Origin of the sequence: Enterococcus sp. DIV1411a (genome assembly GCF_050531945.1) — a bacterium.
GTDB classification, from domain to species: Bacteria; Bacillota; Bacilli; order Lactobacillales; family Enterococcaceae; genus Enterococcus_B; species Enterococcus_B faecium.
Genome location: NZ_CP172892.1, coordinates 230,687 through 288,357, shown reverse-complemented (window position 1 = coordinate 288,357; position 57,671 = coordinate 230,687). Strand labels below are relative to the sequence as shown.

48 protein-coding genes and 7 pseudogenes (2 of these 55 running past the window's edge) are annotated in these 57,671 nt (G+C 35.0%); 11 read left to right on the top strand and 44 right to left on the bottom strand.

All coding sequences use genetic code 11. From position 1 onward, the window contains the following. The 6 genes from sstT to IGJ87_RS01390 all read right to left on the bottom strand — a co-directional run. Positions 1 to 400: the 5' portion of a serine/threonine transporter SstT gene (gene sstT / locus IGJ87_RS01415; protein ID WP_002304113.1), read on the bottom strand. Its footprint begins 821 nt before the window's first position; 400 of the gene's 1,221 nt are visible here — the first part of the coding sequence; its start codon is at positions 398 to 400; the stop codon falls past the left edge of the window. 179 nt (positions 401 to 579) lie between these two features. Beyond that, positions 580 to 1,752, bottom strand: coding sequence for an IS256-like element IS1542 family transposase (locus tag IGJ87_RS01410; protein ID WP_104807992.1), 1,173 nt, complete (start codon positions 1,750 to 1,752; stop codon positions 580 to 582). A gap of 321 nt (positions 1,753 to 2,073) precedes the next feature. Next, entirely contained in the window at positions 2,074 to 2,751 is a 678-nt protein-coding gene (locus IGJ87_RS01405; RefSeq protein ID WP_025477866.1) for a DUF4767 domain-containing protein, read from the bottom strand. 250 nt (positions 2,752 to 3,001) lie between these two features. Next, positions 3,002 to 3,544, bottom strand: a complete 543-nt coding sequence (locus IGJ87_RS01400; RefSeq protein ID WP_002312676.1) for a ferritin-like domain-containing protein — start codon at positions 3,542 to 3,544, stop codon at positions 3,002 to 3,004. 4 nt (positions 3,545 to 3,548) lie between these two features. Then, on the bottom strand, positions 3,549 to 3,776 hold the full coding sequence (locus IGJ87_RS01395) for a heavy-metal-associated domain-containing protein (RefSeq protein WP_002300905.1): 228 nt from the start codon (positions 3,774 to 3,776) through the stop codon (positions 3,549 to 3,551). 78 nt (positions 3,777 to 3,854) lie between these two features. Next, positions 3,855 to 5,735 (bottom strand): heavy metal translocating P-type ATPase, encoded by a 1,881-nt coding sequence (locus tag IGJ87_RS01390; protein ID WP_002300907.1) that lies wholly within the window; start codon positions 5,733 to 5,735, stop codon positions 3,855 to 3,857. A 300-nt stretch (positions 5,736 to 6,035) separates the two neighbouring features. Here IGJ87_RS01390 and IGJ87_RS01385 point away from each other — a divergent pair, with 300 nt between their 5' ends. Continuing rightward, the gene (locus tag IGJ87_RS01385; RefSeq protein ID WP_002330723.1) at positions 6,036 to 6,356 is read left to right on the top strand and encodes a PRD domain-containing protein; all 321 of its coding nucleotides are present in this window, start codon (positions 6,036 to 6,038) and stop codon (positions 6,354 to 6,356) included. A 195-nt stretch (positions 6,357 to 6,551) separates the two neighbouring features. On the opposite strand, the gene IGJ87_RS01380 is transcribed toward IGJ87_RS01385, so the two are convergent. The 10 genes and pseudogenes from IGJ87_RS01380 to IGJ87_RS01335 all read right to left on the bottom strand — a co-directional run bounded on the left by IGJ87_RS01380 (position 6,552) and on the right by IGJ87_RS01335 (position 16,600). Beyond that, on the bottom strand, positions 6,552 to 8,147 hold the full coding sequence (locus IGJ87_RS01380; protein WP_072538373.1) for a glycoside hydrolase family 13 protein: 1,596 nt from the start codon (positions 8,145 to 8,147) through the stop codon (positions 6,552 to 6,554). Beyond that, positions 8,137 to 9,324, bottom strand: a pseudogene (locus IGJ87_RS01375) (glucose PTS transporter subunit IIA); the annotation flags it as partial. The pseudogene IGJ87_RS01375 and the gene IGJ87_RS01380, both read right to left, overlap by 11 nt. 130 nt (positions 9,325 to 9,454) lie before the next feature. Beyond that, a protein-coding gene (locus IGJ87_RS01370) for an IS3 family transposase (protein ID WP_430609692.1) occupies positions 9,455 to 10,617 on the bottom strand; the annotation gives its coding sequence in 2 pieces (ribosomal slippage) (positions 9,455 to 10,341 and positions 10,341 to 10,617; 1,164 coding nt in all). 40 nt (positions 10,618 to 10,657) lie between these two features. Further along, positions 10,658 to 11,233, bottom strand: coding sequence for a hypothetical protein (locus IGJ87_RS01365; RefSeq protein WP_038811217.1), 576 nt, complete (start codon positions 11,231 to 11,233; stop codon positions 10,658 to 10,660). 571 nt (positions 11,234 to 11,804) lie between these two features. Beyond that, positions 11,805 to 12,035: pseudogene (locus IGJ87_RS01360) on the bottom strand (glutamate decarboxylase); the annotation flags it as partial. Beyond that, the gene (locus tag IGJ87_RS01355) at positions 11,990 to 12,460 is read right to left on the bottom strand and encodes a Mu transposase domain-containing protein (RefSeq protein WP_371400149.1); all 471 of its coding nucleotides are present in this window, start codon (positions 12,458 to 12,460) and stop codon (positions 11,990 to 11,992) included. The gene IGJ87_RS01355 and the pseudogene IGJ87_RS01360, both read right to left, overlap by 46 nt. A gap of 90 nt (positions 12,461 to 12,550) precedes the next feature. Beyond that, on the bottom strand, positions 12,551 to 12,970 hold the full coding sequence (locus IGJ87_RS01350; protein ID WP_104771058.1) for a hypothetical protein: 420 nt from the start codon (positions 12,968 to 12,970) through the stop codon (positions 12,551 to 12,553). A 775-nt stretch (positions 12,971 to 13,745) separates the two neighbouring features. Then, positions 13,746 to 14,288 carry an IbrB-like domain-containing protein gene (locus IGJ87_RS01345; protein WP_002328695.1) on the bottom strand — a complete coding sequence of 181 codons (543 nt, stop codon included), beginning with the start codon at positions 14,286 to 14,288 and terminating at the stop codon, positions 13,746 to 13,748. A 287-nt stretch (positions 14,289 to 14,575) separates the two neighbouring features. After that, positions 14,576 to 15,533 (bottom strand): annotated as a pseudogene (locus IGJ87_RS01340) (IS30-like element IS6770 family transposase). A gap of 212 nt (positions 15,534 to 15,745) precedes the next feature. Beyond that, positions 15,746 to 16,600 (bottom strand): hypothetical protein, encoded by an 855-nt coding sequence (locus IGJ87_RS01335; protein WP_104771057.1) that lies wholly within the window; start codon positions 16,598 to 16,600, stop codon positions 15,746 to 15,748. Positions 16,601 to 16,781: 181 nt separating this feature from the next. Here IGJ87_RS01335 and IGJ87_RS01330 point away from each other — a divergent pair, with 181 nt between their 5' ends. After that, positions 16,782 to 17,690, top strand: coding sequence for an IS982-like element ISEfm1 family transposase (locus IGJ87_RS01330; RefSeq protein WP_430609689.1), 909 nt, complete (start codon positions 16,782 to 16,784; stop codon positions 17,688 to 17,690). Positions 17,691 to 17,863: 173 nt separating this feature from the next. After that, positions 17,864 to 19,043 (top strand): annotated as a pseudogene (locus tag IGJ87_RS01325) (IS256-like element ISEfm2 family transposase). Between the two features lie 24 nt (positions 19,044 to 19,067). On the opposite strand, the gene IGJ87_RS01320 reads toward IGJ87_RS01325, so the two are convergent. Further along, positions 19,068 to 19,337 carry a PD-(D/E)XK nuclease family protein gene (locus IGJ87_RS01320; protein WP_430609686.1) on the bottom strand — a complete coding sequence of 90 codons (270 nt, stop codon included), beginning with the start codon at positions 19,335 to 19,337 and terminating at the stop codon, positions 19,068 to 19,070. A 574-nt stretch (positions 19,338 to 19,911) separates the two neighbouring features. On the opposite strand from IGJ87_RS01320, the gene IGJ87_RS01315 reads away from it, so the two are divergent. Continuing rightward, on the top strand, positions 19,912 to 21,231 hold the full coding sequence (locus IGJ87_RS01315) for an IS1380-like element IS1678 family transposase (protein ID WP_430609684.1): 1,320 nt from the start codon (positions 19,912 to 19,914) through the stop codon (positions 21,229 to 21,231). A 356-nt stretch (positions 21,232 to 21,587) separates the two neighbouring features. Continuing rightward, on the top strand, positions 21,588 to 22,961 hold the full coding sequence (locus tag IGJ87_RS01310) for a CfrBI family restriction endonuclease (RefSeq protein ID WP_113848325.1): 1,374 nt from the start codon (positions 21,588 to 21,590) through the stop codon (positions 22,959 to 22,961). Positions 22,962 to 24,034: 1,073 nt separating this feature from the next. Here the strand turns inward: IGJ87_RS01310 and IGJ87_RS01305 are convergent. The 13 genes from IGJ87_RS01305 to IGJ87_RS01245 all read right to left on the bottom strand — a co-directional run bounded on the left by IGJ87_RS01305 (position 24,035) and on the right by IGJ87_RS01245 (position 37,601). Next, on the bottom strand, positions 24,035 to 25,195 hold the full coding sequence (locus IGJ87_RS01305) for a DNA-methyltransferase (protein WP_016853133.1): 1,161 nt from the start codon (positions 25,193 to 25,195) through the stop codon (positions 24,035 to 24,037). Between the two features lie 159 nt (positions 25,196 to 25,354). Then, positions 25,355 to 26,992 (bottom strand): recombinase family protein, encoded by a 1,638-nt coding sequence (locus IGJ87_RS01300; RefSeq protein ID WP_430609681.1) that lies wholly within the window; start codon positions 26,990 to 26,992, stop codon positions 25,355 to 25,357. Between the two features lie 3 nt (positions 26,993 to 26,995). Next, entirely contained in the window at positions 26,996 to 28,369 is a 1,374-nt protein-coding gene (locus IGJ87_RS01295; protein ID WP_002337042.1) for a recombinase family protein, read from the bottom strand. 15 nt (positions 28,370 to 28,384) lie between these two features. Next, positions 28,385 to 28,624, bottom strand: a complete 240-nt coding sequence (locus IGJ87_RS01290; RefSeq protein WP_002334290.1) for a hypothetical protein — start codon at positions 28,622 to 28,624, stop codon at positions 28,385 to 28,387. A 182-nt stretch (positions 28,625 to 28,806) separates the two neighbouring features. After that, positions 28,807 to 31,482, bottom strand: a complete 2,676-nt coding sequence (locus IGJ87_RS01285) for a DUF927 domain-containing protein (RefSeq protein WP_073981278.1) — start codon at positions 31,480 to 31,482, stop codon at positions 28,807 to 28,809. A 292-nt stretch (positions 31,483 to 31,774) separates the two neighbouring features. Further along, on the bottom strand, positions 31,775 to 32,947 hold the full coding sequence (locus IGJ87_RS01280) for an IS256-like element IS1542 family transposase (protein ID WP_002323245.1): 1,173 nt from the start codon (positions 32,945 to 32,947) through the stop codon (positions 31,775 to 31,777). 76 nt (positions 32,948 to 33,023) lie between these two features. After that, positions 33,024 to 33,920, bottom strand: coding sequence for a hypothetical protein (locus IGJ87_RS01275; RefSeq protein WP_430609678.1), 897 nt, complete (start codon positions 33,918 to 33,920; stop codon positions 33,024 to 33,026). Between the two features lie 520 nt (positions 33,921 to 34,440). Then, on the bottom strand, positions 34,441 to 35,439 hold the full coding sequence (locus tag IGJ87_RS01270) for a DUF4767 domain-containing protein (RefSeq protein ID WP_073981277.1): 999 nt from the start codon (positions 35,437 to 35,439) through the stop codon (positions 34,441 to 34,443). 74 nt (positions 35,440 to 35,513) lie between these two features. After that, entirely contained in the window at positions 35,514 to 35,810 is a 297-nt protein-coding gene (locus tag IGJ87_RS01265) for a hypothetical protein (RefSeq protein WP_002326408.1), read from the bottom strand. Continuing rightward, positions 35,803 to 36,096, bottom strand: coding sequence for a Mor transcription activator family protein (locus tag IGJ87_RS01260; RefSeq protein WP_002326407.1), 294 nt, complete (start codon positions 36,094 to 36,096; stop codon positions 35,803 to 35,805). Before IGJ87_RS01260 ends, IGJ87_RS01265 begins: the two co-directional genes overlap by 8 nt. Positions 36,097 to 36,241: 145 nt before the next feature. Further along, a complete protein-coding gene (locus IGJ87_RS01255; protein WP_002326406.1) occupies positions 36,242 to 36,793 on the bottom strand; it encodes a DUF1643 domain-containing protein in 552 nt (183 codons plus the stop codon). Between the two features lie 173 nt (positions 36,794 to 36,966). Continuing rightward, positions 36,967 to 37,266: a hypothetical protein gene (locus IGJ87_RS01250; RefSeq protein ID WP_002304103.1), complete on the bottom strand. Its 300-nt coding sequence runs from the start codon at positions 37,264 to 37,266 to the stop codon at positions 36,967 to 36,969. Positions 37,267 to 37,292: 26 nt separating this feature from the next. Next, positions 37,293 to 37,601, bottom strand: coding sequence for a DUF960 domain-containing protein (locus IGJ87_RS01245; RefSeq protein WP_002326405.1), 309 nt, complete (start codon positions 37,599 to 37,601; stop codon positions 37,293 to 37,295). Positions 37,602 to 37,916: 315 nt separating this feature from the next. On the opposite strand from IGJ87_RS01245, the pseudogene IGJ87_RS01240 reads away from it, so the two are divergent. After that, positions 37,917 to 38,048 (top strand): annotated as a pseudogene (locus tag IGJ87_RS01240) (IS256 family transposase); the annotation flags it as partial. A gap of 13 nt (positions 38,049 to 38,061) precedes the next feature. Here the strand turns inward: IGJ87_RS01240 and IGJ87_RS01235 are convergent. After that, the gene (locus tag IGJ87_RS01235; protein ID WP_113795503.1) at positions 38,062 to 39,015 is read right to left on the bottom strand and encodes an IS30 family transposase; all 954 of its coding nucleotides are present in this window, start codon (positions 39,013 to 39,015) and stop codon (positions 38,062 to 38,064) included. Between the two features lie 103 nt (positions 39,016 to 39,118). Here IGJ87_RS01235 and IGJ87_RS01230 point away from each other — a divergent pair. After that, a pseudogene (locus tag IGJ87_RS01230) lies at positions 39,119 to 40,162 on the top strand (IS256-like element ISEf1 family transposase); the annotation flags it as partial. A gap of 405 nt (positions 40,163 to 40,567) precedes the next feature. Here the strand turns inward: IGJ87_RS01230 and IGJ87_RS01225 are convergent. The 7 genes from IGJ87_RS01225 to xrtG all read right to left on the bottom strand — a co-directional run bounded on the left by IGJ87_RS01225 (position 40,568) and on the right by xrtG (position 47,460). Further along, positions 40,568 to 41,272 carry a Firmicu-CTERM sorting domain-containing protein gene (locus tag IGJ87_RS01225; RefSeq protein WP_002326402.1) on the bottom strand — a complete coding sequence of 235 codons (705 nt, stop codon included), beginning with the start codon at positions 41,270 to 41,272 and terminating at the stop codon, positions 40,568 to 40,570. 62 nt (positions 41,273 to 41,334) lie between these two features. Next, complete coding sequence (locus IGJ87_RS01220; protein ID WP_002326401.1) at positions 41,335 to 42,504, bottom strand: GGDEF domain-containing protein; 1,170 nt, start codon at positions 42,502 to 42,504, stop codon at positions 41,335 to 41,337. Between the two features lie 17 nt (positions 42,505 to 42,521). Continuing rightward, positions 42,522 to 43,226: an EAL domain-containing protein gene (locus IGJ87_RS01215; RefSeq protein WP_002326400.1), complete on the bottom strand. Its 705-nt coding sequence runs from the start codon at positions 43,224 to 43,226 to the stop codon at positions 42,522 to 42,524. Between the two features lie 439 nt (positions 43,227 to 43,665). After that, positions 43,666 to 45,186 (bottom strand): TIGR03766 family XrtG-associated glycosyltransferase, encoded by a 1,521-nt coding sequence (locus IGJ87_RS01210; protein WP_025478680.1) that lies wholly within the window; start codon positions 45,184 to 45,186, stop codon positions 43,666 to 43,668. A 13-nt stretch (positions 45,187 to 45,199) separates the two neighbouring features. After that, the gene (locus IGJ87_RS01205; protein WP_002326398.1) at positions 45,200 to 45,571 is read right to left on the bottom strand and encodes a 6-carboxytetrahydropterin synthase; all 372 of its coding nucleotides are present in this window, start codon (positions 45,569 to 45,571) and stop codon (positions 45,200 to 45,202) included. A 6-nt stretch (positions 45,572 to 45,577) separates the two neighbouring features. Then, positions 45,578 to 46,912, bottom strand: coding sequence for a TIGR03111 family XrtG-associated glycosyltransferase (locus IGJ87_RS01200; RefSeq protein WP_002326397.1), 1,335 nt, complete (start codon positions 46,910 to 46,912; stop codon positions 45,578 to 45,580). After that, positions 46,912 to 47,460: an exosortase family protein XrtG gene (gene xrtG / locus IGJ87_RS01195; RefSeq protein ID WP_229060510.1), complete on the bottom strand. Its 549-nt coding sequence runs from the start codon at positions 47,458 to 47,460 to the stop codon at positions 46,912 to 46,914. The genes IGJ87_RS01200 and xrtG overlap by 1 nt, the downstream gene beginning before the upstream one ends. A gap of 512 nt (positions 47,461 to 47,972) precedes the next feature. Here xrtG and IGJ87_RS01190 point away from each other — a divergent pair. Then, positions 47,973 to 48,272, top strand: a pseudogene (locus tag IGJ87_RS01190) (transposase); the annotation flags it as partial. 34 nt (positions 48,273 to 48,306) lie between these two features. Here the strand turns inward: IGJ87_RS01190 and IGJ87_RS01185 are convergent. Further along, complete coding sequence (locus IGJ87_RS01185; RefSeq protein ID WP_089030402.1) at positions 48,307 to 49,476, bottom strand: IS256 family transposase; 1,170 nt, start codon at positions 49,474 to 49,476, stop codon at positions 48,307 to 48,309. Positions 49,477 to 49,841: 365 nt separating this feature from the next. On the opposite strand from IGJ87_RS01185, the gene IGJ87_RS01180 reads away from it, so the two are divergent. Then, a complete protein-coding gene (locus tag IGJ87_RS01180) occupies positions 49,842 to 51,014 on the top strand; it encodes an IS256-like element IS1542 family transposase (protein ID WP_002323245.1) in 1,173 nt (390 codons plus the stop codon). 250 nt (positions 51,015 to 51,264) lie between these two features. On the opposite strand, the gene IGJ87_RS01175 is transcribed toward IGJ87_RS01180, so the two are convergent. Beyond that, positions 51,265 to 52,251 carry a hypothetical protein gene (locus tag IGJ87_RS01175; RefSeq protein ID WP_225596726.1) on the bottom strand — a complete coding sequence of 329 codons (987 nt, stop codon included), beginning with the start codon at positions 52,249 to 52,251 and terminating at the stop codon, positions 51,265 to 51,267. 256 nt (positions 52,252 to 52,507) lie between these two features. Continuing rightward, on the bottom strand, positions 52,508 to 52,987 hold the full coding sequence (gene rlmH, locus IGJ87_RS01170; RefSeq protein ID WP_002287841.1) for a 23S rRNA (pseudouridine(1915)-N(3))-methyltransferase RlmH: 480 nt from the start codon (positions 52,985 to 52,987) through the stop codon (positions 52,508 to 52,510). A gap of 449 nt (positions 52,988 to 53,436) precedes the next feature. On the opposite strand from rlmH, the gene IGJ87_RS01165 reads away from it, so the two are divergent. Continuing rightward, the gene (locus IGJ87_RS01165) at positions 53,437 to 54,609 is read left to right on the top strand and encodes an IS256-like element IS1542 family transposase (RefSeq protein WP_002323245.1); all 1,173 of its coding nucleotides are present in this window, start codon (positions 53,437 to 53,439) and stop codon (positions 54,607 to 54,609) included. 138 nt (positions 54,610 to 54,747) lie between these two features. After that, the gene (locus IGJ87_RS01160) at positions 54,748 to 56,037 is read left to right on the top strand and encodes a S1C family serine protease (protein ID WP_002319485.1); all 1,290 of its coding nucleotides are present in this window, start codon (positions 54,748 to 54,750) and stop codon (positions 56,035 to 56,037) included. Between the two features lie 38 nt (positions 56,038 to 56,075). Here IGJ87_RS01160 and ytpR read toward each other — a convergent pair whose 3' ends face one another. The 3 genes from ytpR to IGJ87_RS01145 form a co-directional block, all read right to left on the bottom strand. Continuing rightward, a complete protein-coding gene (gene ytpR, locus IGJ87_RS01155) occupies positions 56,076 to 56,681 on the bottom strand; it encodes a YtpR family tRNA-binding protein (RefSeq protein WP_002294153.1) in 606 nt (201 codons plus the stop codon). A 206-nt stretch (positions 56,682 to 56,887) separates the two neighbouring features. Then, the gene (locus tag IGJ87_RS01150; RefSeq protein WP_002292633.1) at positions 56,888 to 57,352 is read right to left on the bottom strand and encodes a universal stress protein; all 465 of its coding nucleotides are present in this window, start codon (positions 57,350 to 57,352) and stop codon (positions 56,888 to 56,890) included. Between the two features lie 21 nt (positions 57,353 to 57,373). Then, on the bottom strand, positions 57,374 to 57,671 hold the 3' portion of the coding sequence (locus tag IGJ87_RS01145) for a thioredoxin family protein (protein ID WP_002287837.1). 23 nt of this gene lie beyond the right edge of the window; 298 of the gene's 321 nt are visible here — the last part of the coding sequence; the start codon falls outside the window, past its right edge; it ends in the stop codon at positions 57,374 to 57,376.

The window sequence follows — 57,671 nt, the reverse complement described above, 5'->3', positions numbered from 1 at the left end:
CAAGGTAATTCGCATCAATAAGAGATTGAACAGGATTTTGTGTGACATTCGTCAACATAGTAGATAAAACACTTTCCAAACTTTGCGGTGCTTTTTCAGATACTGTTTCTTGTAAAGTAATAGGAACAGTAAAAATTGAACTTACAATGACTGCTACAAGTGCAGAAAGCAATGTTCCCACTAAATATAAGATCAAAATAGGCTTCACGAATGTCTTATTCCCAATTTTATGCTTGGCAATTGACGCCATCGTCAAGAAAAAAACCAGAATAGGTGCGATTGCCTTCAAGCAACTGACAAACAACGTCCCCAATATTGAAATAAATGTCCACGTGGGGAAAAAGATACCAAACAATATTCCGACTAAAATACCAACAACAATACGTTGAACTAACGACATATCCAAAAACTTCTCTAACAAATGACCACCCTTTCACAATTTTAACAATCATTGTATCATTTTATCTAAAGAAACTAAAGGTGCAATTTTATAAAAATTCTAATAATACAATTGGCAATTCATGCTCTAGTCAAGTCCATAATCCTGTGTAAAATACTATACAATGTTTTACCGGTCTCTCATTGATCAAACTTAATATATTTTCTTGTAGAACTGAGCCATTCGTCATGAAGGTCCATAAGGACAGCTCCAATTAATCGATTGGCAGACGTTCGGTTGGGAAAAATCCGAATAATCTTTTCTCTTCTGCGGACTTCCTGGTTCAGTCGTTCAAGAAGGTTGGTGCTTTTTAGCCGATTATGACTATTTCCGATAACCGTGTATTGAAAGGCATCTTCGAAGCCATTATCCAATATTTCGCAGGCTTTTGTATATTTAGGCTGGTCGATATATTCACCGACTAAGGCATTCTTAGCTGTTCGAGCGAGTTCAATATCCGTAAACTTAAAGATCGCTTTTACTGCTTCTCTAAACGGTTTTGAATTCTTTTTTGGAATGGAACTGAAGATGTTTCTTAAAAAATGGACCTGGCATCTCTGCCAACTTGCGTTGGTAAATGACTTACGAATCGCAGACACTAGGCCTTTATGGGCATCAGAAATGATGAGTTCTGTCCCCTTTAGGCCGCGTTCTTTTAAGTATTCAAAGAAGATGGACCATGTGTCATCACTTTCTTCATTTTGAATCATGAAGCCAATGATTTCACGGTCGCCACCTTCTGTTATCCCGATCGCAATATGGCAGCTTTTAGAAAGCACTCGATGGTCCTCACGGACTTTTATGTAGAGAACATCAGTCATCAGATAAGGATAATTCGTACCTGAGAGTGAACGGTTCTGCCATTCGTTGACCATCGGGTCTAACTGCTCAGTCAGGCTAGAAACAAAAGATTTCGATACAGATTTTCCACATAGCTCTTCAACAATCTTTGAAACTTTACGTGTCGAAACGCCCGAAACATACATCTCAAGCATTGAAGCGAGCAGTGCCTTTTCATTTCGCTGATAACGCTCAAACACCGTCGGTGAAAATTCACCATCACGTGTTCTAGGCACTTTTAATTCGAGTGTACCCACACGAGTCGTAAAGTCTCGCTCATAATAGCCATTTCTTTGACTCTGACGACTTTCTGAACGTTCATAGTCATCGGCTTGAATATATTCTGTTCGTTGATTTTCCATCAATTGGTTGAAAACAGTGGTTAAAATATTTTTAGAAATATCATCTTTTACCGAATGTTCAATAATACTTTGAACCTCTTCGTTGTTCAGTGTAAAATGTACTTGGGTCATGTAACGTCCTCCTGGGTATGTTTTTGTGGTTAAAAACATTGTACCGTAAAAGGGCTGTTACATGGCCTTTTATCTTTTACACAATTATATGGACTTTATCCATGCTCTTGCAACATTCAATTTTAGTATTGGAGGGTTTATTCAATCTCTAAAGAAGTCGAGAGAAAACTATTTATCGTTATTATTATAGTTATCCAAGTAAAACGTAACTAAGATGAAGGACGAAACTAGAAATTTCATCCTTCATCTTAATTCTTAGACATAGCAATCAATTAATATTTTCCACTGAGTCTCTTCTTTCTCTCACTCTCACTGGTTTACTTACCCATAAACGATTTGATTAAAGCCATTTTTCAATTCATTATTCGCTGTCTCGTTAAAGTAAAGATAATTATCGGGATTCCCCTGATTTTGTTGTGTCACCAATACTTTTGGCTGATTTTGCTGAAACCCGAATAGATAGACGTGCTTTTTCAGATATGGTTCTGTCTCTGCATCGGAATAGACGGCTGTGATTTGATAGTCTGCTTGACCTGTCCCACTTTCTGACCATTCTGCAGAAACAGGCACTCCACCAATAGCCATCTTCCACTCCCCGTTCAAAATAACTTGAGGGACTTTAAGACCATATAAGTCCACACTCATTTGATTCGTATAGCTTTTGTATTGTTGTCCCATTGTTTGGCCCCATGTAGCCATAAATGCCTCTAATTGTGCGGATTTGTCTGCATTCCACAGTGTTTGTTCGACTTGTTCGCTGCTTTCTGAAGATGAAGCCTCTACAGAAGAACTTGAAGTAGATGTTTGAGTTGTTTCAGTCGTTTTGGAAGACTCTGACGAAGTAGAGGTATCTGCTGTTTCCGTACTTGCTGCAGTTGGCTTGCTCTCTGTGCTAGTTGTTGTAGTAGTTGCAATTGTTGCTTTCGCTGTTTCTTTTGTTGATTCTTTTTTCGATTCATTCCCGTTGGTACAACCAGCTAACAAAAAAGCTAGACCAATTGTTACTAAAATCCTTTTTTTAAATTAAAAAACTCCTTTCGATTACTCCCACTTCTTTATTCTATCAAATAAGCAATGTGATTTTATTGATTTTTTGTATTTTCTCATCCATCTTTTAAACCTTTTAAAAACTAAGAAGCACCCGCTGATGTTGTCTGTAATACATCAGCGGGTGCTTCTTTTATTTTAATCTTCGTGATTTTCCAATTTACCTCACGCTTTATATTTGTATTTGAAGAAACATAGACTTTTAGTCATCATCGTCTTCCTCATCCAAATCTTGTCGGACAGTTTTTCCTTGGAGTCTTTGTACTTGGTAGATGATTTCTTTATTGAAACTTAAAAGTTCAACAAGCAATTGTTGCAAGCCATATTTTTCTTCTTTTTCAGCTAATTTGATTGCCCGTGTGATAAAGACATTTTGGAAATCAAAATCTTTTGCAAAGTTTTCCAACATTGTTGAGGCTGGTAAATATTTGTTTTGACCATGTTCGTAAATTTTTCCATAACGCATGACTTCTTCTAAAGTAGACGGAACGATTTCATTTTCAATCACTAACTCATGAGAGATTTTATTGAACCATCTCGCTTCTTGATCAGCATATTCTGAAAAAAGGGTACTTAATTCTTGCGAAGATGTACCCAAAACATACAATTGTGCTTGGATCAATTTCATTTCTTCTAATTTAAAATTTGCCAATACATGCCCCACCATGGCGCCAGCAGTTGGTTTATGATGATCGATATCTGCTTGTTTTGTTTCTTGAGCAAATTTTTCTTCCACTATATTCACTGATTTACGCCTCTTTTACTTTTGTTGATTGGACTTCATAACCTAATTTTTCCACAACTGCAGCTAATTGTTCAGGGTGGACTTCATCTGGATCAAAGTTTGCTTTGATTTTGCTCGCATTAAACAAAACTTTCGTATTGCTTACCCCAGGCTGTTGAGAAACCGCATGTTCTATTTTTTGCATACAGCTTGGACAAGCTAGTGTATCTAATTGCATAATCATTTTTTTCATCGTAGTTCTTCCTTCCTTTTTCTTGATAGTCTTATTCTAGATTACAGCTTCCATAAAAAAATTGATTCTTATCAAGTTTTACGATTTTTCTTCTTTGCTTTCGTGTCCAAAATACAATAAACGCATCGCGTTAAAGATAACGATCAAGATACTAGCTTCGTGAACGAACATCCCACTAGCCATGTAAATAAACCCGGCAAATAAGCCGATGAGTAAAAATAAGACGACACCAATGGCAATCACTACATTTTCACGGGTATTCAAAACAGTTTTCTTAGCCAAACGGTAAGCATGAACCAACGATCCAAAACTAGATTGCATCAAGACAACGTCACTCGTTTCGATAGCGACATCCGTTCCTGATCCCATAGCAATCCCGATATCAGCCGCAGCCAAAGAGGGAGAATCATTGATTCCATCTCCAATGAAAGCAACGTGCAATCCTTGTTCTTGGTATTTTTTCACAAATTGAACCTTTTCATCTGGCAATAATTCAGCATGGACTTCATCAATGCCTAACATATCAGCTACATAATCAGCAGTCATCTGATTATCACCTGTCAGCATCACTAAATGTTTTGCTCCTGCTTGTTTCAACATAGCTAATTGTTCAGCGACTTCTGGTCGAATCACATCTGACACACCAATGATTTGAGTGATTTTTTTGTCGATTGCTACAATAATGACTGAGCTGCCTCTTTGTTGTAATTGATGTAAATCTTGTACTTGCTTTGGTGTGAGAGAAAGTTTGTGAGCGGCAATCAATTTGGTGTTGCCCGCACAAACTGTATGACCATCAATCTCAGCTGTGATTCCTTGTCCCTTGATCGTCTGATTATCTTTGACTGCTAATTGTTGAAAATCAATGTCTTTCTCCTGAGCATAATGGATCACGGCGCGCCCCAGAGGATGATCGGATAACGTTTCTAATCGAGCCACTAAAGCTAAGCTGTCCCCTTCATCCTCTGTATAGTTCTTGATAGTGGATACAGCAGTAGTTCCTTTGGTCAATGTACCGGTTTTATCAAAGACAAAAGTATCGATTTTGGAAAAAGTATCCATTGCTTCACCGCCTTTGACTAAGATGCCCCGTTTCGCTCCATTACCGATTCCTGCTACATTCGAAACAGGCGCACCAATGACTAAAGCGCCAGGACAACCAAGAACCAAAACAGTGATGGCTAAACGAAAATCACGACTGATCAGACCAACAAGCAACGCAATAAGTAAAACGGTTGGAGTATAATACTGAGAAAATTGATCAATGAATTTTTCCGCATGTGATTTGGTATCTTGTGCTTCTTCGACTAATTCTATAATTTTGGCAAAGGTCGTATCATCTCCGACCTTAGTTGCTTCGATCGTCACGTAGCCATCTGCTAAAATCGTTCCAGAAAATACGTTATCTCCACTGATTTTGACGACTTGTCGTGATTCACCCGTCACTGCGGCTTCATCCGCATACCCTTTCCCGTCAATGACTCGTCCGTCCACAGGAATAGCTCCACCAGTTTTTACTAAGACGATATCGCCTTCTTCCACGTCATCGATTTCCACTTCTTCGGTCGTTCCATCTTCTTGGACAACGCTGGCAGTCGATGGGGCCATCTCGGTCAAAGCCTTGATTGATTCCCGCGTTTTGGTCAATGTTTTTTGTTCCAGATAACTACCAAACAAAAACAAGAATGTAACGATAGCTGACTCCTTGTATTCTCCGATCATAAAGGCACCAAGCACAGCAATAGTAACGAGTAAATCAATTGAGATAACTTTGACTTTTACTGCCTGATACGCATGGATTATAATAGGTATGACCGCAATAATAGAAGCTATGGCTAGAGCAATGTTATAGAACAAGACAAATCCAGTAAATTTCCCGATAAAACCAAAAATAATCAACACAGCTGATAAGGCGGTGATATGATTTCGATGCTCTTGGATCCACTTTTGTAATTTCATCTTTCTCCCTCTTTTCCTTTTCATTCTTACGAGACTAAGTATAGATACTTATCCATCATAAAAAATTGACCACTATCAAGTTTATTCAAAAAGGCGGTTTTCTTTTGGTATACTGAATTCCTACAGTCATTAAACGATCATATAGAAAAAGGAAGCGCCGAAACGCTTCCTTAGGTAGTTCTATTTTTTTATTCAAAGATAAGATGCTTTGTCATCTTACGACTGAAGAACAACAATCAAAAAAGGGCAGCAGCCACTCATTCACAAGAAATATCGTTTTTTGATATGGGAATTGAAGCAGTGGACAAATATCTCTACTTATTAGCTGGGAATAAGATCCAAAAAAGCTTAATGGATTTTATCCAAGAATTGGAATGTACTTTCCACAAAAAATTCACTCATTCCATTCTTTTAAAACTTTTGATTCATACAGCGTGTCTAATTGAGCGTACATTGATAAACGGTCATGAACTTAAAATTATATCAGAAGATGACACAAGACCTTCTCATGAAACAATTTTTCATGTAAAAAAGGCCTTCAAAAATATTGAAACAGAATTTGGGATCACTGTTTCTTATGATGAATGTTTCTTTATCTATGATATTATCGCATCTAAATAATCTTTTTTTATGTAAACAAGTATTTTTTTAACTTATTGTTTAAGAGTGATAATATTCCATCCTAACAATTAAAGGGAGACAATTAAAAGTTTGTCCCCCTTTTTGCTGACTAAATTGTTTTCTATAAACAAATCGAATAACTGTTTCATTGAACTATCTACCTCATAACAAAGATTCATCTATAGAAAAAAACACTTAATAGATCAGCGCGCTAAAAGCTTCATATGGGAGTAAATTGTTAGTAATTTTCTTTTTGTAATTTTGGATCAAGACTTGTTTGACACGATACTTACCGATTGGAAAAGTAGTCTTTTGATCAGAAAAATTAACTACAACTAGTATTTTTTGGCTTTTTAAACTGCGTAGATATGCTAAAACATTCGGTTCCTCTGTCTCAATGACTTGATATTTTCCATAGACAATCACAGGTAATTCTTTGCGCAATTCGATCAGTTTTTGATACGTATAAAACAAGGAATTTTGAGCAGCTAATGCTGCTTCTACATTGATCTCTTCTGTATTCCCCACTGGCAACCAAGGAGTGCCTTCCGTAAAGCCACCATTTTTGTGATTGTTCCATTGCATCGGATGGCGAGCATTATCTCGCCCCTTCGAGTTGATTGATTGGATCAACTCTTCCTTCGAATAGCCTTTTTTTATACGTTCTGCATACATTCTTTGGCTTTCAATATCATCTACCTCATCAATACTCTTTACTGGATAATTGATCATGCCGATCTCTTCTCCTTGATAGATATAAGGAGTACCTTGCATAAAATGGAGGTATATCGCTAGCATTTTTCCACTGATTGTTCGATATTCTTGATCGTCCCCCCAGCGAGAAATGATTCGTGGGAGATCATGATTATTCCAAAATAAAGAATTCCAACCACAACCACCTAATTCAATCTGCCATTTAGAAAAAGTCCGATGTAATTCCTGTGGATCTAAATCCTTTAGATCCCATTTTCGCTTGCCATTCTGTTTGTCTAGATTAATATGCTCGAATTGAAAGACCATTGATAATTCTTTGCGTTCTTCTTTTGAATACAGCTGCGCAATCTTGGGCGTTGCCCCCCAAGTCTCTCCCACTGTCACTACATCATAATGACCAAATGTTTTTTGGTACATTTCTTGCAATAAATCATGTAAAAGAGGACCATTTTTAGTAATAGATTGTTCCGGCTGTTTTCCAATCAGATCAATGACATCTAATCGAAATCCGCCAATCCCTTTCTCAAGCCAAAAATTCATCATGTCATAGATTGCTTGTCTCATCTTTGGATTTTGCCAATTCAAATCCGGCTGCTTTTTCGAATGCAAGTGCAGATAATATTGATTCACTTCGGGCACATAGGTCCATGCTGAACCGCCAAAGTTCGACTCTAATCCATTCGGTTCTTTACGCCAAACATAATAGTCGTGATAGGGACTGGTAACACTTTTTTTTGCCGATTGAAACCATGGATGTCTGTCTGACGTATGATTGATAACAAGATCCATGATGACTCTTATTCCCCTTTGTCGTGCTTCTTTTATCAGTAAATCCATATCTGCCATCGTTCCATATTCTGCGCCTATTTTTCTGTAGTCACTGATATCATAGCCATTATCCTCATTAGGTGATTCATAAACCGGGCTTAACCATATCGCATTGATTCCCAGTTTTTCTAGATAATCTAACCTTAAAAGAATACCAGGAATATCTCCAATGCCATCTCCATTTGTATCTTGAAAACTTCGAGGATAGATTTGATAGATTACTGCACTTTTCCACCATTTATTTTTCATCTGTTTCACTCACTATCAGAATATCTTCACCACTTTTGACCGTGTTTTTTTCAAGAATTTTTACATTAGCATATGCAGAGGAATTAGTGACAATTTCCATAATTGTATCGTCGTACCCTTCTTCTTTAAGCAATTTACGATCAAATGTACCGAGAATATCCCCTTTTTTCACTAATTCACCATATTGTCGCTGTGTCGTGAATCCGGCCCCTTTTAGATTCACTGTATCGATACCGATATGGATCAGTACTTCCGCTCCTTTCTCTGTTTTCAAGCCATATGCATGTTTAGATTCGTGGACAACTGTCAATATACCATCTGCTGGAGCATGGACTACCCCGTCATCTGGTTTGACTGCTATACCTCTTCCCATCATTTCAGTGGAAAAAACTGGATCTTTTACCTTCGTTAAAGGGAGAATCTTCCCGCTGACTGATGCAGCTAAAACTTCATCTTGCGGTTTCCTAGTCGTTTTAGGAGATGAACTGATTGACTCAGCTGCTTCTGTTCCTTTTGATTCACCATCTGCTAGCAGTTCCATATGTTTTTTTCCATAGAAGTAAGTGCTTAAAAAACCGATCACTATACTGATAACAATTCCGATCATGAATGAAGGAATCGAACGAGGTGCAATGGAAATAAAGCCAATGACGCTTGCCGGTCCCATCGCAACTGCTAATACGTGGAACAAGCCGATAAAGAATGAAGCAATTCCTGCAGCAATCATTCCACAAATAAACGGAAATTTCAGTTTCAAATTCACACCGAATATCGCTGGCTCAGTAATCCCCAACATAGCGGAAACACCTGCAGTGGTAGCTAGACTCTTTTGCTTTTTATTTTTTGTCAGCAGCATAATCGCCAAAGCAGCCGCTCCTTGCGCTACATTTGCCATTGAGGCAACTGGAAAGATAAAAGAGCCACCCGTTCTGGCAACATCTGCTAGTAAAGTAGTCTCGATTGCTGGAAAGCTTTGATGTAATCCGGTAATGACTATCGGCGAATAGAAGAGACCAAAGACACCTAAGCCGAAAGCTCCAGTAGTACTGTATAACCAGCTTAATCCATCAGCTAAGCCGTCTCCGACAGTACGCATCACCGGCCCTACTACTGTAAAAGTTAAAAAACCAGTAATAATAATAGCTAGCATTGGAGTAAATGTGTAGTCGAAAGCATTAGTGGAATGGCAACAGTTTTTTTGACAAATTTTATAAGGTGCAGAACTTCTTTCCGTATACTATTCCGATTGTCCTTGACAATGAGCCTCCTCGGATGTGACGATCTTCGGCAGGAGCTAACAGTTAAAGTTAGACTGCCTCGCTAGCGTTAGCACATCCGAGCTCATTATCAAGGATTCGCTGCGCCAATCTCTGGTTACGGTAACCAACCGGTGTCTCGTAGCCAAGTGTACCGTGCAACCGAAGGTGGTTCCACCAATTGACATAGTCAAATAACTCCAAATCCAATTGTTGTAAGGTTTCAAATGTGTATTGATAGACAAATTCTACTTTCAACGACTTATAAGTTGATTCAGCTACGGCATTATCAAAAGGACAGCCTTTATGACTCAATGATCGATTGATGTCAAAAGTTGTTAATAATTCATCAATAACTTGGTTATCAAACTCTTTTCCACGATCAGTATGAAAAATCTCAACCTCTGTCAGAGGTTGTTTGATACGGCTAAATGCTTTTTTTACTAGAACGGCATCTTTATGTTCTCCACAAGAATAGCCGAGAATTTCTCGATTGAACAGATCCAAAATGAAACAGACATAATTCCATTTTTTCCCGACTCGTACATAAGTCAAGTCTGTTACGATCGCTTCTAATGGGTTGTCTCTTAAGAATTTACGATTCAATACGTTTGTCGTTTTGGCTTCATTGCAAGTAGAATGATGTACTTTAAAATAAGCAACAGTATAGCTCGATTTTAATCCTCTATTTTTCATGATTCTACTAATTTTTCGTCGGCTGATCTGAATGCCTCGTTTTGATAAGGCTTTTTTTATTTTTCTTGAGCCATAGGCCTTTCGGCTGCGGATAAATTCTTCAGCGACTACTTCTTCAAGTTCTGATTCGTCTTTCTTTGGTTTTGATTGATAATAATAGAACTGACGTGATAGACCTAATATTCTGCACATCGCTGATATAGGGTAAAGATGCTTATTCGCATCGATTACTTGTCTCTTCGTCCGAATATCAGCGCTGCTTGCTTTAAAATATCATTTTCCATTTCTAATTGCTGGTTTCTTTTACGTAGTTCTAACAATTCTTTTTGTTCAGGCGTAAGATTATCTTTTTCTTTGAATGAACCACTCGTTTTAGATTGCTTTACCCATTTGTCAAATGCTGAAGCCGTTAGTTCATATTCTCGAATGATTTCTACACGTGGCTTTCCAGCTAAGTAAAGATTGACGATTTGTTGCTTGAATTCTTGTGAAAAAGTTCTTCGTGTTCTCTTAGACATAAAAATTCCTCCTGGTATGTTTTCTTCTAGTCTACACACCTTAATTTTTCTGTCTAGTTAATTGTAGCCTATCCAGTATGGCATTAGCGGACACCACAATTCTATCCTTAGTAGTGGTCATCCCTTTCGAACTCATGCTGACTCTGTAGGTTTCCCCTTCGCCTTCTAGAGTAAGTACATTTATTTTGCCACCTACATCTATCTCTTCACTTTTGACTCCCACATTGTTATCAACCTCAAAAGCTCCAAAGGTTGTCGCATAATTAGATACCTCTTTTTGGGCAACAGTTGTGCCTTCTTTGACACCTTCATTGGTAGCATTCTCATCTTCTATAGACTCATTTTGACCTTCTGGGAGAGTTTTATCTATTAACTCTTCTTGAGTAGTTGATTCTGATATAGCATTTTCTCCTGTGTCAGGCAAAGGTACCTGTTCAAAAGAACTATCCAATAACTCATCTGAGCTCTTTGTCTCCAGTTCTTGGGAGATGCATTCGCTAGGAGTTGTGCTTGCAAAAGACTCTGCTAAAACAAATGGAGCAGTGTTACTTAAAACTACACCAGCAACCATCAGCCAAATTATTGATTTGTAATATCGATAGCTTTTCTTCTTCATTCTAGTTCTCCCTCTCTTTTGTACTGTTCTTTATGATAGCTATGCTAATAAAAAAATGTATTGGTATCCAAAGTACACATTAAAAGATCCAATGCTTTATTGTTGCTATAGCAAACTTAAATCGTCAAAATTTGTGTGCTTTGCTAAATGGATTTGAACTTTCTCAAATCCATTAACACCGACAGCTGCCAAGTCGTACATCTTCTATCCTATAAATTAGTTTGTCCCCCCTTAACATAGTTCATAATTTCTCTTATTTCCAAGCTGAATTTATTATAATTACTTTTTCAGAATAAGTCGTATTCTGTTTTTGAGAAAAAAGACAAAAAAAAGAGACGAACGAAAGGGATACCCACGCCTCTTAAACAAAATTTGTAATCCTACTATGTATTTGTATTCTTTTCACTTTTGGATATTTTAAAGTAAAAGATACTCTTTGTGAGATGGGTAGTTCACAGGATTCATATAGAGATTTGTTGAGAATTCACTAAAATAAAAAACGGACTATTCGTTTAAAGTCAAGTGCAAATTTTCTGATAGAGTGCGATAAAACATAGAACTTATTCGGATTAGACCAATCCCTATATTCTTTCATCTTATAGCAAACCACTGATAATTCGGAGTCATCGATAATGATTTCAAATAGACCGGTCTTTTCAATTTCTTTGACTAATTAAACCGCGACATCTTGCATCCTTAAGTGAATATTGCGGTAATCTTCAAAAATATAGTACACAAAGTTGTAGTATTGACCAATTAGTTGTGCTGCACCGTGGGAGAAGTTGATAGCCATAGTTGGCAGGCATTGTCTAATCTTTGGTTGGAATAGCTGCCTGCTAATTTTAATAGCGGGTGGACCCTTTGGTAGTATTGTTCTTCCGATCCTTGTTGAAACATTTTTCCAACGACAATGACGGCATTTGGTCCCTTGCGGAGGGCCCATTGCATGTAACGAGAGCTATTCCATTTTCCATATGTCGCAGATCGTTCTGGCAAGTGACGTTCTTCTGTCGTGTAATAACCAGACAGTTTATGTTTGGTGGAATATTGGCAGAGAAAGAGTTTCCCGTCAAAGACTTCTAGATAGTCGGCATAAATTTTCAATATCACTTTCTCTCCAATAAATTTGTAAGGAACCGAATAGTAATGCTTCTGAAAGCTAATGTGGCTATTCGTATGAACTATCGCTGTTTGATAAGTGCAGTATTCATTGGGATAATCGGGCAAGAGTTGAAGGACTGGTTTTTCAATTTCTTGAGAGAGCGACAAATGAGAACCGGCCTTTTTTTGGAACGGCGTGGCATTGAATCGATGGATTTACTCCCTTAATTGTTGGTAGTATTCATCCAAACTAAAAAACGTACAATTACGCATCCTGGCGACCACACGAGCGGTCAATTGTTTCACTGTATTTTCAACAAAGTCTTTATTCTTAGGCTTTTTTACACGAGCTAGCAGAATAACAGTATGGTAATGATTTGCCATGTCTCCATGGCTTTGATTTAAAATCAAGGTCGAACAAGTATGCGTGGTGACACCCGTTCGCAAATTGTCTGAAACAATAAGTAGCAGTACGCCTTCTAAAAATTCAAATAAGCGAATATGTGCGTAAATCCAATTGCCTTGTTTTATATCCGTGCAGCCAAAGGCAAAGGTATAACCGCTAAGCGGTAACACGGCGACAGAAAAAAGATAGCTAGAGAGAACTTCATCCGTGTCAGGATCTACCCAAGTCAATTTCTATCCTCCCTATTCAACTTCGACTTTTTCTCCTCCATTGTGAGTCAAAATGTGCGAGAAGGGTTGTTTGAGGGATACTCGTTAAAGTATTTTTTGAATTGAGTTAATTGATAATAGAGCAGGTTGGTTTGAAGGTATTGATCTACATATTCTTCCCACAATAACTGCATAGTCACACCTGGTTTCGCTAATTCTCTTGTGAGTTGTTTATAATTAGGCATAGTGAAATGCGTTTGACAATGTTTTTTTCTTTTAGCTGTTTAAATAATTCATCAACTTTTTGATAATCCCACTGTTTTAGTTCATGGTAATTAAGTTGCTGGACAGAGACTGTTTTGATAACTTTGCTGACAGTGTTACGATTAGCAGCGGGTGTTTAACTGATAGACCGTTAGCTTATAGATAATTCATGAAGTCGGACAATTTCTAAACAATTGGGCATAGCTGCCACCTCACGTAATTTTGTACAAAAATTTTTGTGCACCTTTAGTTATACAGGAGAATGGTTAAATAGAAACACGAAAAAACGATCCCTTCTTCTATAGAGGAATCGTTTATAACCAGCTCTGCTTTGAGAAATTTAGGTAGCTCACTTTTCTCCGACGAAGTGGCTCTCGAACTACGCCGTATGCATGAGCTACTCTTTAAATAAATTTCCTATGATGACAATTTTTCAGCTCTGCTCTTATACACACTGATTAGTAGTATAGCTTATCCAACTTCTTTAATTAAAGCTCCTTTAAAATCGACAAAAAGAAAAGTAAACTCATATTTACTTTTTAATACTATTATTGTTTTTGTAGTAACACTCCTCAAATGTTTCCCATGATTTACTAAAAGTATGATTACTGAAAGCACCTTTTAATCCAGACACTTGCTTAAAGCGAAAAACTTCTTCAATGTCCATGCCTAATTCTTTGGATATTCTCTTGTCTGACCATCCTTTTTTTACTAAGCTTTGGATGACAATTTCCATTCCTCTTATTTCATGGGTCCCTCTTGCACGATTGTGTCGAATTGTTGAAGCCATACGTTCTTCTATGGGTTTATCAATAACTGTTACCGGTACAACTTTTAAGTTGAGTCTTTCCTTAGCAACACGATACCTATGAAGCACATCAACCAAGATATACTTCTCTTCTTTTTCCTTGTAATAACAAACTAATGGTTGAGTAAAGCCATCTTCAATGATAGAAAGCTCCAATAAGTTCATTTCCGGAGACGCTACTCGATTGGGATTATAATCGTTCGCCTGTATTTTGGTAATTGGAACAAGCCGAACGTCCATCACAGGGAAAGTTATGTCTTTATTCATACGCTTGTATACCCTACTTTCTTAAAAAGTAATACTTTTTCAAAAATAGGGTATACTCAAGAATCCGATTAATTATCTTCTCAATTTGGATAATATATCTCATCAGTCTTCTTGTCACTTTATCAACATGATTTTGCTGCAAAATGGGATACCGACAGTACTGGACTGGTAATCAGGATAAAAGCAAAAATAATTAATTTGTATCCTAAAAAATCCATAAAAATTCTCTCACATTTTCGGGTATTAATTCGAGAATCACACCTATAAATTTATTACTATATGATTTGTCAAATTAAGCTAGAATAAAATGCTTCTTGTACATAGCTCAAAAATATTTCGATTGGTGTTCTGTAATTCAATGATTTTCTTGGAATATGATTACGTTGATTGCTGACACTGGAAATAAATGTCTGATTCACTTTTCTAAAATCCATTGATTTCGGCAGTCCATTACGACGCAGAATCCCGTTAGAATTCTCGTTTAATGGGCGTTGAGAAGGTGTTCCAGGGTCCGCAAAATATATCAATATCATGTTGGTTACTAATGGCTTTCCAGTTAGAAAATTCTTTTCCACAGTCAAACGTAATAGATTTAAAGAAGTTTTTAGGGAAGCGAGAAAACCATTGATTAAGGGCAGTTTCAATATCTAATGCCTTACGGCCGTTGGGTTTAATCGTGATAATGACTTTAGATAATCTTTCAACTAAAGTAATGACAGCACTTTTATGATGAATGCCAACGATCGTATCACCTTCAAGGTGACCAAACTCAGAATTGAAATCAGGATAATTATCAGGTCGATCATGGATTGAGCGCTGATACTGTTGTTTTCCCCGTTTTTCCTGATGGCCATTGGGTTTTCTTTTACCTTTCATCGGTAGTGTGTCAATATCAAATATTCCTTTAGAAAATAAACGATAAAGTGTTCTCATACCGCATGAAACAGGCCTTTCTTTTCGCCCGATAATGACGTCAGGCGTCCAACCAAGAGTGACTTTCTCTTTAATGTAATCTACTTCATGAGCAGGTAATTGAATGACTTCTCTACCACATTTTTTCTTATTTTCTTTATACTGGTGCCAATAATCAAGAGCAGTCTTGCCTTGCTTGAACTTATTGACTACATTATAAATAGTTTGTATAGCACGTCCCATTCGGTTAGCGATTTCAACCGGCTTATTATGTTGAAGATAATATGATTCTATCATTGTCAGTTCGTCTATGGTAAGATGTTTGTAGGTCATTTATGGTTACACTCCTTTGTTTTCTTTCGTCGGAAATACAATTTGAGTGTACCATAAATGCCTTTTTATTTTTCTAACTTAATTTTACAATTCGCGTAACTAAAACTTAATTCAAGATTCTGAAATAAAATTAAAGAATACCCACCATAAATTCAAGAACCTTACCCCTTATATAATTTTAGAAAGTGGTATCTACTCAAAATAATCGAATTTTATATTAGCGCTTGTAATTCTAAATACTTATTATATATAGATAAAATCTGCTTCAACGCTGAGATTTCTTCACTAGTTAAATATCTATCATCATAATACGTATCACCATTAATCCTAATCAAAGTTTGAGAAGAATTAGCCATGTCATTATACATATCCACTGTATATTCATTCAGTGGCGCATTGTACCACTCCCAAGTCGAATCAGAAGAATTATCTCTCTCCCAATCATTATATGATGGATTGATCGAATACTTATTATTATCTGTTTTAATTTCAATGTCCTTTGCAAATAACCAATCATCTGAAATATATGAAAATCTAACAAACCCATAAATATTAACTTGGGTCCACGCAACATCAAAGTCAGACATATCTGCTTCATATAAACCGCTAATACCCAAGTAAGGATTAATTTGATAACTTTGAGCAGTATCTGGTACGAATGTATTATGAGCAAAAATAATATCATTCATTTCATCTTCAGTTAAATCAAGTTCATGCAATTCATTCTTAATTTCATCAGCTAAAGTACCTTTTTTTAAGTTTTCTTCTTCAATATCAGAGGAAGACTTTATATACTCTTGTGATAACTCAGCAGCTTCGGAAGATTCAGATGTGTTACTAATTGTTGTAGAATTATTTGCTGATGAAGTATTGCTTTCTTTGGGAATAATCATGCTAATAATCGTGACAATTATAATAGCACCTGAAAATAGCGCAAAATTATATACAATTATTTTTTTCTGTCTTGTAGTATCATTTCTGCGTATTCTTTTAAACAATAAAATAGTTAAATTGATAATCAATGCAAAAAAAGCAAATACTGTGAATAAAGCTAAAAACATTTCCATTTCATTTACCTCTTTTTCGTTTAATTATACTAAAGTTCTATCCAAGCGACAAGCTGTGTATAATAAAAATACCCGTGGTGCTAGTTAATTTTTTCCTAGAGGAAAATGTCTAAACATGTTGGTAAATCAACAAAAAAACGCATATAGTAGTCTCAAAACTCCCAAGAAATGAGGACTACATATGCGTTCATCAAAATATACTGAACATTATACAGATACTTTTATAACATTCAAGGAAATTATGAGAACTGTTTCTAACATATACCACAATTGTGTACCAGATAAGATTAAAAACCGAAGAAATACTGATAAACTGAAGCAACGCGATACAGTGATTATTGCTTGTGTTATATGGGGCATAATTAATGGCTATACTAGCCAAAGAGCCACGTATAGAGCGGTTTGTTCCGTCTTATTTCCTAATGGTGACTTTCCTAGTAGGAGTCGATTCACTCGCTTAAGTTCAAACTTAGCTTACACTATCAAGATTATTCGATACTTTTTCATCAAGAAGCTCACCAAAGGTGAACTAGTCGAAATTATAGATAGTTTTCCTAGTCCATTATGTAAACCAGTTAGAAATAGACAAGCAAAACTATTGAATCAAATAGCCAAAGTTGGCTATAACTCAACAAAAAAATCTTATTTTTATGGTCTTAAAATTCATATGATCGTTACTAAGACTGGCTTTCCGATTACTTACTCAATCACGAATCCAGGTGTCCATGACGTGAAAGTGTTAGAGACTTTATCGGAAGAAGCGAATCTTCCCAATATCCTAGGGGACAAAGGATATATTAGCCATAAAATCCATGAAAAGCTTGCCCTTAAGGGCATTACTATATCCGTTCCGCCACGTAAAAACATGGATAAATCAGAAAAACTAGACCACAGCTTACTTGGAAAACAAAGAAAAACAGTTGAGACTGTTTTTTCTTCCTTAGAAAAATTAGGTTGTCAAAATTTCAACTCACGTTCTGTTAAAGGGCTAGAGAGTAGATTTGAAAGCATATTACTGGCTTACAGTGTTCTATTAAGTCGAGCACAACGACGTTTTGAAGGAACTTTGAGATATTCTTTAGGATATTAAAATTAACTAGCACCACGGGTAATAAAAATATTTATCTGTATCTTTCTTTGAATTTAGAATTCGATATTCACCTACTTTCGAGAGTGTAAAATATTTTGTGTAAATAGAAAAAAGGAAGTCCCTTCTGTAGAATAGAGTTACCACAACACATTCACAGAAAAGAGGACTTCCATATGAACGATTTTACTACAGAAATTCTAAAGACTCTAGCGAACAAAGGCGATTTGAATGAATTATTCCGTGTCCATTTGGAAAAAGCTGTCAATACGCTTCTCAAAACGGAGTTAACGGCTTTCCTCGATTACGAAAAGTACGATCGCATTGGTTTTAACACGGGTAATTCTCGTAACGGCTCCTATGACCGTACGGTCAAGACCGAGTACGGGGAACTTCATCTCCAGATTCCGCGCGACCGCAACGGGCGAGTTCAAGCAACAGACTGTTCCTGCTTATAGACGGACGAATGATACCTTAGAGGAGACCGTCATTCACCTCTTCCGAAAAGGCATTACCATGTCGGAAATCGCAGACTTGATTGAGAAAATGTATGGGCATCACTACACGCCCCAAACCATGTCCAACATGACTAAAGTGCTGACTGAAGAAGTAAATGCATTTAAAGTTAGAACTCTAAATGATAAGTATGTCGCTATTTTCATGGATGCTACTTATATTCCTTTAAAACGGCAAACCGTCTCCAAAGAAGCAATCTATATTGCCATTGGTATACGAGAAGACGGCACTAAAGAAGTACTAAGTTATGCGATTGCTCCGACTGAATCGACCTACGTTTGGAATGAGTTGTTACAGGACATTTACTCCAGAGGGGTTCATGATGTCTTACTGTTTATTACCGATGGCTTAAAAGGCATGAAAGATACGATTCACCAGATTTATCCTAAAGCTAAATACCAACATTGCTGTGTTCACGTTTCCCGTAATATTGCTCATAAAGTACGTGTCAAAGATCGAAAAGAAATCTGTGATGATTTTAAGGCTGTTTATCAAGCTAGCTCAAAGGAAGAGGCAAATACCTTTTTAGGGAGTATGATTGAGAAGTGGCAGAAAACTTATCCTAAAGTGACGCAGTCACTGATAAAAAATCAAGATTTATTGACTTTTTATGAGTTTCCGCCTGGTATCCGCCGAAGCATTTACTCAACTAATTTAATCGAATCTTTCAATAAACAAATCAAGAAATACAGCCGCAGAAAAGAGCAGTTTCAAAATGAAGAATCACTAGAGCGTTTCCTAGTATCCATCTTTGATACATACAATCAAAAATTCTTAAATAGAAGCCATAAAGGCTTCCAACAAGTGACGGATACATTAGCTTCAATGTTTACTGAGTAACCCATTATTTTGCAGAAGGACGAGTTATTTACACAAAATTATTGACGCTCCCGCTTTGGTATCATCATTAGAATCTATATACCTTTTCAAAAACATTTTAAAAAACTCATCAGATAAATTGTGGGTTTCATTTGGAGCAAACAAAAAAGCTAAAAAATTACTATGTCTTATTTCATTTTTAGATAGCTTAAGTATCTGAAATATATTTGTTTTCCCAGTCCATTTAGATAGTTTTTCTTCAATATCATCCATATCCTCCAATAGATTTTTTAAACACTTTTTTTCATCTATCATGTTTTTTCTCCTTGCCATTATTCTAACTAAAATTTTACGTATTTGTTTCTATGTCTACATTATCTTTTTAACAGTATCTATTTTTCTTTTGCAACTTACTTGGCTACCAAAGCAAATAAAAAAGTTATTTATAAATTTCTCCCTACCACTACCTATTGCTATTATTTAAAATAGGGATAATTTTTTCTCTTAAAAAATATCATCACTTATGATACGGAGCTGGGTATCATGAGTGAATGATATTAAAACACTTCTAACATGTTAAATTTCCCAAAAAATTTCTATACTGTAGCATATTCTAGATAATCCAAATATTTTATTCAATATTTGGATACTTTTTCGTAAAGACTATTGGTTTTCTACCATGTTGAATACTATATTCTGACACCTTTTCATCATATTTAATATTATTTCTAATTCCTGAATAATTCATACTTTTAATTAAAACCATGTGAAACTGCCTCACGGCAGCTTACAATTACTTTTTCATCTTCACCCGTTAAGTGATGAAAAAAGAACCCCTTTCTGCTATGGTTAAAGTGACTAAACCAACCAAAAGAAAGGAGTTCTTTTCATGACTAGCTTACACAAAAACCAAGTAAAATTCAATTCAAATATCACTATTTCTCATACAGGTGGTCAATTATCGAGTGATTCGGGTCTCGTCCTAGTGAAAGAGCTGATGAACATCTTTGGTTTTTCTGAACTGGCTAAGCAACACATTCACATTGAAGACGAACGAGCGTATTTTACTCATGACAACTTATCCATACTTGAGCAGTTCATTATGCAATTAATTGCTGGTTACTCAGCTGATTCTGCAGCTAATCTCCTGAGACAAGATCCTGTGTTTAAAGCTGTTTTAGATAGGAAAGAACTCGCTTCTCAATCTTCACTTTCCCGATTTTTAGGTCGACTATCTGAGGAGAATATCCATGAACTTCAAGCTTTGAACCAAGAACTTATCGATAAAGCACGCCTCATCCGTAATGATACGGAATTAATCATTGATTTAGATTCGACCCATTCAGATACATTTGGTCACCAAGAACAAACGAATTATAATACACACTACCAAACCTATGGTTACCATCCATTGGTAGCTTTTGACGGATTGACTGGTGACTTCTTAAAAGCTGAACTACGTTCAGGAAATCAATATACATCAAAAGGCGTAAAGGAGTTTCTCACACCTTTATTAGAGCACTATAATCACTCTCTACCAAACACTGACATCTTGGTTCGTGGAGACAGCGGGTTCGCTACACCTGGTGTGTATGATTCGTGTGAATCAAAAAAGAGTCATTATGTTATTCGACTGAAGAATAATCGTAGACTAGGTCAAATAGCTGAGAAATCAGTACTTTATGGCGATAATCAAAAGTGGGAAGAACGAGAAGTTCAGTACTTCTCGACCACTTATCAAGCACAATCCTGGTCACAAAGTCGTCGCGTGTGTATACGCTCAACACGTGAAGCGGGCGAACTACTCTTTCGACATGAATTTATCGTGACGAATCTATCAGAAAATGTTTCTCCTGATACCATCTTTTCTATCTATGCCAAACGTGGCACAATGGAGAACTTCATTAAAGAAGCGAAAGCTGGCTTTTACTTTGACAAAACAGACAGTCCTCGCTTTTTGGAGAATCATGTCCGAATGATGCTCAGCTTGATAGCTTACAACTTAGTCAACTTCTTAAGAACGATTGGCTTTGAAGAAGTCCAAAAGGGAATGACCATTCATTCTATTCGATTGAAGTTTCTGAAAGTTGCTGGGAAATTAGTCCAAACGGGTAGACGAGTCTATCTCAAATTATCTAGTTATCATGTGTATCAGAATGAATTCTACAGGGTCTTTGCTCGCCTGAGGCGAGCCAGTCAATGGATCTAATCCAACAATCTAACGATTTTTTTACTGGGAAGTTATCCAGGGAGAAGTATGCTCAAAATGCCTTACACCCAAAATTTATTCCTCAATATTTTTGAACAGTGAATGTTTGAAGTAACTTTTTAGTCAAAATCAGTTGATAGGGATATTAGTGATACATATTTCAATAAAATGTGCCAAAGAATTAAAGCTATGAATTATTCAGGCTAATTGATTAAAAATATAGACTTTTGCAATAATATAGCTATTGGAATTTTTTTGATAGTTATCTACTTCACTAACTCTATAATCTACAATTGTAATAGCACAAAAATGAGTTATACTTATATTTAAATAAGTTATTTTTAGGAGGAATGGACTTGAAATATTCTGAAGAAGAAACTCAGTTAATTGTACAACTGAACATGGATAGTATTTTATCAGAAGAAAAAAATTTGAATCATGTTTTTACTAGTAGCCTTACCGAAAGAAAATTAAAAAATTTTTTGTCAGCAACATCTTATAAAGGTAAAGAATATATAGAGGAGATAGTAGAACAATTCATTCTAGAATTCAATACTACTAAAAAAGAGCTTTATGACGATAAACAATTTTTAATGTTTAAGAAATATAATTCTCATTTTAGAATAGTAAACAATTACAAAAATGAAGCTACTAAAGTAATTAAAGGCGGTGCCAAAACCTTACTTTCTCAATTAGGTGATCAGAGTATTGATAACATCGTCATTAGCGTTTTACAAGGTGGGAATGTACGCGATGTAACTGAATTGATCACACGAACTAAATTACTTTTATCAAATGCAGCTCTTCTAGATTTATTACTCTCTTTAAACAATGAATCAGATATTAATATAAAAGAATTCTTTGAATACTTAAAAAAAAATATTCAACTATCTGCTGATAACTCTGAAAATATGCTCTTGACTCTTTGGACATTAGGATTAACAAAAAAATCTTTAGATAACATTGTCCGAGGACGCGCCAATTTGGAGGAATATATAAATAACTTAAATAGAACTCTCGATGAAGCTGTTAGTAACATTGAAGATTTATTTGGTAATATCTCTGGAGAAATAAATTTAAATGGAAAAATAATAGAAGTAAATTGGGATTTTATTTCGTTATTATTTACCGCAATTGGAGCTCAAACACTTACTATTAGGGGTTCAGATAAATCTACTAATGGAAAATTTTTCGAACGACTTATACTTGGCAGCTCTTTATCAATGATGGGATTTCAATATATGGAAGAAATGCCAGAAGATGTCAGTCCTTCAGACAAGTTATTTATTCTTTCATCTACTGAATCTAATGAGAGAGAAACCGATGCTACTGTTATTTACAACAATAAAGCTATCAGTATTGATATTGGATTTATTGGTGGCGGAAATCCTGAAATATCTGCCGATAAGGTTACTAGATTCAGATCTGACAAAATAATAGGAAAAATAGACCATCAAATGGTTCCTTTAATTATTGTAGATACTATCAATAACAAAACTGTAATTAAGTCAATCGCCTCATCTTTAGGTGGGACAGCTATAGAAATGCGCGACAAATATTGGATAAGGAATATGGCTAAATTCATTAGCGATTACTTTGATATTAACTGTTATTTTGAGGAATTAGAAGATTTGGAAACACTTCATTCAGAAATTTCAGTTAAGTTAAAAGAATTAGATTTACAAATGTTTACTAGTATTAATATAGAAAGAGACGAGGATGTGATGTAAATCACTAATAGAAAATAAAAGAATTATGGCTAGTCGCCTATATTTCAACTTGTTTAACCCAGATAAAACTAAACAAAATGCATACTTATTATACTCACTTTAGGTCTCTCAACTTCATTTTCTCCAAAAGAAAAATATGTAGATCTCTTCATCAATGAATTAGTCAAAACTCTTCAAGTCAACAAACTATACCTATTCAGTCGTCCAAGAGAATATGATTTAGGGGCTATGATGAAGTTGTTTTTTTGTCTACGCGAGAGAAACGTTTGCCAGTCGTAAAATCGAACGCTTGGCTGAAAAAATCTCTACGCGCGTTGGCTCATGCAAGAAATATTGCTGTCCTACCGGACAATTGCCCATTTCTGTGTATCAAATGATGTGCAAGAATTGACAAACAAAGGCTTAGACGCTCTAACTGCCTACCTTCGTGAACGAAATCTGATTAATGATAAGCTGTTTATCGATAGAACGAAAATCTTGACTGATGCAAACAAATACAGTTTTGTTTGGAAGCAAAATACCATTTGTTTTGATCAAATGAACGGGAGAAAATCGTTCTGTTGATATCAGAACTCAAAGAAGCTTATGATATGAAGCATATTCCTGAAGAAACCACTGTTACCTTTGACTTGGTAGATAAACTGCTTACACGTATGTAATTACGTTTAGAGGATTTAGAAAAGGGAGTTAAATCAACGAAAAATATTTTGCCCCCCTGCAAAACAACAATATCTAATCTTGGAAATACCATAAAATAAAACAAAAAGAACTACTTTTATCTTCAGAAACCGGAAAAATCTATGCATGAAGAAGGACCAATGTAGAAACAATCTTCAGATGTATGAAGGTTTGTTTGGTTTTCACTCCATACACCGTCAGAGGCTTGGCTAAAGTCAGAAAGCAGGCCGGTATCCTAATTACATCAATCAATATGATGAAACTAAAAAAATAACCTCACAGTTAGACAGATAAAAAGAAGTCCTCGAAAAACTACAAATTTTTCCGAGAACTTCTTTTTTATGATTGAGACAAAACAAATTAACTCATGTCACAGCCCATCACTTTTCCTTAACCTAGCAGTCTTTATCTATAATTTCAATATCCTTCTCAAGTATAGAAAATTCTTTATTAAAATCTGATAAAGAAGATTCAAAATAATCCTTATCTAACTCAATTGAAACGAATCTTCTATCTAAACTCAATGCTGCTTTTCCGGTTGTTCCTAATCCGCCAAATGGATCTAAAATAACATCGTTTTTGAAAGAGTAATATTTTATTACTCTTTCTGCCAATTCTCTAGGAAATATTGCTCGATGCCTTTTATCTCTAGCTGGACTAATATACCAAACATTAGTTTTTTCATAATCATCCTTCACTTTAGAATCTTCTACTATATCTTTATTAGGGTGATTTCGAATAAACCAGTCAATTAATTTATCACTTTTCTTTCTGTAAACTAAAACATATTCAGTTACAGGAACTGGCTTATACTGCATCGGATTCCGATCAGCCGCAAACCTTCTACCTCTACCACTTGCCCATCCAGCACCTTCAGGTTTTTGCCAGATTATATCATCAATAAACTCATAACCTTCTTCTATAAAAATTTGATGTATGTCAAAAGGTACAGCAATTCTCTTAGAAGACTGACTTCTGTTTGCTCTAGGTATCAGCACTGGGGAAATATTCATAACGAAAAATTTTCCATCTACTAATACTCTCTTAGTTTTTTTTATTATACTCCGTATAAGTGTTAGATATTCTTCATAGTTTTTATACTCACTATATTCAACTCTAGCATTATAATATGGAGGTGAAGTAAAAACTAGATCAACTGATTCTTTAGGTAAATCATCAAGTACGATTTCTGAGTCACCATGTATTAACATGTTAGGCAGCTCAGAAATTATATACTCTGATTTCTTTTTTCGTGCTTCTTTTTTAGGTTTATTTTTTTCTCTATCTATTTCTTCAATTCTAGAAACCAACAATTCCATAGTTGTCGATTTTTTTATAACGATTTTCCCAGTGAAAGCATCAATAATATAGTTTCCAATAGCTTGTTCTTTATAGATTACAGGCACCCTCCATACATCGTATCGGTCATCAATTTCTGGTAATCCAAAATCTACTTCAATATCTGTATCACTAAAATGTTCAAGTAATATTTTTTTTGCCTGTTTAGTATTTAAAACAATATAATTCCTTTGTTCGCTTATGAGCTTTTTATCCATTTATACTATTATCCTTCCTAAATATATGACTATGTCATTATACTATAAAAATGACTTTTTATAAATTGATGTTATGCAGGTCCCTAACGACTCCTCTAACGATTTCAAATCGCTAGAGAAGCGTTAGCGCCCCTCTAACGTTGTTTGATATAACCTAGACTAGATCGTTAACGTAAAGGGTGTCTTTAACACAAAAATAGCCGTATCCTTTGTTTTGGATACGGCTATTTGATATTGCTCATTCAATTGTTGTACCACGGCAGGCGTGAATTTCATTGTAATCTCCAATATCTCCTTATAGTTAGGATCAAAGGTTATTTTCTCAATAAAGGTACGATACAAGGCTTTGACTTGCTTCTTCTCACTCTGGGCAAGAAAACGATCCAAACTAGTCAATATCCGTTGGACATCTTTGACTTGAATCGGCTCTCCTTGTTGTTGAAAGATCCCTAAGATTTCATTTTCTCGAATGTGCAACTGTCGTCGTTTTTCAGTCAATTCGTCTAAGCGGTCTTTTAACATCGGAAACAATTCAGGACTATCTTCCAAAGCAGCTTCCCATTTTTCAATTTTAGTCTTCAATTCTTCCTTTCGTTCCAGTAACACCACGAGTTCTTGTTCCAATGGTTGGATTTGTCGCACTATTTCTTCATTTAACGCTGCCACCAATCGGGGAAGAACTTCTGGTAGCTGAACGATCTCCTTTAATCGGTCGGCGACAAATGTTTCCGCTTGTTCGGCACGAATCGAATTGGCATGACACACACTTGCTCCTTTATTCCGAAAGACTGAACAAGAATAATACCGAATTCGTTTCTTTGTGCCATCCTTTAGAGTATTTGTGACATTACTCGCTGCCATCGGTGCCCCACATTCTGGACAACGTAACAAGCCTGTCAATACATTTTCACCTGTATGGTTCCATTTGGGCTGTTTGCTTTCTAAAACAAGGCGTTCTTGCACTTTTTGATAATCTTCTTCCGAAATAATCGGTTCATGGGTACCTTTCACTAAAATCGGTTTTGGGTTCTTGCCCTTTCGTCGTTTGGTTTCCCAATTGATATAGCGTGCATATTCTAAATACCCTGCATAAATTTTATTGCGTAAGATATCTTTGACTGCCGTGGTAGAAAAAGCATTCTTTTTGACTGTTTGATATCCTTGACGATTCAAAAAATTGGCAATCGCTCGATACCCTGCTCCACCTAAATATTTTGCATAGATTAGACGAACAATTTTCGCCTCTTCTGGTTCAATGACCAATTGTTTTTGACCATTCGCGTCAATACCACTGACATAGCCTAAACGTCGTCCTCCTGCATAACGCTTTTTATCTTTCACTAAGCTTTGCATTGACATCTGAACATTCTCCGCAATTTGGTTGCGTTCAAATTCACCGAAACTCCCAAGGAGTTGTAACATTAGTTTTCCTGTCGAAGTAGTCACGTCAAATTGTTCCGAGATCGAATGTAACCCCACATCATATCGCAACAGTTCCTCGACGGTTTGTAAGACATCTAACATATTGCGTCCGAGACGGGTCAATTTCCAAATCACTAGTAGATCAAAACGATGGTTCCGAGCATCGTTCATCATTCGTTGATAGGCGAACCGATTTTTTGTGGATTTCCCACTAATCCCTTCATCGGCATAAACTTCTACCACTTCATAGCCCATCCGTTCGGCAAACTGTCGTCCATTTTGTTCTTGTGCTTGAATACTATGTCCTTCTAAAGCTTGTTCTTGGGTACTCACCCGAATATACAATGCGACTCGTTTGGTTGGTCTCGTTTCCATAGATCATTCGTTCCCTTCTAAAATATTTTGTGTCAGTTGTCGGAAGTAAATCCCACAGACTGTTTTTTCCTTTGTTACCTCGATCCGACAAACATGGTCACATAACAATTGTCGACTAGAGAGGTCTTTTAGTTGAAGCCATTCTTTCACTTTTGCTTCACACTGTTGGAGTGAAAGAAACGAAGAAGTAGACCTCGGCTTTTGAAGAGCTTGCAGCTGTTGCTTGAGTTCTTCCAGTGAACAATTGCCCTCTTCAAATGCCTTGAGCCATTGTGCTTCTTGTTTCTTTTGTTGGATTACTTTGTGTTTTTCATCTTTTCGCTTTTCGGCTAACTGTTGCGTCAATTGGGCAATCAAAGCTTGATAGACGCCTTCGTGTTGAAAAAAAGCCTGTATCTTTTCCAATACTTCTGACTCAACCCTTTCTGCCCGAAGAAAGATTCCTTGGCAGCTTCGGTCGGTACAATGATAATAATGAAGCGTCTTCGTCTTCTTTGTATTCCATTGATACTTCGAACTCAGATGACGACCACAGAAGGGACACCGAATTTTTTGACGTAATAAGTACGGATACGTATCTTTTTTAGCTGTACACCTTGATTGGCGAATCTCTTGGGCTTGGAAAAAGATTGTTTTCGAGAGAATCGGTTCAAAGGTTCCTAGATACTTCCCCAAAGATCCTCCTTTGATTTCGCCATAGTACAATGGATTTTTTAGGATACTATAAATATGATAGGGCTGAAAAGGACGTTCACGGAAGAAGAACTTTTGTTGCGTCAATCGTTGACAAAGCTTTTTGTAGCCATATTTTTTAGTCAAATAAAGTTGAAAGATATGGCGGACAACTTTTGCTTCGTGTGCTTCTTGTTGGATTTTCCCATTCACTAAACGATACCCATATGGAACCGCAGAAGACAAATATTGCCGTTGTTGCTTTTTATAGGCAAGTCCGGCACGAACATTCTCAATAATGACGTTTCGTTGTTGTTCTGCAAAAGTGAACAATAATTGCACAAATAGTTTATTCGTTGAAGTGTGCGAGAAAGAAGCAGGAAGAGGTTCAGAAATCGAACAAACTTGAACTTGATGTTGTTGGCACAACTCAATAAATTCTAAGGCTATTTTGGCTTGACGTGCCAATCGATCATAACGCCAGACATAGATCACCCCCTCTTCTTCTGACGCACAAACCCAAGCTCTAAGCTGTCGAAAAGCTGGACGATCCGCTTTTCCCCCTGATTCTCCTTTGTCTGAAAATCGTTGGGGAATTTGTTCATATTTCTCTAAAACATACTCTTTCACTGCATCATATTGAGCGTCATTACTAATTTTCGCTTCTTCATAAACAGACGTTCGATCATAACAAGCCACACGCATGCTTGATTCCCCTCTCTATGAATGAACTAAATACCATTTTTTCACGACTCTTCTATTGAACGAACGTTGCACAAAGTGATTTTCTAAATATCCTTCGTTCTTCAACGCTTGAAGAGTACCTCCAATAGATCCAGCAGATACCCCTCTTATTTCGAAAGCCAAGTAAATTGGTTGTGTAAAAAAGGCTTGATTTGAAAAATGTTCTTGAATATACAGAAGAACCTCTGCTTTTAGTGTCATTTTATTTTTAGTCATTAGAATTTTCCTTTCTTTCATGTTTGATTGAATGAAGTAAATGAAGCATAGATCAAGCTTCATTTACTTCCGTTTGGGGTTTGCTCGCTATCATACAGATAAGTAATCAGTTGTTTTGCTAAATCAATAAGAAATATTTCCATAACATGGTGCCTCACTTTCATACTTTGGTTTATTCTAAATTACAATCGAAAATACGATTTGAGTGAAGAAGGTAATAGAATCTCGTATGTTGGAAGAACTTGACGATTCATGTGAATACGTTTCGTTCTTCTCCCTTTTTCTGCACACATATTACCCGAATCAAGCAATTGTCTAAAAAGATAGGTTAGATCCTTTACTTGAAATTCTCGCCTTAACAAGTCCTCAAACGGGATAGGAAAAATATTTACCTTAATATCCCCATTTTTTTGAATTGATACTTTTCCCCAAATCGTACTGGGCGTATGTTTGTTGTCACTGTTTGTTAAAAATTTATGGCTATTCATCACCAACAATGTTTTCACTCGGTCAAATACCGTTTGCTCACTTCCTAAACTAGTATCTACAATTAACTGTTCGTACGAATTAATAAGCACCGTCTGTATATGCTCTAATCGTAAAGGATAGCCCAGTATATCTTGAATTAAGAGAGCTCCACTATAAATCAAAGCTAGATTATTACCAATGCGTTGCTTCAAAGAATGTTCAGGTAAAACAGCCCATAGTTTTTTTTGAGCTTCGACAAAAGTTGCTTCAATTTTTGTAATCCCTTGTTCAAAGAGTTTCAAAAGAAATAACTTTATACCCCAACCAAAAGTATTGGAAGAAAGACTTTTAACTTTCTCTGCGTGATTCGCATCCTTTGTAAACTTGATATCAGAAAATTCGATATATCGAACTTTCAAACCAGTTAATTTCTCATTGAAATAATTTTCCAAACGCTCTTCAGAAGAGGTAAGGGTCAAAACAGAAAAAGTCTCTTGTGGCATAAGCTGACAATTAGAATCTAATCTTAGCCTTTCTTCTCCTGAAGCTAATTGATAGATCAACGAGCTAAAGTTATTTTGAGTTGCTGCTCCTAACTCATCTAGTATTAGTGGAACACCTCCCTGATTGTTTGATGCTAGCTTTATAATGGCTTTATTGGTAGCATTCATATTTCTAAGAACCGTAGTTGGATTTCCAAATAAAGAGGCAATAAAGTGTAACGTAGTGGTTTTACCCGTTGTGCTCTTGCCCTGTAGGTTAATTAGTAAACTCAAAAAAGTATTAGCCTTCGTAACGTTTAAATAGCCTAACACAATAGAAGCAATACCAATCGACCAAGCAAGTTCTAAGTTCGTTCCTAAAACATACTTATGAACCAATGCGTCAAATTCCGCTTCTGTACCATTAGTTGTTAATTGGTAGCATGAATTTTTAGTTAATACAGAAGGAATTTCACGTCCAAAAGAATCTTGTAACTGAAAAATCATTGCTTTATTTTCTTTTTTCCAGCCAAGAGATTCATGTTCAAAAAAGATTGGAGCATTCTCCCGTTGAATCTGTAAAAAGTCAACGACTTCAGCTTCTCTTCTAGCTTTAATGATTAAGCCATGTTTTGCTAATTGTTTAAAATTATTAGTTTGTAAACATCCACCTTCTATTTCTATTTCATCCCAACAATGATCGACATAATAGGCAAGAACAAGTGTAATGACTTTTTGTTCGATATTTTTGCGTATTTGCTTAATAAACATCGGACAAGCAACTTTTTCTTTTTGACCTTCTTTCACCAAAAATACTCCTTCTTGATTCAGTTTAAACTGGTCAAAATAATATTCTTGATTGGATTCTAATGATTCTACAGAAGGATTTACAGGTTTTGGCAACGGATATTTTTTTACAAAGTCTTGAATATCTTTATTTTTATCCGAAGCATGCAGACAATGAAATCGAATCTTATTATCAGCCGTAACAGACAAACAAGAACCATTAGAATTATTCGTGTGTTTTCTTAATGGACATTCGTCAAATATAAGTAAGGTAACTCCTTTATGATCGCCCTCTTTTATGGTATAAGTTAATTCAGGATAGTGAGCTAACCATTGTTTATAGTCTGCTTGAATAAAAGGTAACACTTCTCTAAAAGATGGATGGCTTTTTACTCTAGAGGTTGACATCATGGAATTTTCTTCAACTATCTGTTCAAGAATTTTAAAACAATTACTTCTATCTATGTTATCGGGAATAGAAAGGAAACTAGATAAACGATGCGGACGCTCTTTTGTGGACTTTCCTTTGACCGCTGGTGTACCAACTAATTTGCATAATCTTGAAGGATTATAAACAGAAGTATCAATATCAACTTCATCTTCTACTCCAAATCTTCGGTGAAGTAATTGAAGAAAATTCTGAATAGTAAGAATCGTCTCGTGATTATTTGGTTGTTCATTTATGGGAAGAAAAATATGGTAGCCATTCCCACTATCAACTTTTACAAATGATTCTATTCCCTGTTCTTTCAAATAACGTTCTACTTGTTCCATAACATTTTCTGCCTTTTTCTTTTCGCTATCTGTTGCACTTCCCTCTTTCCTTTTAGGGTCAATATCAATAAATACAAACCGAATTTTTTCAATATCATTGTCTCTCACAGAATGCTTTTTTTGTGTAATCACCTCTTGTTTAATAGGATTATAAGTTATGTTTACTGTACCTTCAGACAATTTCTGTTTTTCTAAATAGTTAATAATTGCTTGAGAATCTGCAGTAGAAAAAATATGAGAAACGGTTTTCTTGTTTAATGTAGAAAAAGTTCTCAAATTAACATAAGAAATCCCCAGTGTATTTAACAGTTGTAAATGCTTCTGAATTGAAGTGTGATTCATTTTCATTAATTACCACTCACTTTCTAAAAAATTTTTATTTGTATGACTACATTACCTCCAACCTCTCATAATTTCATGATCTTCAGTTCTACAAAAATATATCCCACTCAAAATCTTGACAAAAGAAAAAAGTTGTGATTTCCAAAATCACAACTTTTTTCTTTTACGATAAATCAATCCTTATTAAATTATTTAGGAAAATATTGTTCAATTATTTCTTTATATATTTTCTCATAGTATGTTTCTGAGTCAAGTCCATAATCCTGTGTAAAATACTATACAATGTTTTACCGGTCTCTCATTGATCAAACTTAATATATTTTCTTGTAGAACTGAGCCATTCGTCATGAAGGTCCATAAGGACAGCTCCAATTAATCGATTGGCAGACGTTCGGTTGGGAAAAATCCGAATAATCTTTTCTCTTCTGCGGACTTCCTGGTTCAGTCGTTCAAGAAGGTTGGTGCTTTTTAGCCGATTATGACTATTTCCGATAACCGTGTATTGAAAGGCATCTTCGAAGCCATTATCCAATATTTCGCAGGCTTTTGTATATTTAGGCTGGTCGATATATTCACCGACTAAGGCATTCTTAGCTGTTCGAGCGAGTTCAATATCCGTAAACTTAAAGATCGCTTTTACTGCTTCTCTAAACGGTTTTGAATTCTTTTTTGGAATGGAACTGAAGATGTTTCTTAAAAAATGGACCTGGCATCTCTGCCAACTTGCGTTGGTAAATGACTTACGAATCGCAGACACTAGGCCTTTATGGGCATCAGAAATGATGAGTTCTGTCCCCTTTAGGCCGCGTTCTTTTAAGTATTCAAAGAAGATGGACCATGTGTCATCACTTTCTTCATTTTGAATCATGAAGCCAATGATTTCACGGTCGCCACCTTCTGTTATCCCGATCGCAATATGGCAGCTTTTAGAAAGCACTCGATGGTCCTCACGGACTTTTATGTAGAGAACATCAGTCATCAGATAAGGATAATTCGTACCTGAGAGTGAACGGTTCTGCCATTCGTTGACCATCGGGTCTAACTGCTCAGTCAGGCTAGAAACAAAAGATTTCGATACAGATTTTCCACATAGCTCTTCAACAATCTTTGAAACTTTACGTGTCGAAACGCCCGAAACATACATCTCAAGCATTGAAGCGAGCAGTGCCTTTTCATTTCGCTGATAACGCTCAAACACCGTCGGTGAAAATTCACCATCACGTGTTCTAGGCACTTTTAATTCGAGTGTACCCACACGAGTCGTAAAGTCTCGCTCATAATAGCCATTTCTTTGACTCTGACGACTTTCTGAACGTTCATAGTCATCGGCTTGAATATATTCTGTTCGTTGATTTTCCATCAATTGGTTGAAAACAGTGGTTAAAATATTTTTAGAAACATCATCTTTTACCGAATGTTCAATAATACTTTGAACCTCTTCGTTGTTCAGTGTAAAATGTACTTGGGTCATGTAACGTCCTCCTGGGTATGTTTTTGTGGTTAAAAACATTGTACCGTAAAAGGGCTGTTACATGGCCTTTTATCTTTTACACAATTATATGGACTTTATCTGTTTCTGTCCATCCTAATGTTCCTATAAAATCAAGTCCTCTACATTTTAAAGGTTCACTTAAACTATTAATATAGTTAATAATGTTGTCTATCCTTTTCTCTTTATCTTCACCTTCAATCTGGGGAGCATATAGTCCAATTTCCTCCCAATAATATGAATCTCTTTCAATTCCCATGATGGTAGCTTTGGCTAATTTCAAATCAAATAACGATTTTAGAATTCTTAGTGTCTCAATAAAGTCTTCTCTCTTCAACTCTTTAATCCATTGTGAATTTTCTGGATTATCTAAAATTTCAAGTTCATCTTCATTATAAGTATATTTCAAATTTGACTTGCTTAACTCATAGATAAATGAAGTTTCTTGACTCATAATTCTTTTAAGTACTTGACTATAAGTTTCGTTTGACTTTGCCCATTTCGCTAATTCTACCACTGTATTCACTAATAAATCGAAATAATGATGTTCTCGTTCAATAGTCTCAGCATTTTGAAAATGAAAATCACCTTTATAAACTCCATTCTTTTCCACTGTTTCATTAATATTTTCTAAAAACCAGAATGAGTTTGCAAATTTAGTCGTACTTTTTCGATTAACTAAGTTAATAACTCTTCCATGTAATAATAAGACAAAAATACATAAATTTTTAGCTTCCTTATTATTAGATACTAATTGATCAATCATAGGGAGCCATTTTTTGATTTTCACTAATTGATTGCTCATAAATCTTTCACTGGACTTTTGTTCAATCTTAAATTGCAAAACTTCTAACTCATAATTCCCATCTTCTGATTTATTTTTGGGAACAACTATCAAACTTTTATAAAGTTTATCCACATCAAAATTTATCTTTTTTGCATAATTTGTAGCCATTAATACATCTCCTTATTCATAATAAATTTCATATGACGCTCCTCTCAAAATTTACCGGTAGACTAGAAAAAAGAATAAAAGATACGTCAATTCACACTTTATTCTTAAAAAAAACTGGTCTCTCTACCGGTAATATCGATTGAGTCCGCCTTTATCGACTTTATCCTTTTTTTATATTAAATTTTTTCACCGGTAGACAGGGAGAGAAAGAATAAACTAAAAGCCCTTAATTCTTAATGTTTTCACCTCCTTACCGTTCCTACCGCTAAAATTTAATATAACTAAATTCTATAACATTAGAAGAAATTTTAAATACCTTTGATAAAAAATATTGATGTTTTTTCTCTCATTGTTTACAAACTAGATAGCTTATGTATTCTTATTAAAAATAATAGATATTTCGAACATCATCACTCTCATCTACTTAATTTCGCATTTTTACTTTATAAAAAAACTGATTCTAAGAAAATTAAATAATTTTTCTCAAAATCAGTTTTTCTTTGATAAATAATATTTTCAATTATTTAATCATTTGAAAATTGTTAGTCATTCCAATACGTTGAGAAATTCTTCCATCTGTATAAACACGAAATTGTTTTCCACCAGCCATGGTCGTGTTTCCATCATCATCCGTTACAATATTAATTGAATAGTAGCTTCCATTTTCATCTTGCATTAGATCTTTCATATATTCATTTGTGCTAATTAAATTAGTATTTGATACATTTTTATCAGGAGAATCATACAACCATAAAGCTTTATTATTTAGCACAGATTCTTTAGCAGCTTCCCAACTTGAAATTGCTGAGCTACTTGCAGATTGTGTAGTTGTTGCTTGTTGAGTAGATTCTTCTACTACTGGAGTTTGAGGAGTTTGTCCATTTACAATATCAATGAAACCTTGTTTTAACTGTTGGTTCTGAGTTTCATTGAAGTACATGTAGTTTTTGTCATTTCCCTGATTTTGTTGTGTTAAATAAACTTTAGGTTGTTCATTTTGGAAGCCAAAGAAATATACATGCTGCCCTAAATATTCTCCAGTTTCTACATCAGAATAAACTGCTACTAAATTGAAATCCGCATGACCAGTTCCGTCTTCTGACCATTGTACGGTAACTGGTGCTTCATTGATTGCCATTTTCCAATTTCCATCAATAACTGCACTTGGTAAAGGCGTACCATACAGACTTACATTGTTCTGAGAATTGTAGCTTTTATATTCTTGACCTAATGTCTTTCCCCATTGTGGGACAAAAGTTGCTAGTTGGGTAGATTTCTCACTATCCCACAAAGTATTTTTAACCTCTTCAGAAGAAGATTCAGTGATTGAACTTTCACTTGTACTTGCTTCCACAGATTGCTTCATTTCTGTTGTAGTTTGTTCAGTTGATTGCGTTTTACTTTTTTTAGTCGCAAATGTTGTATCAGTTTCTATAGTCGCTTTAGTCCTCGTATTCTCAGATGTACAACCAGTGAATAAAATTCCCATTCCAATTAGTAATAACAGCCATTTTTTCATTATATTTCCCCCTTTCAATTTCTCCCCCACGTACTTATTCTATCAGACAATTAATTGATCTAAATGGTAATCTTTTAATCGATTCTTTCCCAATAATGTCGATAGCCCGTATGGCAGCGGTCTCTTCCTTGAGGACTCTCAGATGGATTAAAACTAGTAGAAATTTCCCTTCCACATCCTCTACAGCGATAAGTTCTCATTATTTTTGGGCTATTAGTATTATTTTTCTTAGTTAGAGCTATGAGTCCAACTATGATTACCCCAACTGTCTTAATTACGTTTCCTTTATCTATATTCGGATGTGCAAGAATATACTTATATAACCAATATCCACCGTAAATTAAACCACCTAATACAATCAGCTTAGCCATGTACTCTTCTCCTTTCTTTTTGTTTAATTACTTCTTGAATCCATCTTGTAGAAAAACCATAAACTTCTGTCAATTGACGAATATCAACATTTTTTTCCTGTTCTATCATGTTTTCGATTCTTTTTCTTACTAACTCGCGATCGTACATTTTCATCGGAAAAGAAATCTGTTGCCCTCGAAAAGCAAGATAAAATTGATAGAGCAATTCTGAATCCAGTTCCATTTCCTCAAAAAAGTCATTCATACTTTTATAAGAGTTACTCAAACAAGTTTTATCAATCTCCATCTACACACCTCCTGTTATTTTTTACATAATGAAAATAGCATATTACTGAGTACATTGATAATTCATATAACATGTATCATCACATGTATTTTTAAAGTCAAAAAACATGTAAAACTACTTATAAGTAACACGAGAAAATAAAACGTTATTTTTCTTGAAATAATAATTGACTATCTGCCAATTGCCATTCATTACGAACATGAATACTTAATGGATGGGATAACTTGCCTTCTGCATTTATCAATACTTTGGTCATCTTCTTTTGTTTCGCACTCAATTGATCGTAAATGGTCTTCGCTTGTTCATAAGCCACTTGACTCGTTGCTGTAATCGAACCACAAGCAAAAATAATGGTATTGATTTTTTTTTCTGTAAAAACGGTCGTTAATATTTCCAAAGATTGTTCATCATTGCCACGAGGAAATACCCGAGGGCTTTTCGCTTTTGTATACGAAAAAAGATTCACAGCAACAAAACCAGTAAATCCCAATTGTCGGATATTCTTTTCGATTAATAACATACTCAAATCATTCGTAAATGGTTCTGTATCTGTTGGACGAATGGTAATGACTACTGCTAATTTTTCTTTCTCTTCTTTTCCTTTGATCGCCCATTGTCGTTTGAAAACATAGCGATGGGTATGATGAGGATCTCGCCAAACTTCTGTTTGTGTGGTCACTAATTCTTTTTCAATCATCTCTTTTTCTCCTATGCTAATTTTTGTTCAAGCACTTCAATTACCATTGCCGTTATAAGTGTCAATACTAGTTGAAAATATTTCATATTCTTTCTCCTTTTTTCTTCATAATTTGATGAATCGCGGTAAGGATATCTTCTAAACATTTCGCAATCATTCTCAAATAATCGATCTTATTCATCCGTTCCTCCAATCTGACTCCAAACCAATCGTCCTTCTACCAGTAACCCACGAACAAATTCTCGCTGGCTGGTAATATCTGTAATGAAATAAACTACATAGTCTTTTCCATCTTCTGGTGCGCAATAAATATAAAGATGTGTCATCACTAAACGTGGTAGATGAACATCTTTAGGAAGCGTACCTATTTCAATTTCCTCTTTTTCCATCGTAACGGATTCATAGCCCCACTCTTCAGAAGCAGTGACCAGCTGTGCACACTTTTCCAGTACTTCGATAGCCGTTTCTAACAAGTCCTTTCGTTCCTTTCTTTTAGATACTAGTATTCTTCTGGTAATAACATCGTTTGATACTCACCCGAATCAATGACCCATATTTTTTGAGACACTGATTTCAAACGAAGCTTAGGTGAAATCAGATACTCTTTTCTTTCTTCCGGTTCTTCTTGACGATGAACCAACTTTTGATTTCCTTTTTCTATAGAAAATTCAAAAATTTGAAGATAGTCTAAAGGAAGTTGCTTTTGAACCTTTTGATCGATTAGGTTCCAACATAAAGCTTGTAATTCCACTGGTAAACTGTCCATTAGTCCCTTTGTGACATAACGTTGTCCTTTATTTTGAAACATTTCTTTTCCCTCCTTTGCCATTAAAAATAGCCCAATCTTCTATAAAGAAGATTGGGCTTCATGGATATAATATATAGTTAAATTTATCTTTGTTTCATTGCTATATTATTTAGATTAATTGGAAGACATCACGAATAAATATAAGAAGTGCTTTCTTAGAAATCTATATTTCCTATTTCCATATTTAGTATCTCTATACTAAATTGCGGAGAGTGTAAAATATTTTGTGTAAATGAAAAAATCCATACAAAAAAGGAAATCCCTTCTGTAGAATAAAGTTAACGACAACCAATTCACAGAAAAGAGGACTTCCCCATGAATGATTTTACTACAGAAATTGTGCAAACTCTAGTCACTAAAGGCGATTTAAATGAATTATTCCGTTTGCACTTAGAAAAAGCGATAAACACACTCCTACGGACTGAATTAACGGCTTTTTTAGATTATATTATTTGTCAAATTAAGCGAGACAAAACTTTCCATTTACGTAACTCAAAAAAACTTCTAATGGTGTTTGGTAATTTAGTGATTTTCTAGGGATATGGTTTCTTCTGGACGCAACGGATGAGATGAATCCTTGATTGACTTGGTTGAAGTCCATTTCTTTTGGTAGTCCATCTTTTCGGAGGAGTCCGTTTGAATGTTCATTTAATCCCCGTTGGGAAGGCGTTCCTGGGTCTGCGAAATAAATATCAATATCATTTGTATTACTAATACTTTTCCAATTAGAGAATTCTTTTCCACAATCAAAGGTAATTGATTTGAAAAGATTTTTGGGTACGGATTGAAGCCATTCATTAATCGAATTTTCAATATCAACTGCCTTACGGCCTTCTGGTTTCAAGGCGATAATGGCTTTTGAAAGTCGCTCAACGAGTGTGATGACGGCACTTTTATGGTGGATGCCGACAATCGTGTCACCCTCTAAATGTCCAAATTCTTCTTCGAAAACGACATAATCTTTTTTACGTTCAGAAATATTTCTTTTGAATGCCTGTTTTCCACGTTTTTCCTTATAACCATTTGGTTTTCGTTTTCCTTGCATCGGTAAATGTAAAACATTGAATTCTCCCGTCTTAAACCGGCGATAGAGGGTACTTACTGAACAAGAGAAGGTTCGCTCTGCACGGCCAATAATGACGTCTGGGGTCCAACCTTCAGTTGATCTTTTTGCAATGTATTCTTTTTCCTCAGCAGGAAAAATGATTTCGGTTCTCCCACAACGTCGCTTATTTTCTTTGTATTGTTCAAAGTATTCAAGTGCTGTTCCACCACATTTGAGAAAGTTATAGACATTGTAAATTGTTTGGCGTCCACGTTTAAGCTGCTTCGCAGCGATAGCAACCGGAGTTTCTTGATGAAAATATGCTTCTATCATTACAAGCTCGTTTGGTGTAAGATGGGTATAAGTCATTTATGTTCACTCTCCTTGTATGCTTTAGCGGGTATTACAATTTGAGTGTAACATAAATGGCTTTTTTATTTGTCTCGCTTAATTATACAAACGGCGTTACTAAAAATATGATCGCACTGGTTTTAATTCAGGTAATTCGAGAAACGGTTCTTATGTTCGATCAATCAAAACCGAATATGGTGAATTAACATTGGAAATACCTAGAGATCGTAATGGTGAGTTTAAACAACAAACTTTACCAGCCTACAAAAGAACAAACGACACATTAGAAACCACTATTATCCATTTATTCGAAAAAGGTGTTACGATGTCTGAAATTGCTGATTTAATCGAAAAAATGTATGGGCATCACTATACTCCACAAACCATGTCCAACATGACTAAAGTTCTGACTGAAGAAGTAAACGCCTTTAAATCCAGAGCCTTAAATGATAAGTATGTTGCTATTTTTATGGACGCTACTTATATTCCATTAAAACGTCAAACCGTATCCAAAGAAGCAATTTATATTGCCATTGGTATACGAGAAGACGGCACTAAAGAAGTACTAAGTTATGCGATTGCTCCGACTGAATCAACATACGTTTGGAATGAGCTGCTACAGGATATTAACTCCAGAGGAGTTCAAGAAGTCTTGCTTTTTATTACGGATGGCTTAAAAGGCATGAAAGATACCATCCAACAAATTTATCCTAAAGCAAAATATCAGCATTGTTGTATCCATGTATCTCGTAATATTGCTCATAAAGTACGTGTCAAAGACCGAAAAGAAATCTGTGATGACTTTAAGGCTGTTTATCAAGCTAACTCAAAGGAAGAAGCGAATACATTCTTATCCTGTATGATTGAGAAATGGAAGAAAAACTATCCTAAAGTGACGCAGTCACTCATAGAAAACCAAGATTTATTGACTTTTTATGAGTTTCCGCCCAGTATTCGTAGAACCATTTACTCAACCAATCTAATCGAGTCTTTCAATAAGCAAATTAAAAAGTACAGCCGCAGAAAAGAGCAGTTTCAAAATGAAGAATCACTAGAACGCTTTCTAGTCAGCATTTTTGATACATACAATCAAAAATTTCTAAACAGAAGCCATAAAGGTTTCCAACAAGTAACCGATACATTAGTTTCAATGTTTACTGAGTAACTAATTATTTTGCAGAAGGACGATTTATTTACACAAAATTATTGACGCTCCCTACATATTTTCAAATGTAACATAGTTAAGTAAATCTCTATATTATTTTTACAATTGCGTTGGCATAGAATTTTAATCAATCACTATATTCACTCATTCCATAAAGTTGTTTCCATCTAGATATAGTAATTATATGTTCTATATTCTTTTAAAATATAATAATTTATGTAAAAAAGAGGGGTAACCACTTCCCCAAAATTCCCCCTCAAAATATCTTAAAAGATATCTTTAATTCTATTATAAGAAATTTGAAATAATTAAATCAAGACATCTTTAACCACAAAAATTGTTATTCAAATACAATTTTTGTGGTTATACTATAGCTATTTCCTCATAAATATTCCTAATTATTAATCAAGAAATTCTTGAGAGTAAGTTTTTTATTTTAATTTTTTGGGATTTCTCTTTTTTCCATAAAGAATAACCTACGATTACTGCTGCAATTCCGGCAAGTATCCATGGCCCAGTGCTTCCTCCTGCTACAGAAATCATCTGCTGTCCCAAATTGTTATTGCTATAAGTGATAGTTTGACTGCTTGTTGCTTCTACTTTCAATTGCTCAAAAGGAGCTGCAACTTCCACTGTATCTGAGTAAGAAGTAGCGCTATAATTCGTTTTTACACGAGTAAGTTTCCCTGGAATCGTTAAGTTAACAGTATTATCTTCAGCCCAAAAATTGACCTGAACATCTTTTGTTTGACCAATAACTGACAGGTCTTCACTATTAAATACATTAATAAATGTCATCCAATACACTTTGTTTCCAATTGTCAACCTATGTCCACTTGGTTGTAAATTACGGTAGTTATGTCCTTCTGGTGCCATATCCAAACAGAAATACAAGTTCTTATCATCCGTGACTAGGCTAGCATATTTAATATTTTGTCCATTTTCATAAGAAAAAAACATTTTAGTCTTTGGCAAGTCTGACCAGTCACTAAATGCACCATCAATCACAATATCATACTTATTGTCTGCATGAGCATTTATTGTCAAAAAAACATCCGTTATTACCATGACTAGTAAAGCGATAAGCAACTGATAGTATTTTTTTTTCATTTGGTTCTCCTCCCTAATAACCGCTATAAATACTGTAAAAGTAGAAACACAATCTATTCTAATTAGGTAATATAATTGATTTTACCATCCATAAATATGGCATTACGTCCCGCGCGCTTAGCGATATATAAGTATTCATCCGCACGCTTATAAAGATCCTTCTTACTATGATCCGTTATATTATAATGAGATACACCAGTGGAAATGGTTACTCGAATTTCTTCTCCCTCAATAATGAAGGAAAAATTTTTTATCTTTTTACTTATCACTTTCAAGATATCCATAATATCATGATGTTGTTCTTCTTGAAATAATAACCCGAACTCTTCCCCCCCAATCCGAAATACCTGATTTTCTAATTGATATTGAAAGAGTGTTTCTTCAATGATTTGAGCTACACTTTTTAAAATTCTATCACCTGTATCATGTCCATAATTATCATTGATCCTTTTAAAATGGTCGATGTCGACTATAGCAAGCACCAAACTATTTTTTAAATTCGGAGAATCGAACCGTTTCTTAAATTCTTGTTCAAAAGTCAATCGATTTTTTATACCAGTCAAAAAATCTATTTGAACTTGGTTTGATAATTCATTTATTTTTGCAAATTGTTTATACACTAATCTGTTGACTAAACGAACTATAATCATCAAAAAAAGAAAGTTTAATAAGAAAACAATATATGTAGGAAAATCAAATTTCAAAGATGGATTCATTTTGAACCCCCAAGTAGATCCGAAAAGAAAAATTGACAAAAAGAATGTAGAAAAATCTGTTAGGGCTCTATCTTCTAAAACCAAAACAAGATAACATGATAAAAAGATCCCTCCTATAATAGCTATTGAAATAATGTAATCTTGTGTTGTGTGATATTCTCCTTGATACATATAGTAAAAGGTAATAATACTGCCTAGAAACACATTAAAGTAAATGACCCATTTTTCTCTAAATAGATATAAACTATAGAAAAGAATGACCATTTGTAAATCAATATTTTGAACAACAATACCATAAGCGTAATTCTGAATAATGTAAGAAAAACCAGGTACCCCTTGCAAAATTAACAAACTATTGATTATAATCAATATCCAAATAATTCTTTTTAGACTACTTTTTGTTTCAAAAACAGGTGATTGAGTTACTCCCATAAAAATCATGTAGTTACAAAAAAGGAGTCCCATTACAATAAATAGCCGAATAATCATAAAATACATTCCATAAAATATTTCCATCAAAAACTTCCTCCTTATCAATCGATATTTTGGAGCCTTTTCGGTATCGAGTAAAGATAGCCTTGATGATAACAAGAAATATTTGTTTCTAACCATTGTGCAAATTCTTGATTTTCTATTCCTTCAACAACAAAGAGCTTATCTAACTGAATCGCAATGCTTGCAAACAACTTTATAATTTGCTTCAAAGTTTCTTCCGAAGTTGTTTTCCTAAATACCATTGTTGAAAATTTGATGATATGAAAGTAATTTTTCATTTTAAACATAGCACTTAAAGAATTAATCCCTTGACCAACATCATCTATAGAAACTGTGTAACCAAATTGGATAATTTTTTTTAAAGCATCTTCGTTTATTAAAGAGTAATAGGGGTAGTTTCTCTTAAGGGGCGGAGTTTCTGTGATTTCAATAATTAATTGATGCTTATACCGCCTCAACTCTTCAAGCAGTAAAAAGGTGGAGTCGTACTCTAACTCTTGTGGGTCTAAATTAAGACTAAAAATTTTTTTCGGATTATTTTCTAAGATCTTAATTAACGTTTTCTTTAGCCAATACATATATAGCCAATGTTTATCTAGATCGCTAATTATACTCAAATGAAAATCTTTAGGAAAAATACTTTCACTTTCTTTTTTTCTTAATAATAACTCATAATAAATTGTTTTCTTCGTTTCTGGGTGATGAATCCCCTGACAAAAAAAATTTAAATCATTATAATTCATTACCAAAAAATACTCCCTTAACAATTTTTCAAAAAATATGATTATTCCAATATACTTACTATTCGCTTAAACAAAATAATACTTGATGTGGGATATTCTCCTTGATACATATAGTAAAAAACAACAATTATACTTAGAAAATATCAAAGCAAACGAACCATTTTTATCAAAATAGATATAGAGACTAGAAAAGAATGATCATTTGTAAATCAATGTTTTGAACAACAATCCCATTAGTGAAATTCTGAATAATGATAAAAAAGCGAGGCACTATTGATCATTGTCAAAATCCAAACAACTTTTTTAAATCACATTTTGTTAAAAATAGCTAATCGGGTTACCCTCACATGAATGATGGAGTTAAAGATTCTATATCAAGTAGAGACAGCCTTGATGGTAACAAGAAATATTTGTTTCTAATCATTCTGCATGTAATCCGTCATTTCGATGCGAAGAGTCGTTTAATAAAATTTATGCTGTTGTCCATAGAAAGACTTGCCAATAATAAAAAAATTGGTAAAAACTGAATTAAATATCGACTACGTCCTCCTTCAAACAAAAGCAAGAAAATGAATCCTCCAACTAAACTCAGTCGCAACATCTGTTCAAATTTTCCTTGATACTTCCATCCAAATACGATAAAAAAAAGACAAGTGACCCACCAAATTTGTGCAATAAAACGAAAATCAGCGATTCGTTCTCCATACAAGTAATACCATTCTTCTAGCCAACCGCTGTATCCTTTACCCGTAGGTATTTCTCTCTCTTTGATAAATGACCCTTCTTTTAGCCAAGCAAATGTTCCATCTGATGTATTGTTTCGATGTTTTTGAAATAGAAAGTTCAAATAGCCAAGAATTCCTCTTTCTTTGAGACGCTCGTGGATTTTTTCTTTTGAATAAGCGATCTTCGCTTCTTTACTCGGTAATTTAGCCATTGCTTGTGCATCTTCAGCACTATACCCACCATCGTTGGTTAGGCCGATGTTCATAAAATGAATCATTGGAATTCCGCGACTTTCATCTATAGTAATATACTGCTGCTTTTCTAATAGTTGATTGCAGACAGCATACGTTACACCTGCGGTAAGTACGGCTATTAATAGCAATACCAAACGACCTTTTGACTGCCATTTTTTTTCAAAAAAACTTACTAGTTCAATCAATAAAATAGCAATGATAGGAATCAACGCTGACGGTTTGATGAAATAACCCAATGTGGCAACCACAGCCATAGCAATAGCGCCAACTGCTCTGTATTTTAAGTTAAGCTTTTTCTTGTTCATCAATGCGTAAAAGAATAGACTGGAAGAAACAAAAGGCAAGACCCATGTATCCGTATACGGGACGATGATCCAAGGAAATACCAATAACCAGATTCCTTGCAGATAAATAGAAGGAAACAAATAGTTTCGGGCTAGTAAGCGAATCGATAGTACGTTGAGCAAGACTGAAAGATCAACTAAAAAGAGTGTCACAAAATCAAAAAAGAGCCACGAAGTCGTTGAGAACCACTCAGACAATTGATGTTGCCACAAGAGAAGTGGTAGATTATTCTGATTCAAACTATAATAAGCAAGAATCTCAGGACTCATGTTATCTGTCAGGGCATCATGAATTGCTGACACATCCCAGCCTATCGCCGGATGTAAGAAGTGTACAAAGGTCACTTGCCAAACTAAAACAACTATAATGAATATAGTGATAGCTATCATGCGATTTTTTACAAAAAGCCACTTAAATGATCGTTGTAATTTTGGATGACAATAAAGCGCAATGAACAAAGCAACTGCACTTAAAACAAGATAAGTCGTAACTAATGTCGTACTGGTTCCAAGGGTTTGATTATCTCCGATTATTAAATTAGGAGAAGTCAGTGCAAACAATAACGCCGAAACTATGAAGATAAAGAATAGGACGTTAATTAGTCTATTCCCAGCATTAAATATTTTCGATTTCATTCTCCACCCCATGTTACCCTTGTTTTTCAATACAATAAAAGCGAGTAGGTGATTCCCCTACTTCAATCCGAATCAACTCCGTTTGGATTGCTGCAAATCTATGAAATAATTGATCATAGAAATAATTAGCTACATTCTCAACTGATGGGTTGATTTCCACAAACGGTGACATTTCATTTAAGAAACAGCCTGAGAAAGGTTGGAAGAAATCCTTTAGCACCCCTTCTATTTCTTCAAACAAGTGCATTTCGCCATTATTGGATTTGATTTCACAAATAATTTCCCAGGTGTGATTATGTTTTGCTCCCATACCACCTTCCCACCGCATCGCATGACTTGCATTAACATGTGATTTAAATTTATAGATACAGCTTTTTTCTGACAATGATGATCACTTCTTTCTAATTTTCATTAAATCATTGGAAATAGTTTCTTTAATCTGTCCTATTTCTTTTGAAAAAGGCGTCGCATTCCATTTCGAAGTAGAAGTGATTTCATTAATAATTCCAATCAAACGAAACCATGATATTAAGAAATTATAGAATGGAAAGGTTAACACTTCTATCCATTGTTTAAAATAAAATTTTTGTTCAGACTTAAAGGATTGCAACAACAATGAAATGCTGATAAATTTGAGTAACGAGTCAAAGAAATAAAGCAAATAAATGAGTAAATAAGATAGGAACAATATTTTAACTGTATAACCAAAGAAAAATAAAACGGTACTAGCAAACAACCAAATCATTTTTGGAAAAATAAACGTATGGTCAATAATTAACCTGCGTACCAAAAAATTATCAAAAAATTTGCTTAAACCAACTTGCTCTTCAGAATAGTCCTTGGCTACTTCTAGCTCACCTCGCTGCCACCTTTGTCGTTGAATATATAATTCATCGAGAGTTTGGATCGGTTCCACATAGAATATAGCATTCTCACATAATGAAACTTTTCCTTTTAATCGATGCCTTATTTGAAACGTCATATCGGTATCCTCTCCAACAGTATCTGTGTTGTAGAGATAGGTATTAATTAAAATTTCTTTTCTAAAACCAGAAAATGCACCGGCCATTGTGAATAAATGATTATTCATTGCTTCGACATTTCTTCCAGCTAGAAAAGACTGGGCATATTCTATGTATTCACTTTTTTGTACCCAACGAATCAACGAGGATTTAGTTTTCTCAATAACTTCTTTTTGCGTTAATATCGTACCAGTCATGGCAGAGATACTACAATTACTTTCAAAATTTAGAACCATGTTCATCAACGCTGTCGGTTCTAAATAACCATCGCTATCTATATTGATAATGTATGTGCCGATACTATTGTATATAGCAGAATTCAGTGCTTGTGCTTTTCCTTGTTCAGTGCGAATCCAATGCATATTAAGATGGTTGAACTGATTATGTGCCTCATCAAATACAGAAAAGCTAGAGTCTGTACTTCCATTGTCTGCTAAAATAATTTGAATATTTTCATTCGGATATGAAGAAGCATCAATCGACTGGATGCATTTATATAAAGAATCTGCCGAATTATAAACAGGGATGATTACAGTTATGAAAGGCAATTTCTCTGGTAATTCCAACGGTTTAATCCGAAACTTTTTGAAGAATAAGTAACAAATGGAATAGATACCTGGTATGATTTCCACTAACAAAGGAATGAGCAACCAAGTAATCCAGAAGCCCATTTGTGCAAGTGTTAAGTTAAATACATAATCCATTAATATACCCCTCTTTTAAGCAATTTACTCTTTTTTTGATACAAACTTTTGGCCACTTGAGAATACGTAAATGTGTAATAATATAAAGCAATGACTAATCCATAAAAGATTAATCGCCCTAATATCGAATGTGCAAAGAAATAAAGTTGACTACCGCCAAAATGCACAAGCATAATAACAAGAAGTAACCTTATGACATTGCTAGCAAAAATACATAATATACCAAAAATTCCATAGAAAAATTTTTCCTGTCGATCGTATAAAGGATAGAAAGTCAACAATCCTAAAAATGCTGCTGTTTCTATAACCCCTGAACATTCATAATCAACATACAAAGACATTTGTTCCTTTGCACTATGGACAACAAGCAAACTATACTGACTAAACGTCTCTGTAACATGAGTGATTGAATCAAATAAAGCGACTGCTTTAATTAACAATTGAGTCAAGAACCAAACCCAATAAGGTCTACTAAACAAGATCAGGAAATAAAACAAACCTATACTGCCTAAAATAAAGTAGAAGGCTGACAGTCTAGAGCGTTTCATTATGGACAATAAGTAAATCCAGATAAATAAACAAATCAATATATATATGTTCATTTTTCAATCCTCTTTATATAGTTAATCTCATTCAATTCATAATCAATAAGATCAGTAATTGGCAAATTTTTTAATACACTAATAAATATTTTTATCATCTCTCATATGTTCAAGAAATGGTAGCAATTTTTTAGCTATCAAAGAATGACTAGTTTTCTCAGTGTAATTATAAATAACTTACGCTTTAAGTAATAAAACAATACACGTGCTTAATTTTGAATGATTTACAATAATTGAATATTTTAATAGTTTATAGCGATATAATTGATTAATATGTTCTGATTTTTCTAAATATATAATATATACTTCATGATTTGAAATCAACAATTATTTATCTTTGAATTACAGAAAGAGAGTGTAAAATATTTTGTGTAAATGAAAAAATCCATACAAAAAAGGAAGTCCCTTCTGTAGAATAAAGTTAACGACAACCAATTCACAGAAAAGAGGACTTCCCCATGAATGATTTTACTACAGAAATTGTGCAAACTCTAGTCACTAAAGGCGATTTAAATGAATTATTCCGTTTGCACTTAGAAAAAGCGATAAACACACTCCTACGGACTGAATTAACGGCTTTTTTAGATTACGAAAAATATGATCGCACTGGTTTTAATTCAGGTAATTCGAGAAACGGTTCTTATGTTCGATCAATCAAAACCGAATATGGTGAATTAACATTGGAAATACCTAGAGATCGTAATGGTGAGTTTAAACAACAAACTTTACCAGCCTACAAAAGGTTGCGTCAAGAATTATGTGTAAATGGAAAAGCCCATTCTGTTGATCAAGTTAAAACATTGATTCTAATGTATCATGTATTTCTTTAAAACCTTTATGAACTCGGCATAGAAACTTTTGATTATAGTTGTTGAATTGAGATACTAGAAATCTCTCCAGAGATTCTTCATTAGGAAATTGCTCTTTTCTTTTGGTATATTTCTTTAATTGTTTGTTAAAACCTTCAATCAAATTAGTTGAATAAATAGTTCTTCTGATTGACGGAGGGAAATTATAAAAGGTTAATATAGCAGGATTCATGAGCAATTTAACCACTCGTGGATACTGCTTTTTCCATTTATCTATCATAAACCTTATTTGATTATTTGCTTCTTCTTTTGAACTTGCTTGGTAAACTAATTTGAAATCGCTACAGATTTCTTGTCGATCACTAACACGAACCTTATGAGCGATATTTCTAGATATATGGACACAACATTGTTGAAATTGAGCATTTGGGTAAACACTATGAATACTATCGTTAATGCCACTTAAACCATCAGTTACGACTAATAAAACCTCTTTTAAACCACGGTCTTTTAGGTCTTGAAGAATCTCTTTCCAAACATAAGCAGATTCAGTTGGAGCAAGACTAAACCCAAGAACCTCTTTGGTTCCATCTAATCGAATGCCAATTACAATATAAACTGCTTCTTTTGAAACAGTTTGTCTTTTTAAAGGAATGTGAGTAGCATCCATAAAAATGACAGAGTATCTGGATTCTAAGGACCTTTCTTTAAAGGCAATAATATCTTCAGAAACTATTTTAGTCATGTTTGAAATGGTTTGTGGCGTATAGTGATACCCGTACATTTTTTCAATCAATTCAGAGATTTCAGACATAGTAATTCCTTTTTGAAATAGCTGAATAATAGTGGTTTCTAAAGAGTCATTGGTTCTTTTATAAGCTGGTAAAGTTTGTTGAGAAAACTTACCATTTCTATCTCTAGGAATCACCAAATTTAATTCTCCATACTCTGTTCTGAATGAACGTAAATAATTCCCATTACGGGAATTAACTGAATTGAACCCAGCACGATCATGTTTTTCATAATCAAGAAAAGCTGTTAATTCAGCCTGCAATAATGAATTAACAGCTAATTCTAAATGACATCGAAATAATTCATCTAAATCACCTTTATTGATTAGTGTTTCCATAATTTCTGTAGTAAAATCGTTCATATGGAAGTCCTCTTTTCTGTGAATGTGTTGTGGTAACTCTATTCTACAGAAGGGACTTCCTTTTTTCTATTTACACAAAATATTTTACACTCTCTCGTTTTGAACTCATAATCGTTGTTTTTTGTATTATTTTTTATCATATAAACTAAAATATTTGATTAAATATCAGTTGTTTTGATTCTATATTAGATCATCTTTATCTTTCAATAACAAAAGACAGCTAAATTATTTTTATTATAATTTTAAACAAATGCCTCTTTTCAACGATAAAGTCCATATAATTGTGTAAAAGATAAAAGGCCATGTAACAGCCCTTTTACGGTACAATGTTTTTAACCACAAAAACATACCCAGGAGGACGTTACATGACCCAAGTACATTTTACACTGAACAACGAAGAGGTTCAAAGTATTATTGAACATTCGGTAAAAGATGATGTTTCTAAAAATATTTTAACCACTGTTTTCAACCAATTGATGGAAAATCAACGAACAGAATATATTCAAGCCGATGACTATGAACGTTCAGAAAGTCGTCAGAGTCAAAGAAATGGCTATTATGAGCGAGACTTTACGACTCGTGTGGGTACACTCGAATTAAAAGTGCCTAGAACACGTGATGGTGAATTTTCACCGACGGTGTTTGAGCGTTATCAGCGAAATGAAAAGGCACTGCTCGCTTCAATGCTTGAGATGTATGTTTCGGGCGTTTCGACACGTAAAGTTTCAAAGATTGTTGAAGAGCTATGTGGAAAATCTGTATCGAAATCTTTTGTTTCTAGCCTGACTGAGCAGTTAGACCCGATGGTCAACGAATGGCAGAACCGTTCACTCTCAGGTACGAATTATCCTTATCTGATGACTGATGTTCTCTACATAAAAGTCCGTGAGGACCATCGAGTGCTTTCTAAAAGCTGCCATATTGCGATCGGGATAACAGAAGGTGGCGACCGTGAAATCATTGGCTTCATGATTCAAAATGAAGAAAGTGATGACACATGGTCCATCTTCTTTGAATACTTAAAAGAACGCGGCCTAAAGGGGACAGAACTCATCATTTCTGATGCCCATAAAGGCCTAGTGTCTGCGATTCGTAAGTCATTTACCAACGCAAGTTGGCAGAGATGCCAGGTCCATTTTTTAAGAAACATCTTCAGTTCCATTCCAAAAAAGAATTCAAAACCGTTTAGAGAAGCAGTAAAAGCGATCTTTAAGTTTACGGATATTGAACTCGCTCGAACAGCTAAGAATGCCTTAGTCGGTGAATATATCGACCAGCCTAAATATACAAAAGCCTGCGAAATATTGGATAATGGCTTCGAAGATGCCTTTCAATACACGGTTATCGGAAATAGTCATAATCGGCTAAAAAGCACCAACCTTCTTGAACGACTGAACCAGGAAGTCCGCAGAAGAGAAAAGATTATTCGGATTTTTCCCAACCGAACGTCTGCCAATCGATTAATTGGAGCTGTCCTTATGGACCTTCATGACGAATGGCTCAGTTCTACAAGAAAATATATTAAGTTTGATCAATGAGAGACCGGTAAAACATTGTATAGTATTTTACACAGGATTATGGACTTGACTTTTTCAACTCTCGTTAGTCTTCTTATTCTCATAAAAATAGATTACTCTCCTCTAATGAGTCGAATAATCTTAATACATGCTAGACATTTTTTTGATTCAAAAACGCTTTAAAATTCCCTAAAAAATTTCTCTTCATCAATATCTAAAATATTTTTGAGCTATGTACAAGAAGCATTTTATTCTAGCTTAATTTGACAAATCATATAATATCCACGCGGTCTCTTAATCCATATAAAAGTTCTAAATCAAGATGACTAATTAATAAGTCTAGTAAAGCAAGTTCTTTTGCTGTTTTTTTATAAGCTTCTTCAATCTTACTAAAACTCTCTCTATCATCACTTTTGCTTGAATCTATCTTGTCAGATTCTGAGAAATATTTATCAAAAATTAACTGACCAACTTTTGACGAAACTTGAACTAACTCTTCTGATTCATTGTTCATGACAGTCAATTGAACCTTCTCAAAGAGTTCATAGTTAAGCAAATCAGTGTATTTAAAATGCTGATTATATTCTTGTTTAATTAAATCTTTGAGAGTATCTTCATTCAATTCCATACGAGAATATGTTTCCACAATCCAACTGTCAAAAAATATTCTTCTTAAATCAAAATTATTAAAGAAATATGAACGATCTACTATCTCATCTATTCTAGTCATTACCATTTTCGATATTGACTGTATAGCATATGAGATACCTGTATCATACTCTTCTTTGATATAACATACTCGACCTGCTATCTCAGGATTTTTATCCTTATAATAATTAAATATTTCATTCAAAGGATTATGAGTATAATTTTTAAAAAAATATGATGCATTGAACCTTCTATTAAATTTCCCATATCCAAAAATTTCATTGCTTTTCTTGAAAAATAAAATTAAATTTTTATATTTTTCAAGAATTTCACTTCCTAAGTCACTGACCATATAAAATGTCATATATTTGGAATGTTTTTTAATATCTTCATCAGAAATCGTTGACTCTGCTTCTAAGATAAGTAAGTCTTTCGTTAATTTGTCCTTTCGATTTAAAAGTTGCTTTATATCAGAGACTGTCAAATACTTCAAGAACTCTTTTGGTGTATTTTCTCGAATAAAACCAGCTCTTAAAAGTCTCGAAATACTTGAATGAATGTTGATTTCCTTAGTATTTAAATGAAGAAAGAAATCACCCTTTGTGATCAACTTATTTACATTTTCTTTTAAAACAGGTTTATTGATCATATTATATAAAAGATAAATATCATCAGTATTATAGTCCGGCGTAGTAACTCCTCCATATACTTTTTTATAACTAAAATTCTAACATTTTCATAGAAAAATTTTCCACAAAAATAGTGTTTTTATCGTTGACAAAACTTTTAATATCCTAATATTTTGCACGCGCTCAATTTACTGTCTTTCTATAGTTATTCTCTCTCATCCAATTATAAAAATATCATTATTTGTGGTATGGAGCCCCCGCATTGATCCGAAAGGCACGGTAGATTTGCTCGACGAGGATCAGACGCATCAATTGATGTGGATACGTCATTTTGCCAAAAGAGATCTGAGCATTGCTTCTTTTCATGACGGCTTCGCTGAGTCCTAAAGAGCCGCCGATAACAAAAACAAGGTGGCTTTTTCCTTGGATACCTAATTGGTCGATTTGTTTAGCAAAAGATTCGCTTGTGGGATTTTTCCCTTCAATTGCTAAGGCATAGACATATTCTTGTTCTTTGATTTTCGCTAAGATCCGTTCTCCTTCTTTTTCTTTTACTTGTCTCATTTGCGCTTCACTTAAATTCTCCGGGGCTTTTTCGTCAGGAACTTCGATCAATTCGATTTTTGCATAGGCATTCAGCCGTTTGACATACTCATTGATACCTTGGATCAAGTATTTTTCTTTTAATTTTCCTACTGAAATAATTTTGATATTCATGTTTTCTCTCCTTTGGTCTTCATGCTCACTTTGTTTATTATAATCAATTTTTTCGTCTATATGTTTATTTTGGCTATTTTTGTTAAAAAGATTTCCCCAACAGTTATGCACAACATCCACAGGTTTATCCACAGAAAACAGTGTTATTTTACCTTATTTCATCACATTCATTAGGCAAACATACGTTTTATAAGAATTTATCCACTTTATACACAGGCTGTGGATATGTTTTATCCCTTATTTTTCCAATCCTATCCGCGTAGTTTTACACAGTTTCTTTGGAAAAAAGCAAATCAAATATTTTCATCTGAAAACAATGGTTTTTCCTAAAGTTTTTCATAAAAAGTTCGATAAAGTCCATATAATTGTGTAAAAGATAAAAGGCCATGTAACAGCCCTTTTACGGTACAATGTTTTTAACCACAAAAACATACCCAGGAGGACGTTACATGACCCAAGTACATTTTACACTGAACAACGAAGAGGTTCAAAGTATTATTGAACATTCGGTAAAAGATGATGTTTCTAAAAATATTTTAACCACTGTTTTCAACCAATTGATGGAAAATCAACGAACAGAATATATTCAAGCCGATGACTATGAACGTTCAGAAAGTCGTCAGAGTCAAAGAAATGGCTATTATGAGCGAGACTTTACGACTCGTGTGGGTACACTCGAATTAAAAGTGCCTAGAACACGTGATGGTGAATTTTCACCGACGGTGTTTGAGCGTTATCAGCGAAATGAAAAGGCACTGCTCGCTTCAATGCTTGAGATGTATGTTTCGGGCGTTTCGACACGTAAAGTTTCAAAGATTGTTGAAGAGCTATGTGGAAAATCTGTATCGAAATCTTTTGTTTCTAGCCTGACTGAGCAGTTAGACCCGATGGTCAACGAATGGCAGAACCGTTCACTCTCAGGTACGAATTATCCTTATCTGATGACTGATGTTCTCTACATAAAAGTCCGTGAGGACCATCGAGTGCTTTCTAAAAGCTGCCATATTGCGATCGGGATAACAGAAGGTGGCGACCGTGAAATCATTGGCTTCATGATTCAAAATGAAGAAAGTGATGACACATGGTCCATCTTCTTTGAATACTTAAAAGAACGCGGCCTAAAGGGGACAGAACTCATCATTTCTGATGCCCATAAAGGCCTAGTGTCTGCGATTCGTAAGTCATTTACCAACGCAAGTTGGCAGAGATGCCAGGTCCATTTTTTAAGAAACATCTTCAGTTCCATTCCAAAAAAGAATTCAAAACCGTTTAGAGAAGCAGTAAAAGCGATCTTTAAGTTTACGGATATTGAACTCGCTCGAACAGCTAAGAATGCCTTAGTCGGTGAATATATCGACCAGCCTAAATATACAAAAGCCTGCGAAATATTGGATAATGGCTTCGAAGATGCCTTTCAATACACGGTTATCGGAAATAGTCATAATCGGCTAAAAAGCACCAACCTTCTTGAACGACTGAACCAGGAAGTCCGCAGAAGAGAAAAGATTATTCGGATTTTTCCCAACCGAACGTCTGCCAATCGATTAATTGGAGCTGTCCTTATGGACCTTCATGACGAATGGCTCAGTTCTACAAGAAAATATATTAAGTTTGATCAATGAGAGACCGGTAAAACATTGTATAGTATTTTACACAGGATTATGGACTTGACTAAAAGTTCACAGTCTCAAAGTAGACTAAAGTCAACAAATAAGAGTATACTAACAGTAGATAAATGAATGTAATTGGAGGAGGAACACATGGATAGAAAAAATGTGACACCAAAGATGAAAAAAAATAAAAATAATAGCCTCTGGCGTAAGTTAGGTCTGGGGCTTGTTGGAGGGATCGTTGGAGGACTACTGACAGCTGGCATTTTTTATGCAGCGATGGGCACTGGCAACAATAGTTCTACTGCTACAAGCGGCAATCAGAATTCTGCCGGTGAAACAGTTGTGGAAAATGTCAAAGTCAATGTAGATTCTGATATCACCAAAGCGGTAGATAAAGTTCAAGACGCTGTCGTTTCTGTTATCAACTTACAAAGTCAAAACCAATCAAGCGGTTTTGGCGGACTATTCGGGCAGCAAGAAGAAAGTAGCAGCTCAGATGATAGTAATTTGGAAGCTTATAGTGAAGGAAGCGGCGTGATCTACAAAAAAGACGGGAATACTGCTTATGTAGTCACGAATAATCACGTAGTAGATGGCCAGCAAGGTCTTGAAGTCTTGATGAAAGACGGTACGAAGGTAAAAGCTGAATTAGTTGGAACAGATGCTTATTCAGATTTAGCGGTGTTGAAGATCAATTCAGACAAAGTCGAAACAGTTGCCTCTTTTGGTGACTCAAGTGCTCTGAAGGTTGGTGAGCCTGCGATTGCGATTGGTTCCCCACTAGGATCTGAATATGCAAATTCTGTCACTTCAGGAATCATTTCTTCCTTGAACCGACAAGTGACAAGTACGAATGAATCGAACGAAACAGTCAATATCAATGCGATCCAAACAGATGCAGCAATCAACCCTGGAAATTCTGGTGGTCCTTTAGTTAATATCGAAGGACAAGTTATCGGTATCAACTCAAGTAAGATCGCAAGTACTTCTGAATCTACTTCTAATGTAAGCGTAGAAGGAATGGGATTTGCTATTCCAAGTAACGATGTAGTGAATATCATCAATCAACTGGAAAAAGACGGAAAAGTGACACGTCCAGCTCTAGGTATCACAATGGTCGACTTATCTGCCGTTTCTACTCAGCAACAAGAACAAATCTTGAAGATTCCTTCATCTGTAACTAACGGTGTCATCGTGACAAATGTCCAAACAGCTACACCGGCTGAAAAAGCTGGATTGAAACAATACGACGTCATTACTAAGATCGATGACAAAGAAGTTTCTTCTGGTGTAGAACTTCAATCTGCTTTGTATAAGAAAAAAGTGGGAGATTCTGTCAAAATCACTTACTATGAAGGCTCGAAAGAAAAAACAACTACTGTTGAATTGACGATCGATCAATCGGCATTAAAACAAAATCAAAATAGTGAAAATTAATAAAAAAGAGGTTGTGACAAAGACTTGTCACAACCTCTTTATTTTGGAAATGCTTCTCCGACTACGGCATCCTCAGGCAATACTAAGATTCCTTTTTTTGCTGGAGCATTTGGCAAATGCAATTCACGAGCGGAACAGATCATTCCATAGCTATCTACCCCTCGCAAAGTTCCTGGCCAGATCATCATTCCATCTGGCATCATAGCTCCTGGTTTTGCAACGACAACTTTTTGTCCAGCTTCGATATTGGGTGCACCGCAAACGATTTGCAATACTGTACCATTGTCTACTTCTGTCTCAGTAATCGATAAATGGTCAGAATCAGGATGTGGGACGCATGTTTTTACGTACCCGACAACGATCTTCGGTTCATGATCAGCTTCAAGCTGTTCTTCGAATCCTGCTTCTTTGATCAATCGATTCAATTTCGCTAATTCCTCATCTGTTAAGCTTACTTGGCCGTTCCCTTCGATTGTTAGATGATCGGAGATATGGAAAAAGTTCCAAGCAACAACTTGTCCTTGTTCATCTTTGATCCGAGCAACATTCCATTTGCGTTCAACGGTGTTTTCTGTTCCTTTATCGTCGGCTATAATAACCATCAAGGTGTCTCCGACGTGTGCTTTGTTATAAGCAAAAATCATGTTCTTTCCTCCATTATCCTTTGCTGAGATTTATCTTAACAAAAAATTGCATTCACTGCATGAGATTTTTTTCATGCTTTATTTCCGAAGAAGCCTCTTCTGGAACACCATTTATTCGTAACAAGGGACTGTGACAAGACTTTTGTCACAGTCCCTTTACTGTTTTTTAGTTAATTGATTAAAAAGGTCGTACAAGTTCCACTTGCTTAATTACTTGGCTGTTCTTCTTCGTCAGAAACGATCAAGACATCACAAGGTGAATGACGTATCACGTAGCTGGCTACACTTCCTGTCATAAAGCGTTCGACTGCATTTAGACCTGACTGCCCAACCATGATTAGATCGATTGCATATTTTTTTGGCAATTTGACTGCCATGGATTCACGAACAGAACCATATGCAATAATTCCTTCTATATTTGTGTAATCAACAGATTTCCCATATTCTTTACATTCTTCGATCATTTGCTTGGCTGTTTCAGTTTGCTGATCGACTAGATTTTGATCAATAGGTGCATAGCCCATAAAGTTATAAAATTGCTGATCGATTACGTTTGCTACATATACTTTCCCATTATTACGGCGAGCCACTTCTACCGCTTTTTTGAAAGCAGCAAGTGCTTGTTCACTACCGTCGATACCTACTAAAATGTTCTTATATTCTTGATTCATCTTGACCCCTCCTAACAGATGTCAGCCTTTTGTTACACTTTCTAGGAACGATTCGATTTCCTGTTTTGTTTTACGATCTTTATTCACTAGACGACCTAATTCTTTTCCGTCTTGGATCACGACAAAACTTGGGATACCAAAAATGTTCCATTCAGCGGCTACATCTATGTACTTGTCACGGTCTACTTCAATAAATTGCCAATCAGAAAAGTCATTTTCAATTTCAGGCATTTGCGGTTTGATAAAACGGCAGTCTCCGCACCAGCCGGCAGTAAAGAAAAATACACTCTTTCCAGTTTCTACGTAGCCTGCTAATTCT

What these genes read in the sequence shown, in the direction of transcription:
- IGJ87_RS01410 (WP_104807992.1), bottom strand. Translation starts at nt 1,752, where the DNA reads ATGACCCAAGTACATTTTACACTGAACAACGAAGAGGTTCAAAGTATT.
- IGJ87_RS01395 (WP_002300905.1), bottom strand. Translation starts at nt 3,776, where the DNA reads ATGAAAAAAATGATTATGCAATTAGATACACTAGCTTGTCCAAGCTGT.
- IGJ87_RS01390 (WP_002300907.1), bottom strand. Translation starts at nt 5,735, where the DNA reads ATGAAATTACAAAAGTGGATCCAAGAGCATCGAAATCATATCACCGCC.
- IGJ87_RS01380 (WP_072538373.1), bottom strand. Translation starts at nt 8,147, where the DNA reads ATGAAAAATAAATGGTGGAAAAGTGCAGTAATCTATCAAATCTATCCT.
- IGJ87_RS01365 (WP_038811217.1), bottom strand. Translation starts at nt 11,233, where the DNA reads ATGAAGAAGAAAAGCTATCGATATTACAAATCAATAATTTGGCTGATG.
- IGJ87_RS01345 (WP_002328695.1), bottom strand. Translation starts at nt 14,288, where the DNA reads ATGAATAAAGACATAACTTTCCCTGTGATGGACGTTCGGCTTGTTCCA.
- IGJ87_RS01335 (WP_104771057.1), bottom strand. Translation starts at nt 16,600, where the DNA reads ATGGAAATGTTTTTAGCTTTATTCACAGTATTTGCTTTTTTTGCATTG.
- IGJ87_RS01330 (WP_430609689.1), top strand. Translation starts at nt 16,782, where the DNA reads ATGCGTTCATCAAAATATACTGAACATTATACAGATACTTTTATAACA.
- IGJ87_RS01320 (WP_430609686.1), bottom strand. Translation starts at nt 19,337, where the DNA reads ATGATAGATGAAAAAAAGTGTTTAAAAAATCTATTGGAGGATATGGAT.
- IGJ87_RS01315 (WP_430609684.1), top strand. Translation starts at nt 19,912, where the DNA reads ATGACTAGCTTACACAAAAACCAAGTAAAATTCAATTCAAATATCACT.
- IGJ87_RS01305 (WP_016853133.1), bottom strand. Translation starts at nt 25,195, where the DNA reads ATGGATAAAAAGCTCATAAGCGAACAAAGGAATTATATTGTTTTAAAT.
- IGJ87_RS01300 (WP_430609681.1), bottom strand. Translation starts at nt 26,992, where the DNA reads ATGGAAACGAGACCAACCAAACGAGTCGCATTGTATATTCGGGTGAGT.
- IGJ87_RS01295 (WP_002337042.1), bottom strand. Translation starts at nt 28,369, where the DNA reads ATGCGTGTGGCTTGTTATGATCGAACGTCTGTTTATGAAGAAGCGAAA.
- IGJ87_RS01290 (WP_002334290.1), bottom strand. Translation starts at nt 28,624, where the DNA reads ATGACTAAAAATAAAATGACACTAAAAGCAGAGGTTCTTCTGTATATT.
- IGJ87_RS01285 (WP_073981278.1), bottom strand. Translation starts at nt 31,482, where the DNA reads ATGAAAATGAATCACACTTCAATTCAGAAGCATTTACAACTGTTAAAT.
- IGJ87_RS01280 (WP_002323245.1), bottom strand. Translation starts at nt 32,947, where the DNA reads ATGACCCAAGTACATTTTACACTGAACAACGAAGAGGTTCAAAGTATT.
- IGJ87_RS01275 (WP_430609678.1), bottom strand. Translation starts at nt 33,920, where the DNA reads ATGGCTACAAATTATGCAAAAAAGATAAATTTTGATGTGGATAAACTT.
- IGJ87_RS01270 (WP_073981277.1), bottom strand. Translation starts at nt 35,439, where the DNA reads ATGAAAAAATGGCTGTTATTACTAATTGGAATGGGAATTTTATTCACT.
- IGJ87_RS01265 (WP_002326408.1), bottom strand. Translation starts at nt 35,810, where the DNA reads ATGGCTAAGCTGATTGTATTAGGTGGTTTAATTTACGGTGGATATTGG.
- IGJ87_RS01260 (WP_002326407.1), bottom strand. Translation starts at nt 36,096, where the DNA reads ATGGAGATTGATAAAACTTGTTTGAGTAACTCTTATAAAAGTATGAAT.
- IGJ87_RS01255 (WP_002326406.1), bottom strand. Translation starts at nt 36,793, where the DNA reads ATGATTGAAAAAGAATTAGTGACCACACAAACAGAAGTTTGGCGAGAT.
- IGJ87_RS01245 (WP_002326405.1), bottom strand. Translation starts at nt 37,601, where the DNA reads ATGTTTCAAAATAAAGGACAACGTTATGTCACAAAGGGACTAATGGAC.
- IGJ87_RS01235 (WP_113795503.1), bottom strand. Translation starts at nt 39,015, where the DNA reads ATGACTTATACCCATCTTACACCAAACGAGCTTGTAATGATAGAAGCA.
- IGJ87_RS01225 (WP_002326402.1), bottom strand. Translation starts at nt 41,272, where the DNA reads ATGAAAAAAAAATACTATCAGTTGCTTATCGCTTTACTAGTCATGGTA.
- IGJ87_RS01220 (WP_002326401.1), bottom strand. Translation starts at nt 42,504, where the DNA reads ATGGAAATATTTTATGGAATGTATTTTATGATTATTCGGCTATTTATT.
- IGJ87_RS01215 (WP_002326400.1), bottom strand. Translation starts at nt 43,226, where the DNA reads ATGAATTATAATGATTTAAATTTTTTTTGTCAGGGGATTCATCACCCA.
- IGJ87_RS01210 (WP_025478680.1), bottom strand. Translation starts at nt 45,186, where the DNA reads ATGAAATCGAAAATATTTAATGCTGGGAATAGACTAATTAACGTCCTA.
- IGJ87_RS01200 (WP_002326397.1), bottom strand. Translation starts at nt 46,912, where the DNA reads ATGGATTATGTATTTAACTTAACACTTGCACAAATGGGCTTCTGGATT.
- xrtG (WP_229060510.1), bottom strand. Translation starts at nt 47,460, where the DNA reads ATGAAACGCTCTAGACTGTCAGCCTTCTACTTTATTTTAGGCAGTATA.
- IGJ87_RS01185 (WP_089030402.1), bottom strand. Translation starts at nt 49,476, where the DNA reads ATGAACGATTTTACTACAGAAATTATGGAAACACTAATCAATAAAGGT.
- IGJ87_RS01180 (WP_002323245.1), top strand. Translation starts at nt 49,842, where the DNA reads ATGACCCAAGTACATTTTACACTGAACAACGAAGAGGTTCAAAGTATT.
- rlmH (WP_002287841.1), bottom strand. Translation starts at nt 52,987, where the DNA reads ATGAATATCAAAATTATTTCAGTAGGAAAATTAAAAGAAAAATACTTG.
- IGJ87_RS01165 (WP_002323245.1), top strand. Translation starts at nt 53,437, where the DNA reads ATGACCCAAGTACATTTTACACTGAACAACGAAGAGGTTCAAAGTATT.
- IGJ87_RS01160 (WP_002319485.1), top strand. Translation starts at nt 54,748, where the DNA reads ATGGATAGAAAAAATGTGACACCAAAGATGAAAAAAAATAAAAATAAT.
- ytpR (WP_002294153.1), bottom strand. Translation starts at nt 56,681, where the DNA reads ATGATTTTTGCTTATAACAAAGCACACGTCGGAGACACCTTGATGGTT.
- IGJ87_RS01150 (WP_002292633.1), bottom strand. Translation starts at nt 57,352, where the DNA reads ATGAATCAAGAATATAAGAACATTTTAGTAGGTATCGACGGTAGTGAA.